The organism is Paracoccus panacisoli (assembly GCF_042435015.1).
Classification (GTDB): Bacteria; Pseudomonadota; Alphaproteobacteria; order Rhodobacterales; family Rhodobacteraceae; genus Paracoccus; species Paracoccus panacisoli.
Map to the genome: position 1 here is coordinate 1 of NZ_JBHMQU010000004.1, position 54,788 is coordinate 54,788.

The 54,788-nt window shown below is 71.0% G+C and carries 50 protein-coding genes and 1 pseudogene (1 of these 51 running past the window's edge); 29 read left to right on the forward strand and 22 right to left on the reverse strand.

Features of this window, described 5'->3' with window-relative positions:
* A pseudogene (locus ACFHYO_RS00480) lies at positions 1-267 on the forward strand (hypothetical protein); the annotation flags it as partial.
* A gap of 38 nt (positions 268-305) precedes the next feature.
* Complete coding sequence (locus ACFHYO_RS00485) at positions 306-1,196, forward strand: glycosyltransferase family 2 protein (protein ID WP_394317554.1); 891 nt, start codon at positions 306-308, stop codon at positions 1,194-1,196.
* Between the two features lie 21 nt (positions 1,197-1,217).
* Here ACFHYO_RS00485 and ACFHYO_RS00490 read toward each other — a convergent pair whose 3' ends face one another.
* Together ACFHYO_RS00490 and gdhA are read right to left on the reverse strand one after the other, a co-directional pair.
* Positions 1,218-2,261 (reverse strand): c-type cytochrome, encoded by a 1,044-nt coding sequence (locus ACFHYO_RS00490; RefSeq protein WP_394317556.1) that lies wholly within the window; start codon positions 2,259-2,261, stop codon positions 1,218-1,220.
* 178 nt (positions 2,262-2,439) lie between these two features.
* Complete coding sequence (gene gdhA, locus ACFHYO_RS00495) at positions 2,440-3,795, reverse strand: NADP-specific glutamate dehydrogenase (protein ID WP_036711305.1); 1,356 nt, start codon at positions 3,793-3,795, stop codon at positions 2,440-2,442.
* Between the two features lie 249 nt (positions 3,796-4,044).
* Here gdhA and fabA point away from each other — a divergent pair, with 249 nt between their 5' ends.
* From fabA to ACFHYO_RS00515, 4 genes are all read left to right on the forward strand, one after another.
* On the forward strand, positions 4,045-4,554 hold the full coding sequence (fabA, locus tag ACFHYO_RS00500) for a bifunctional 3-hydroxydecanoyl-ACP dehydratase/trans-2-decenoyl-ACP isomerase (protein WP_036704577.1): 510 nt from the start codon (positions 4,045-4,047) through the stop codon (positions 4,552-4,554).
* A gap of 23 nt (positions 4,555-4,577) precedes the next feature.
* Complete coding sequence (fabB, locus tag ACFHYO_RS00505; protein WP_036704579.1) at positions 4,578-5,807, forward strand: beta-ketoacyl-ACP synthase I; 1,230 nt, start codon at positions 4,578-4,580, stop codon at positions 5,805-5,807.
* A gap of 5 nt (positions 5,808-5,812) precedes the next feature.
* Positions 5,813-6,601: an enoyl-ACP reductase FabI gene (locus ACFHYO_RS00510; RefSeq protein ID WP_394317559.1), complete on the forward strand. Its 789-nt coding sequence runs from the start codon at positions 5,813-5,815 to the stop codon at positions 6,599-6,601.
* Between the two features lie 77 nt (positions 6,602-6,678).
* Positions 6,679-7,500, forward strand: coding sequence for a universal stress protein (locus tag ACFHYO_RS00515; protein ID WP_394317561.1), 822 nt, complete (start codon positions 6,679-6,681; stop codon positions 7,498-7,500).
* 18 nt (positions 7,501-7,518) lie between these two features.
* Here the strand turns inward: ACFHYO_RS00515 and ACFHYO_RS00520 are convergent, their stop codons facing one another.
* From ACFHYO_RS00520 to ACFHYO_RS00530, 3 genes are all read right to left on the reverse strand, one after another.
* Positions 7,519-9,018 (reverse strand): tripartite tricarboxylate transporter permease, encoded by a 1,500-nt coding sequence (locus tag ACFHYO_RS00520; protein WP_036711297.1) that lies wholly within the window; start codon positions 9,016-9,018, stop codon positions 7,519-7,521.
* Between the two features lie 12 nt (positions 9,019-9,030).
* Positions 9,031-9,501, reverse strand: a complete 471-nt coding sequence (locus ACFHYO_RS00525; RefSeq protein WP_036711294.1) for a tripartite tricarboxylate transporter TctB family protein — start codon at positions 9,499-9,501, stop codon at positions 9,031-9,033.
* Between the two features lie 93 nt (positions 9,502-9,594).
* Positions 9,595-10,569 carry a Bug family tripartite tricarboxylate transporter substrate binding protein gene (locus tag ACFHYO_RS00530; RefSeq protein WP_394317564.1) on the reverse strand — a complete coding sequence of 325 codons (975 nt, stop codon included), beginning with the start codon at positions 10,567-10,569 and terminating at the stop codon, positions 9,595-9,597.
* 210 nt (positions 10,570-10,779) lie between these two features.
* Between ACFHYO_RS00530 and ACFHYO_RS00535 the strand changes: the two genes are divergently transcribed.
* Positions 10,780-11,625 (forward strand): alpha/beta fold hydrolase, encoded by an 846-nt coding sequence (locus ACFHYO_RS00535; protein WP_394317566.1) that lies wholly within the window; start codon positions 10,780-10,782, stop codon positions 11,623-11,625.
* 64 nt (positions 11,626-11,689) lie between these two features.
* On the opposite strand, the gene ACFHYO_RS16155 is transcribed toward ACFHYO_RS00535, so the two are convergent.
* Together ACFHYO_RS16155 and thyX are read right to left on the reverse strand one after the other, a co-directional pair.
* On the reverse strand, positions 11,690-12,586 hold the full coding sequence (locus ACFHYO_RS16155) for a DUF7946 domain-containing protein (protein WP_446728962.1): 897 nt from the start codon (positions 12,584-12,586) through the stop codon (positions 11,690-11,692).
* A gap of 62 nt (positions 12,587-12,648) precedes the next feature.
* Positions 12,649-13,569, reverse strand: a complete 921-nt coding sequence (gene thyX, locus ACFHYO_RS00540) for an FAD-dependent thymidylate synthase (RefSeq protein ID WP_394317568.1) — start codon at positions 13,567-13,569, stop codon at positions 12,649-12,651.
* 174 nt (positions 13,570-13,743) lie between these two features.
* Between thyX and ACFHYO_RS00545 the strand changes: the two genes are divergently transcribed.
* Positions 13,744-14,172 carry a VOC family protein gene (locus ACFHYO_RS00545; protein WP_036704210.1) on the forward strand — a complete coding sequence of 143 codons (429 nt, stop codon included), beginning with the start codon at positions 13,744-13,746 and terminating at the stop codon, positions 14,170-14,172.
* Positions 14,169-14,801 (forward strand): DUF1287 domain-containing protein, encoded by a 633-nt coding sequence (locus ACFHYO_RS00550; protein WP_394317571.1) that lies wholly within the window; start codon positions 14,169-14,171, stop codon positions 14,799-14,801. The genes ACFHYO_RS00545 and ACFHYO_RS00550 overlap by 4 nt, the downstream gene beginning before the upstream one ends.
* Positions 14,802-14,808: 7 nt before the next feature.
* Here ACFHYO_RS00550 and ACFHYO_RS00555 read toward each other — a convergent pair whose 3' ends face one another.
* Both ACFHYO_RS00555 and ACFHYO_RS00560 read right to left on the reverse strand, forming a co-directional pair.
* Entirely contained in the window at positions 14,809-15,360 is a 552-nt protein-coding gene (locus ACFHYO_RS00555; protein WP_394317573.1) for a MarR family winged helix-turn-helix transcriptional regulator, read from the reverse strand.
* Between the two features lie 59 nt (positions 15,361-15,419).
* Positions 15,420-15,710: an FAD assembly factor SdhE gene (locus tag ACFHYO_RS00560; protein ID WP_394317575.1), complete on the reverse strand. Its 291-nt coding sequence runs from the start codon at positions 15,708-15,710 to the stop codon at positions 15,420-15,422.
* Between the two features lie 94 nt (positions 15,711-15,804).
* Between ACFHYO_RS00560 and ACFHYO_RS00565 the strand changes: the two genes are divergently transcribed.
* The 3 genes from ACFHYO_RS00565 to ACFHYO_RS00575 all read left to right on the forward strand — a co-directional run bounded on the left by ACFHYO_RS00565 (position 15,805) and on the right by ACFHYO_RS00575 (position 19,094).
* On the forward strand, positions 15,805-17,007 hold the full coding sequence (locus tag ACFHYO_RS00565) for a pyridoxal phosphate-dependent aminotransferase (RefSeq protein ID WP_394317577.1): 1,203 nt from the start codon (positions 15,805-15,807) through the stop codon (positions 17,005-17,007).
* Positions 17,008-17,120: 113 nt separating this feature from the next.
* Positions 17,121-17,504, forward strand: coding sequence for a host attachment family protein (locus ACFHYO_RS00570; RefSeq protein ID WP_036711766.1), 384 nt, complete (start codon positions 17,121-17,123; stop codon positions 17,502-17,504).
* 54 nt (positions 17,505-17,558) lie between these two features.
* Positions 17,559-19,094: a phospholipase D-like domain-containing protein gene (locus ACFHYO_RS00575; RefSeq protein ID WP_394317579.1), complete on the forward strand. Its 1,536-nt coding sequence runs from the start codon at positions 17,559-17,561 to the stop codon at positions 19,092-19,094.
* A gap of 132 nt (positions 19,095-19,226) precedes the next feature.
* Here ACFHYO_RS00575 and ACFHYO_RS00580 read toward each other — a convergent pair whose 3' ends face one another.
* Positions 19,227-21,356, reverse strand: coding sequence for a malate synthase G (locus tag ACFHYO_RS00580; protein ID WP_394317581.1), 2,130 nt, complete (start codon positions 21,354-21,356; stop codon positions 19,227-19,229).
* 102 nt (positions 21,357-21,458) lie between these two features.
* Between ACFHYO_RS00580 and ACFHYO_RS00585 the strand changes: the two genes are divergently transcribed.
* On the forward strand, positions 21,459-22,235 hold the full coding sequence (locus tag ACFHYO_RS00585) for an IclR family transcriptional regulator (protein ID WP_036711761.1): 777 nt from the start codon (positions 21,459-21,461) through the stop codon (positions 22,233-22,235).
* Here the strand turns inward: ACFHYO_RS00585 and recQ are convergent.
* Together recQ and ACFHYO_RS00595 are read right to left on the reverse strand one after the other, a co-directional pair.
* The gene (recQ, locus tag ACFHYO_RS00590) at positions 22,232-24,271 is read right to left on the reverse strand and encodes a DNA helicase RecQ (RefSeq protein ID WP_394317583.1); all 2,040 of its coding nucleotides are present in this window, start codon (positions 24,269-24,271) and stop codon (positions 22,232-22,234) included. The genes ACFHYO_RS00585 and recQ overlap by 4 nt on opposite strands.
* A complete protein-coding gene (locus ACFHYO_RS00595; RefSeq protein ID WP_036704211.1) occupies positions 24,271-24,564 on the reverse strand; it encodes a YggT family protein in 294 nt (97 codons plus the stop codon). The genes recQ and ACFHYO_RS00595 overlap by 1 nt, the downstream gene beginning before the upstream one ends.
* 240 nt (positions 24,565-24,804) lie before the next feature.
* Between ACFHYO_RS00595 and ACFHYO_RS00600 the strand changes: the two genes are divergently transcribed.
* The 8 genes from ACFHYO_RS00600 to ACFHYO_RS00635 all read left to right on the forward strand — a co-directional run bounded on the left by ACFHYO_RS00600 (position 24,805) and on the right by ACFHYO_RS00635 (position 32,393).
* A complete protein-coding gene (locus ACFHYO_RS00600; protein WP_036712721.1) occupies positions 24,805-25,380 on the forward strand; it encodes an acyl-CoA thioesterase in 576 nt (191 codons plus the stop codon).
* Positions 25,381-25,572: 192 nt separating this feature from the next.
* On the forward strand, positions 25,573-26,931 hold the full coding sequence (locus tag ACFHYO_RS00605; protein WP_394317585.1) for an MFS transporter: 1,359 nt from the start codon (positions 25,573-25,575) through the stop codon (positions 26,929-26,931).
* A complete protein-coding gene (gene mepA, locus ACFHYO_RS00610; RefSeq protein WP_036732276.1) occupies positions 26,931-27,797 on the forward strand; it encodes a penicillin-insensitive murein endopeptidase in 867 nt (288 codons plus the stop codon). Before ACFHYO_RS00605 ends, mepA begins: the two co-directional genes overlap by 1 nt.
* Complete coding sequence (locus ACFHYO_RS00615; RefSeq protein ID WP_394317587.1) at positions 27,773-28,807, forward strand: esterase-like activity of phytase family protein; 1,035 nt, start codon at positions 27,773-27,775, stop codon at positions 28,805-28,807. Before mepA ends, ACFHYO_RS00615 begins: the two co-directional genes overlap by 25 nt.
* A 120-nt stretch (positions 28,808-28,927) precedes the next feature.
* Positions 28,928-29,530, forward strand: a complete 603-nt coding sequence (locus tag ACFHYO_RS00620; protein WP_036700530.1) for a VUT family protein — start codon at positions 28,928-28,930, stop codon at positions 29,528-29,530.
* Positions 29,531-29,930: 400 nt separating this feature from the next.
* Positions 29,931-30,704 (forward strand): glycosyltransferase family 2 protein, encoded by a 774-nt coding sequence (locus ACFHYO_RS00625; protein WP_394317589.1) that lies wholly within the window; start codon positions 29,931-29,933, stop codon positions 30,702-30,704.
* On the forward strand, positions 30,701-31,012 hold the full coding sequence (locus tag ACFHYO_RS00630; protein ID WP_036700532.1) for a lipid-A-disaccharide synthase N-terminal domain-containing protein: 312 nt from the start codon (positions 30,701-30,703) through the stop codon (positions 31,010-31,012). The genes ACFHYO_RS00625 and ACFHYO_RS00630 overlap by 4 nt, the downstream gene beginning before the upstream one ends.
* On the forward strand, positions 30,984-32,393 hold the full coding sequence (locus ACFHYO_RS00635; RefSeq protein ID WP_394317591.1) for an ArnT family glycosyltransferase: 1,410 nt from the start codon (positions 30,984-30,986) through the stop codon (positions 32,391-32,393). The genes ACFHYO_RS00630 and ACFHYO_RS00635 overlap by 29 nt, the downstream gene beginning before the upstream one ends.
* A 69-nt stretch (positions 32,394-32,462) precedes the next feature.
* Here the strand turns inward: ACFHYO_RS00635 and ACFHYO_RS00640 are convergent, their stop codons facing one another.
* Positions 32,463-33,647, reverse strand: a complete 1,185-nt coding sequence (locus ACFHYO_RS00640) for an acetyl-CoA C-acyltransferase family protein (protein ID WP_394317593.1) — start codon at positions 33,645-33,647, stop codon at positions 32,463-32,465.
* A 243-nt stretch (positions 33,648-33,890) separates the two neighbouring features.
* Here ACFHYO_RS00640 and ACFHYO_RS00645 point away from each other — a divergent pair, with 243 nt between their 5' ends.
* Positions 33,891-34,478, forward strand: coding sequence for a transglycosylase SLT domain-containing protein (locus tag ACFHYO_RS00645; protein ID WP_036700537.1), 588 nt, complete (start codon positions 33,891-33,893; stop codon positions 34,476-34,478).
* Positions 34,479-34,503: 25 nt separating this feature from the next.
* Here ACFHYO_RS00645 and ACFHYO_RS00650 read toward each other — a convergent pair whose 3' ends face one another.
* Together ACFHYO_RS00650 and ACFHYO_RS00655 are read right to left on the reverse strand one after the other, a co-directional pair.
* A complete protein-coding gene (locus ACFHYO_RS00650) occupies positions 34,504-35,100 on the reverse strand; it encodes a LolA family protein (protein ID WP_036708859.1) in 597 nt (198 codons plus the stop codon).
* Between the two features lie 137 nt (positions 35,101-35,237).
* Positions 35,238-36,461, reverse strand: a complete 1,224-nt coding sequence (locus ACFHYO_RS00655; RefSeq protein WP_394317595.1) for an FAD-dependent monooxygenase — start codon at positions 36,459-36,461, stop codon at positions 35,238-35,240.
* 217 nt (positions 36,462-36,678) lie between these two features.
* On the opposite strand from ACFHYO_RS00655, the gene ACFHYO_RS00660 reads away from it, so the two are divergent.
* From ACFHYO_RS00660 to ACFHYO_RS00670, 3 genes are all read left to right on the forward strand, one after another.
* Entirely contained in the window at positions 36,679-38,007 is a 1,329-nt protein-coding gene (locus ACFHYO_RS00660) for an amidase (protein WP_394317597.1), read from the forward strand.
* A gap of 159 nt (positions 38,008-38,166) precedes the next feature.
* Positions 38,167-39,348: an aminotransferase class I/II-fold pyridoxal phosphate-dependent enzyme gene (locus ACFHYO_RS00665; RefSeq protein ID WP_394317599.1), complete on the forward strand. Its 1,182-nt coding sequence runs from the start codon at positions 38,167-38,169 to the stop codon at positions 39,346-39,348.
* Between the two features lie 4 nt (positions 39,349-39,352).
* Positions 39,353-42,031, forward strand: a complete 2,679-nt coding sequence (locus ACFHYO_RS00670) for a DNA translocase FtsK (RefSeq protein WP_394317601.1) — start codon at positions 39,353-39,355, stop codon at positions 42,029-42,031.
* 4 nt (positions 42,032-42,035) lie between these two features.
* On the opposite strand, the gene ACFHYO_RS00675 is transcribed toward ACFHYO_RS00670, so the two are convergent.
* Complete coding sequence (locus ACFHYO_RS00675; RefSeq protein ID WP_394317603.1) at positions 42,036-43,619, reverse strand: S1 family peptidase; 1,584 nt, start codon at positions 43,617-43,619, stop codon at positions 42,036-42,038.
* A gap of 248 nt (positions 43,620-43,867) precedes the next feature.
* Here ACFHYO_RS00675 and ACFHYO_RS00680 point away from each other — a divergent pair, with 248 nt between their 5' ends.
* Both ACFHYO_RS00680 and ACFHYO_RS00685 read left to right on the forward strand, forming a co-directional pair.
* On the forward strand, positions 43,868-44,638 hold the full coding sequence (locus tag ACFHYO_RS00680) for a DUF2268 domain-containing putative Zn-dependent protease (RefSeq protein WP_394317605.1): 771 nt from the start codon (positions 43,868-43,870) through the stop codon (positions 44,636-44,638).
* Positions 44,639-44,706: 68 nt separating this feature from the next.
* Positions 44,707-46,902 (forward strand): catalase, encoded by a 2,196-nt coding sequence (locus tag ACFHYO_RS00685; RefSeq protein ID WP_394317607.1) that lies wholly within the window; start codon positions 44,707-44,709, stop codon positions 46,900-46,902.
* 134 nt (positions 46,903-47,036) lie between these two features.
* On the opposite strand, the gene ACFHYO_RS00690 is transcribed toward ACFHYO_RS00685, so the two are convergent.
* The 4 genes from ACFHYO_RS00690 to ribA all read right to left on the reverse strand — a co-directional run bounded on the left by ACFHYO_RS00690 (position 47,037) and on the right by ribA (position 51,621).
* Positions 47,037-48,599 (reverse strand): alkaline phosphatase D family protein, encoded by a 1,563-nt coding sequence (locus ACFHYO_RS00690; RefSeq protein ID WP_394317609.1) that lies wholly within the window; start codon positions 48,597-48,599, stop codon positions 47,037-47,039.
* A 113-nt stretch (positions 48,600-48,712) separates the two neighbouring features.
* A complete protein-coding gene (locus tag ACFHYO_RS00695; RefSeq protein WP_394317611.1) occupies positions 48,713-49,876 on the reverse strand; it encodes a nucleotide sugar dehydrogenase in 1,164 nt (387 codons plus the stop codon).
* Positions 49,877-50,023: 147 nt separating this feature from the next.
* Positions 50,024-50,563 (reverse strand): L,D-transpeptidase family protein, encoded by a 540-nt coding sequence (locus ACFHYO_RS00700; RefSeq protein ID WP_394317613.1) that lies wholly within the window; start codon positions 50,561-50,563, stop codon positions 50,024-50,026.
* Positions 50,563-51,621, reverse strand: coding sequence for a GTP cyclohydrolase II (ribA, locus tag ACFHYO_RS00705; protein ID WP_394317615.1), 1,059 nt, complete (start codon positions 51,619-51,621; stop codon positions 50,563-50,565). The genes ACFHYO_RS00700 and ribA overlap by 1 nt, the downstream gene beginning before the upstream one ends.
* A 148-nt stretch (positions 51,622-51,769) precedes the next feature.
* Here ribA and ACFHYO_RS00710 point away from each other — a divergent pair, with 148 nt between their 5' ends.
* On the forward strand, positions 51,770-52,456 hold the full coding sequence (locus tag ACFHYO_RS00710; protein WP_036708835.1) for a response regulator transcription factor: 687 nt from the start codon (positions 51,770-51,772) through the stop codon (positions 52,454-52,456).
* A gap of 36 nt (positions 52,457-52,492) precedes the next feature.
* Here the strand turns inward: ACFHYO_RS00710 and ACFHYO_RS00715 are convergent, their stop codons facing one another.
* Entirely contained in the window at positions 52,493-53,062 is a 570-nt protein-coding gene (locus ACFHYO_RS00715) for a DUF421 domain-containing protein (RefSeq protein WP_394317617.1), read from the reverse strand.
* Entirely contained in the window at positions 53,052-54,056 is a 1,005-nt protein-coding gene (locus ACFHYO_RS00720) for a glutathione S-transferase family protein (RefSeq protein ID WP_394317619.1), read from the reverse strand. The genes ACFHYO_RS00715 and ACFHYO_RS00720 overlap by 11 nt, the downstream gene beginning before the upstream one ends.
* Before the next feature lie 40 nt (positions 54,057-54,096).
* On the opposite strand from ACFHYO_RS00720, the gene ACFHYO_RS00725 reads away from it, so the two are divergent.
* On the forward strand, positions 54,097-54,788 hold the 5' portion of the coding sequence (locus ACFHYO_RS00725) for an exodeoxyribonuclease III (RefSeq protein ID WP_394317621.1). It continues 100 nt past the right edge of the window; 692 of the gene's 792 nt are visible here — the first part of the coding sequence; the start codon lies at positions 54,097-54,099; the stop codon falls past the right edge of the window.

The window sequence follows — 54,788 nt, forward strand, 5'->3', positions numbered from 1 at the left end:
GCCACCGCCGCTACCGCCGCGGGCGAGGCCGCCCGCGATGCCGCCCAGGCCGGGCGCGAGGCCGCCAGCGCCGCCCGCTCGGCGGCCGAGATCGACCGGCTGCTGACCGTCGAGGGCTTCGACCTCGACGCCGTGCTGGGGCTGATCGAGACGAGCAATCTGGACGCGGCGCAGAAGACCTCGCTGTCCACGGTCGTGCGCTCGGCCGCGCGCAGCCCGTCGATGCTGGGCGGCGTGCTCGAGCAGGTCCGGGCGGTCCTGCGGTGAGCGATCCGGCGCGGCCCCCCGGGGCGCAGGCCGCCTCAGTGCCCGCGGCGCCGCGCAGCCACCCGCCGCTCGAGGCGTTCCTGTCCGCGCCGGGCGCGCACCTCGCCCGCGGCCCCATCGCCATCCTGCTGATCGAGGACGAGGCCGAGGTCGCCGCCACCCTCGCCCATCACCTGCGGCTCGGGTTCCGCAAGATCCTCGCGCTGTCGCCCGAGCCGCTGGCGGCGGGGCAGTTGCCACCCGACGACAAGGGCCGGATCGTCAACCTGCGCTTCGACGCGCGCCGGCCCGGCGCCCATGTGCGGGGCGTCAACGCCGTGATCGAGCGCGCCCCGGCGGGGACGTGGCTCTATTACGGCTACAATGCCGAGTTCCTGTTCTTCCCCTTCTGCGAGACCCGCACCATCGGCGAGATGCTGACCTTCCACGCCGAGGAACGGCGGCGGGCGATGCTGACCTATGTGGTCGATCTCTACGCCCCCGATTTGAGCCGCAGCCCGGATGCGGTCAGCATGGCCGAGGCGATGTTCGACCGCTCGGGTTATTACGCGCTCGGCCGCCCCGACCGGCAGGGCGGCTGGAAAGAGCGGCAACTGGATTTCTTCGGCGGCCTGCGCTGGCGCTTCGAGGAGCATCTCCCCGCCGACCGCCGCCGCATCGACCGGATCGCGCTGTTCCGGACCGAGCCGGGGCTGCGGCTTCTGGCCGATCACCGGCTGTCGGTCGAAGAGATGAACACCTTTGCCTGCCCGTGGCACAACAACCTGACCGCGGCAGTCGCCTCGTTCCGGGTCGCCAAGGCGCTGGCCCGCAACCCCGGCTCGCGCGACGAGATCGCGAGCTTCGCGTGGCGGGGATCGCACCCGTTCCGCTGGAACTCGCAGCAGCTGATGGAGCTGGGGCTGATGGAGCCGGGCCAGTGGTTCTAGGCCCGGCCCGGCGCTGGCCCCCTACTCGGTCGCCGCGCCGCCACCCTTGGCATCGCGCGCCTTGATCTCGGCGGCGAGATAGTCGGCGATGGGCTTGAACGGGCCGAACTTGTGTTGTTCGGCCGGGAAATCGCCGGCGAAGGGCGGGAACGGCATGTCCGGCGACTTGCGCAGCAGGTCGGGGAAGTCCTTCTCCATCCCCTCCTTGTGGCCGCGGTCCATCGACGAGAGATAGGCCGCGACGTCGTAGGCCTGGTCTTCGGTCAGCTGCCGCGCGGTGTGGTCGGCGCCCTGCGGCATATTGTTCAGAATGAAGCGGTAGGCCGTCAGCACCCGGTACATCCCGGCCCCGTCGTTGTAGCTGTCCGGGCCCGCGACCGGCGGGAAGACGTAGCCCTGGGCATCCCCGGCCTCGCCCATGCGCTGGCCGGTGCCGTCCTCGGCGTGGCAGACGACGCAATGCTCGGCAAAGACGGCCTTGCCCGCGGCCGGGTCGGCGGCGCGGTTCGGCGCGGCCACCCGCTCGACCCCGGCGCCCTTCAGCGTGGCGCCGACCGGGATGCCGCGGGACAGGAAGTGGATGTAGGCCGCGAAGCCCCGCATCTCGGCGCTGTCGAGCGGCAGCGCCTTGCCGGCCATCGACCGCTCCATGCAGCCGTTCACGCGATCCTCGACCGTCTGCAACGCGTTCTCGCGGGCGCGGTACTGCGGGAACACCGCCGTCACGCCGGTCCACGGCATCGCATAGGGCTTGGTCGCATTCTCCTGGTGGCAGCTCGTGCAGGCGAGGTTGTTGCCCGAGTAGCGCATGGCGGGGTCGGCGACCTCGGGGCCGATCACGGTCGGGGTCTCGGTCGCCAGCTTGAAGCCATAGCGGACCATCTGCCCGTAATCGTCGTCGGGCAGCGCGTCGATGTCACCCACCTCCCACGTGGTCAGGTCGATCTCGGCGGGGGCAGCCGCGGGGGTCGCGGCAGGCGCCGGGGCGACCTGCGCCGAGGCGAGCACAGTCGTCATCAGCAGGGTGGCGGGGGCGGAGAGCAGGCCAAGCCGATCGAGGCGCATGGTCCCGGGTCCTTTCCGTTGCTGTTCGCCGGGCGTGAAGGCCCATTACAACAGCTACGCCCGGCCCGGTGCCCGGGTTCCGGGCGCCGGCGGCGGAAAGGCGCGGCGGGTGGCCTGCAGGGCACGCTCCCGTCGGGGGGGCAGCCGGGCCGGTGGGTGAGACCGGCCCGACTGATGCTCAGATGACGCCCAGCGCCCGCATCGCCTCGGCCACCTTGACGAAGCCCGCGATGTTGGCGCCCAGCACATAGTCGCCCGGCGCGCCGTATTCCTCGGCGGTCTCGGCGCAGACATCGTGGATGTTGGTCATGATGTCCTCGAGCCGGTCCACCGTCTGCTCGAACGTCCAGCTGTCGCGCGAGGCGTTCTGCTGCATCTCGAGCGCCGAGGTGGCGACGCCGCCAGCGTTCGCGGCCTTGCCGGGGGCATAAAGGATGCCCGCCCGCTGCAGCGCCGAAATCGCCTCAGGCGTGCAGGGCATATTGGCGCCCTCGGCCACGACCTTGACGCCGTTCTTGATCAGCGTCGCGGCCTGCTTGCCGTTCAGCTCGTTCTGCGTCGCGCAGGGCAGCGCGATCTGGCAGGGCACGTCCCAGATGGCGCCCTTGCCGGCCTCGACGAAATACGTCCCCGTCCCCTTGATGCGGTGATATTCGGAGATCCGGCCGCGGCGCTTTTCCTTGATCTCGCGCACCAGATCGAGGTCGAGCCCGCCCTCGTCCACGACGTAGCCACCCGAATCCGAGCAGGCGACGACCTTGGCGCCGAACTCCTGCAGCTTCTCGATGGCGAAGGTGGCGACGTTGCCCGAGCCCGAGACGACCGCGGTGCGCCCCTCGAGCCCCTCGCCCTGCGCCTCGAGCATCGAGCGGACGAAGAACACCGTGCCGTAGCCCGTGGCCTCGGGCCGGGCGCGGCTGCCGCCGTAGCTCAGGCCCTTGCCGGTCAGCACGCCGGCCTCGTAGCGGTTGGTCAGGCGCTTGTACTGGCCGAACATATAGCCGATCTCGCGCCCGCCCACGCCGATATCGCCCGCCGGCACGTCGGTGTATTCGCCCAAGTGGCGGTAGAGCTCGGTCATGAAGGACTGGCAGAAGCGCATCACCTCGCCGTCCGAGCGGCCCTTGGGGTCGAAGTCCGACCCGCCCTTGCCGCCGCCGATCGGCATCGTGGTGAGCGCGTTCTTGAAGGTCTGCTCGAAGCCCAGGAACTTGATGATCCCCACGTTGACCGAAGGGTGGAAGCGGATGCCGCCCTTGTAGGGGCCGAGCGCCGAGTTGAACTGGACCCGGAAGCCGCGGTTGATCCGCACGCGGTTCTGGTCGTCCACCCACGGCACCCGGAAGATGATCTGGCGCTCGGGCTCGCAGATGCGCTCGATCAGCCCTTCCTCGAGGAACTGGGGGTGCTTGGCGACGACGCGGCCCAGGCTCTCCATCACCTCGATGACCGCCTGGTGGAACTCGGGCTCGCCCGCGTTGCGCTGCTTCACCGTCTCGAGGATGGTTTCGAGTTTCTCGTCGATCCGTGCCATCTGCCTGATTCCTCATCACCGTGCCGTTGTCCGGTTCATTCAGGAAACTGCCGGCCGTGGCAATGCGATGCCTTGGCGCGGGGCGGCGGAGCCGGCGCGCCCGGCCGCATCCCGCCCGCATCCCGGCCGCGCCGGGTGGGCCGGACCTCGTGCCCTTGCGGCATTTGGCACCGGGATGCTAGAGCGAGAGCCAGCCTTTCCCGCCCTGGCCGGGCTTGGCGAGGCCAACGGACGCGGTGGGGGACCAAGATGGCGATGGAACGGACCAGCTTCGACAAGGACGCCCTTCTGGCCTGCGCCCGGGGCGAGTTGTTCGGGCCGGGCAACGCGCAGCTGCCCGAACCGCCGATGCTGATGATGGACCGCATCACCGACATTTCCGAGGACGGCGGGCTGCACGGCAAGGGTCATGTCGTGGCCGAGTTCGACATCACCCCCGACCTGTGGTTCTTCGAATGCCATTTTCCGGGCAACCCGATCATGCCGGGGTGCCTCGGGCTCGACGGCCTGTGGCAGCTGACCGGCTTCAACCTCGGCTGGCGCGGCTGGCCGGGGCGCGGCTATGCGCTGGGGGTGGGCGAGGTCAAGCTGACCGGGATGGTCCGCCCGGACCGCAAGCTGCTGACCTACAAGGTTGATTTCACCAAGGCCGTGCAGACCCGCCGGCTCACGATGGGCGTCGCCGACGGCATCGTCGAGGCCGATGGCGAGGTCATCTATCAGGTCAAGGACATGAAGGTCGCTCTCTCCGAGAGCTGACCCCGCACAAGGAAAGGGTGCCCATGCGCCGCGTCGTCATCACCGGGCTGGGGATCGTCTCGCCCATCGGGAACTCGGCCGCCGAGGTCGCGCAGTCGCTGAAGGACGGCCGCTCGGGCATCGTGGCGGCCCCCGAATACACCGAGCACGGGTTCCGCAGCCAGATCCACGGCAAGCCGCAGATCGTGCTCGAGGATCACATCGACAAGCGCGACCTGCGCTTCATGGGGCCGGGCGCGGCCTACAACTTCATCGCCATGGAACAGGCGATCAAGGACAGCGGGCTTGAGCCGGGCGATGTCTCGAACCCGCGCACCGGGCTGATCATGGGGTCGGGCGGACCGTCCACCTCGAACTTCTTCCAGGCCCACCAGATCGTCATCGAGAAGGGCGCGCCGAAGCGCATGGGGCCGTTCATGGTCACCCGCTGCATGAGCAGCACCAACTCGGCGTGCCTTGCCACGCCGTTCGCCATCAAGGGCGTGAACTACTCGATCACCTCGGCCTGCTCGACCAGCGCGCATTGCATCGGCAACGGCGTCGAGCAGATCCAGATGGGCAAGCAGGACATCGTGTTCGCCGGCGGCGGGGAGGAACTGGACTGGACGCTCTCGTGCCTATTCGACGCGATGGGGGCGATGTCGTCGAAGTACAACGACACGCCCGCGACCGCCTCGCGCCCGTTCGATGCGACCCGCGACGGGTTCGTGATCGCCGGGGGCGGCGGCGTCGTGGTGCTCGAGGAGCTTGAGCACGCCCGCGCCCGGGGTGCCAAGATCTACGCCGAGGTCACCGGCTACGGCGCAACCTCGGACGGCTACGACATGGTCGCGCCCTCGGGCGAGGGCGGCGAGCGGTCGATGCGCACGGCGCTGGCCACCCTGCCCGAGGGGCGGCGCATCACCTATGTGAACGCCCACGGCACCTCGACCCCCGCCGGCGACGTCACCGAGATCAAGGCCCTGCGCCGGGTGTTCGGTGAGGGGAACGTGCCCAAGACCTCATCCACCAAGTCGCTGACCGGCCACAGCCTCGGCGCCACCGGCGTCCACGAGGCGATCTATTCGCTGCTGATGATGGAGGGCGGCTTCATCGCCGCCAGCGCCAACATCACCCAGCTCGATCCGGAGATCCACGCGGACGAGATCGCGCTCGAGCGCATCGACGGGGTCGCCTTCGACTCGGTCCTCTCGAACAGCTTCGGCTTTGGCGGCACCAACGCCACGCTGGTCCTTTCGAAACTGCAGGACTGACAGGCATGACGGATTTGCTGAGCGGCAAGCGGGCGCTGGTGATGGGGGTCGCCAACGACCGCTCGATCGCCTGGGGGATCGCGCGGGCGCTGGCCGCCGAAGGGGCTGAGCTCGCCTTCACCTATCAGGGCGAGGCGTTCGGCAAGCGGGTCGAGCCGCTCGCGGCCAGCGTCGGGTCGGACCTGCTGGTGGACGTGGACGTGACCGACGACGCCTCGTTGGACACAGCCTTCGCCACGCTGGCCGAGCGCTGGGGGCGGATCGACATCCTCGTCCATGCCATCGCGTTTTCGAACAAGGACGAGCTGACCGGGCGCTTCGTCAACACCAGCCGGGCCAACTTCCGAAACTCGCTGGATATTTCCTGCTATTCGCTGATCGAGGTGGCGCGCCGGGCGCTGCCGCTGATGGGGCCGGGCAGCACCATTTTGACCCTGACCTATGGCGGCTCGAACCGGGTGACGCCGTTCTACAACGTGATGGGCGTGGCCAAGGCGGCGCTGGAATCGACCGTGCGTTACCTCGCCAACGACCTTGGCCCCGACGGCATCCGCGTCAACGCGATCTCGCCCGGGCCGATGAAGACCCTCGCCGGGGCGGCCATCGGCGGCGCCCGCAAGACCTATCGCCACACCGAGGCGAACGCGCCCTTGCGCGCCAACGCCACGCTCGAGGCGATCGGCGGGACGGCGGTGTGGCTCGCCTCGGACTGGGGCGCCTGCACGACGGGCGAGGTGGTGACGGTGGACGGCGGCTACCACGTGCTGGGGATGCCGCAGCCCGAGAACATCTGACCCGCCCTGCCGATTGCGCGGCAGCCGGAACCGCCCGATAGTCGGGTGAACCGGCGCGCCGGACGGGGGGGCACATCATGGCGATCCGAAGCATCCTGACCAGCTACACCGGCAACGGCGGGGGCGCGGCGGCGCTGCACATGGCGCTGCTGATGGTGGCCAAGTACGACGCCCGGCTGACCGCGGCCGTCTGGCAGGCGCCGAACCCGCTGCGCCGGCGCGCAGGCGCCTTCATGACGCGCGAGATCGACCGCGTGCTCGACGAGGCCGAGGCCGCCTATGTCGCCGAACGGCGGGCCGGCTTCGACGCCGCCGTGGCGGCGGCCGGGGTGGCGGAGCGGGCCGCGTTCACCGTCCTCGACGCCCGCAGCGGCGGGCTGGCGCAGGCCGCCCGCGGGCATGACATCGTGGTGATGGGCGCCCCGGTCGAGGGCGAACCCGCCGCCGACTTCGCCGTGCGCCCCGACGTGGTGGCGCTGCGCTCGGGGCGGCCGGTGCTGATCGTCCCGCCGGGCTACGCCGAGCCCGCCATCCGCGAAACCGCCGTGGTCGCCTGGGACGGCAAGCGCGCCTCGGCCCGCGCGATGGGCGACGCCATGCACATCCTCGGCACGAAAGAGCGGGTGACCATCCTCGGCATCGGCCCCGACCTGCCGCCCGAGTTCGGGCAGGACGCGCTGCGGCTGCTGTCGCTGCACGGGATCGAGGCAGAGCTTGCCCTGCGCCCCGCCGGTGCGGGCGGGATCGGCGCGACCATCCTGCAGGCCTGCGACGACCTCGGGGCCGGGCTGCTGATCATGGGCGCCTATGAGCACAGCAAGTTCAGCGAGGACCTGCTGGGCGGGACGACGAAGGACATCCTCGCCCGCGCGCCGCTGCCGGTGCTGATGGCGCACTGAGGGGCGGCGGAGCGCGGCTCAGTCCTCGTCGGCCCGGAACCGCGCCAGCCCGCGGAACAGGAACGGCGCGACCAGCGCGATCGTCGCCAGCGCGATCATCACCACCGAACCGGGGTGCTGGAAGAACACCATCGGATCGCCCTGGCTCATCTGCAGCGCGCGGCGGAACTGGCTGTCGGCCATCGGCCCGAGGATCAGGCCGACGATCACCGGCGCCACCGGATAGTCGTAGCGCCGCATCAGGAACCCCAGCACCCCGAACCCGCCGAGCAGCAGCAGCTCGACCACCGAGGGGTTCGCAGCAATCGTCCCCATCGTGGCGAACACCGCGATCCCGGCATAGAGCCACGGCATCGGGATCTTGAGCAGCTGCACCCACAGCCCGACCAGCGGCAGGTTCAGGACCAGCAGCATCACGTTGGCGATGAAGAGCGAGGCGATCAGCGTCCAGACCAGCTGCGCGTGGGTGGCAAAGAGCAGCGGCCCGGGCTGGATGTTGTACTGCTGGAACCCCGCCAGCATCACCGCCGCCGTGGCCGAGGTCGGCAGCCCCAGCGTCAGCAGCGGCACCAGCGAGCCGGCGGCGCTGGCGTTGTTGGCGGCCTCGGGCCCGGCGACGCCCTCGATCGCGCCATGGCCGAACTCTTCGGGGTGCTTCGAGAGCTTGCGCTCGGTGGTGTAGCTGAGGAACGTGGGGATCTCGGCGCCCCCCGCCGGCAGCGCGCCGATGGGGAAGCCGAAGGCCGCGCCGCGCAGCCACGGCCGCCACGAGCGCGCCCAGTCGGCCCGCGTCATCCAGATCGACCCCTTGATCGGGATCGGCCGTTCCGGCGCGCGGGCGTGACGCGAGGCGACGAACAGCGCCTCGCCGATGGCGAACAGGCCGACCGCCAGCGTGGTGACCTCGATCCCGTCGAAGAGGTTCGGCACCCCGAAGGCGAGCCGCGTCTGCCCGGTCAGCTGGTCGATCCCGATCAGCCCCAGCCACAGCCCGATGGCGAGGCTCGTCAGCCCCCGCAGCGGCGAGTTGCCGAAGGTCGCCGAGACGGTGACGAAGGCGATCAGCATCAGCCCGAAATAGTCCCACGGTCCGAACTTGACCGCGACCTTGACGAGGATCGGGGCGAGGAACGCGAGCCCCAGCGTGGCGATCAGCGCCGCCACGAACGACCCGATGGCCGCCGTCGCCAGCGCCGGCCCGCCCCGCCCGCGCCGGGCCATCTGGTTCCCCTCAAGCGCGGTGACGACCGAGGCAGCCTCGCCCGGGGTGTTGAGCAGGATGGCGGTGGTCGAGCCGCCGTACATCCCGCCGTAATAGATCCCCGCGAACATGATCAGTGAGCCGCCGGGGTCGAGCTTGAACGTCACCGGCAACAAGAGCGCGACCGTCAGCGCCGGCCCGATCCCGGGCAGGACGCCGACCGCGGTGCCCAGCAGCACGCCGATGGCCGCAAAGGCAAGGTTCATCGGCGCGATGGCCGACGCGAACCCGTTCATCAGCTGGATCAGCGCGTCCATGGCGTCCCTTTCTCAGAACAGCCGTTCGAGCGGCCCGGCCGGCAGCGCCAGCCGCAGCAGCTTGTTGAAGAGCAGGAAGATCAGCGTGGCGAGTACCGCGCCGATCAGCAGGTCGGCGATCAGCGCCCGCCGGCCAAAGGCCCGCGCGGTCAGCGCAAAGAGCAGCGTCGAGCCGAGGATGAAGCCAAGCCCGGCCCAGATCGAGCCGATCAGCCCCGTGAGCGCGAGCAGGATCCAGGCGACGGCGCCCCAGTCGGCCTCCTCTGCCTCGATCCCCGGCCGCATGGCTGCGAGCAGGTGCCCGGCGCCGAGGACGAGCAGCACCAGCGCGACGAAATAGGACGCCGCATCGGCGCCCACCCCGTAGTTCGCCGCCATCGTCATCCCGCGCGCGTCGAACCACGTCAGCGTGGCCAGCGCGATCAGCCCGACCCCGATCAACGCCGTCGGACGGTGCAGCCCGGTCTGCTGGCGAAATCCCATTCCGCGATCCTTTCCCCGCCGCGCTTCGGCCCGTGGCGCCCTTCCGTGGCGGCGGGCGGGTCGGCCCCGCCCGCGCCGTGCTGTGGCGCCGCCCTACTGGGCGAGGCCGATGGCCTTGAGCACCTCGGTGATGCGGGTGTTCTCGGACTCGACGAAGGCCTTGAACTCGTCCGGCCCCTGATAGGCGTCGGTCCAGCCGCGGGCCTTGAGCACCTCGGCCCATTCGGGCGACTTGACGGTCTTTTCGACCGCCGCCGACAGCGCCTGCCGGTCGGCGTCGGCGAGGTCGGGGCCGGCGAAGACGCCGCGCCAGTTCTCCATCTCGACATCGACCCCCTGCGCCTTGAGGGGCTGGGCCGCGATGCCCTCGACCGGCTCGGGGTACGAGATGGCGAGCGCGCGCAGGTCGCCCGACTCGATCTGGCCCTGGAACTCGCCGTAGCCCGAGATCCCCGCCGTGACCTGCCCGCCGAGCAGCGCGGCCAGCGCCTCGCCGCCGCCCGAATAGGCGACGTAGTTGACCTTGGCCGAGTCGCCGCCCGCCGCCTGGGTGATCAGCCCGGCGAAGATGTGGTCCGCCCCGCCCGCCGAGCCGCCCGCCCAGACCGTGCCGCCGACGTCCGACTTGATCTTGGCGGTCAGGTCGGCGAGCGACTGGATCGGGCTGTCCTTCGGCACCACGACCACCATCGGGTCCGAGGTCAGCCGCGCGATCGGCGTCACGTTGGTCAGGTTCACCGGCGACTTGTTGGTGATGATCGCCCCCACCATCACCAGCCCGCCGACGAGCAGCTGGTCGGCCGCGCCCTTCGCGGACTGGCTGAACTGCGCCAGCCCGACCGTGCCGCCGGCACCGGGGACGTTCACGACCTGCACGTTCTTGGCGGTGCCGGTCTTCATCATCGTCTCTTGCAGGTTGCGGGCCAGCGAATCCCAGCCGCCGCCCGCGCCCGCCGGCGCGGTGATGGTCAGATCGCCCAGCTCTTGCGCGGTCGCCGGCAGCGACGCGCCCAGCGCGGCGGCGGCGACCACGCAGGCGGCGATGAGCCTGCGGTTGATGAACGACATGGGTTCCTCCCTCCCCTGAGTCTGCGGTTCGGGTCAGCTTGTTGGACGCGCGGCGGAACTGCAACAAATGCTTTGCCGGCCCTTTCCGGCGGCGCTTGCGGCCGCGGCGCGGATTGCCGAGAGTTGCCGCGCGGGCCGCGGGCCGCGACCTGGGGGCTTCGCGCCCCCGGACCCCCGCGGGGTATCGGGACCAGACAGAGGGGCGGGGCGATGGGTGTCGAGTTCATGACGGCGGCGGACGGGGCGCGGCTCGCCTATCGGGACGAGGGCGAGGGGCTGCCGGTCCTGTGCCTCGCCGGGCTGACCCGCAGCATGGACGATTTCGACTACCTGGCCCCGGCGCTCGCCGATTGCCGGATGATCCGCATGGACTACCGCGGCCGTGGCCAGTCCGACTGGACCGGCGCCGCGACCTACACCGTCCCGCAGGAGGGCGCGGACGCGCTCGCGCTGCTCGACCACCTCGGGATCGCGCGGGCGGCGGTGTTCGGCACCTCGCGCGGCGGGCTGATCGCGATGTATCTCGCGGCGGTGGCCAAGGACCGGCTGCTCGGCGTCTGCCTGAACGACGTCGGCCCGCAGCTCAGGGTCGAGGGGCTCGAGGCGATCACGGCCTATGTCGGCCGCCGCCCCAACGCCCGCACACTGGCCGATGTGGCCGCGCGCCTGCCCGAGACGCTCAAGGGCTTTGGCCCGGTGCCCGAGGGCCGCTGGGCCGAGGAGGCCGCGCGCCTCTATCGCCAGACCGACGACGGGGTGGCGCTAACCTATGACCCGGCCCTGCGCGAAAGCTTCCTTGCGGCGATGAAGGACCCCACGGCGACCGCCTGGCCCCTCTTCGACGCGCTGGAGGGTCTGCCGCTGGCGCTGATCCACGGCGCGGGGTCGGACCTTCTGGGCGAGGACGCGGTGGCCGAGATGCGCCGCCGCCGGCCGGACATGATCTACGGGAAGGTGCCCGGGCGCGGGCATATCCCGTGGCTGGACGAGCCGGAGGCGGTGGCGGTGGTCAGGGCGTGGGTGGAGGGGGTGGGCGCGGCGAACGCTGACTTGTAGCTAGCCAGACAGTGTTGCGGGGTATGAGGCGCGTGAAATGCCGGCCGGCGATGCAACCTCCGCGCTACTCCGTCGTAGTAGCAATAGGCTCGACGTCAACCACAAAATAACTCTTCAGCCTTCCCTGCGAACTAACATTGCGAAAGGCACGGAAGATTACGCGAGATCCGGCGGACGATCTATTAAGAGCGTTCTCTGAAAGGCTCCGGGTTATTAATCGCATCACGCGCGAGGATCGACTACTTTCACTCAACTCGAACGGAACCGGCCGCTCCTCAGTTTCGCAGAATATCCTCCCCTTATAAGTATTGACATTATAGCTGGACACTCGCCCGATCAAATCGACGTACGAATTTTCTCTCTTCGTTGTAGAAATATACTCGTATGTACCCTCATCAAGAACCGCGGCAATTCTCCGCGCTGCACCTTGGGGTCCGAAGGAAATCCGAGCCTTCGTTGCCGTCTCCGACCAGACTATCGGCCGGTGCATGTCAATGATACTAGATTCAATTTTCTCCGTAAGTGAGTCTATCTTACTCTCGTTAACGGGCGGGAGTTTCGTCCCGCTCGACTTTAACCTCTCATAACTTTGCCCTAAAGATTCATCGTAATTGACGTGAAATCCGAGAGATTGGCTAACGGCATAGTCGTAGACAGAAAAGATTAAGTGTCCTAGAGGAGTTTCTCTGTCCGCCGTCCCCACAGAGTGCATGCCGATTGCCGCCGCAGCAATCCATGCAGGAATCTTGTAAGACCCGGGCTCAAGTGTACCGAGATAGATCTTAGCCCCTTTTAAGACAGGGGCTTGGACAATTATTTCGCCCGTTGTTACTAGATGGGTAGTAAGCGCTAAGCTTCGCTGAAAGCCCGTGATCGCCCTCGCAGCATCGTAAAAATCTAAATATCCACTGGCGGAATCCTCCCCTGTGTATCTTAGAACGACACCTAGCGCTCCGTCCATTTACCGCTCCCTAAGACAGATTGGATTTGGATGCGGCAGGGGAACACCTGCAAACACGCCCTTCACCCCCACACCCCCTCAAACTCCCGCCATTCTCCCTTGCTCATGCCGGAGCTCTCCTGCGTCACCGCCTCACCCGCCAGACGCCGCTTCAACACCTCCACCCCCTTCGCCGAGAGCACCGCGCCGCCCAGGCGGTAGTCCTCGAACGCCGCGTAGGCGAGCGGGACCCAGTCGCGGACGATCTGGCACATCGCCTCGGCGTAGACGCGGATCTCGTATTGCGCGTGCGGGTCGGCGCGCAGGCGCAGGAAGTGGAACAGGTTGTGCAGGTCGGTCTTCCAGTACCACTGGGTGTAGACGTTGGCCGGCAGGTTCATCCGCGCCAGTTCCCGCGCCAGCCCCTGCTGCGGGGTGCCGTCGGCCTGCGTGGGCGCCATCATCGCCTCGTAATGGTCATAGGCGCGGGTCGAATCGGCGCGCAGGATGTCGAGCACGCGCTGCGCCTCCTCACCTTCAAGTGCGGCGCCGCGGCCCTGGTTGTTCACCGTGGACTGCGCGGCGAGCTGTTCGGGCGCGGGGATGTAGAACTCGCGGTCGAGGATCGAGTAGCGGGCCGAGTATTCGTTCACGTTGGCGGTGCGGTGGCGGATCCACTGGCGGGCGACGAAGACCGGCAGTTTGACGTGCAGCTTGACCTCGCACATCTCGAACGGGGTCGAGTGCCAGTGCCGCATCAGGTAGCGGATCAGCCCCTCGTCGTTCGAGACCGCCTTGGTGCCGCGGCCGTAGCTGACGCGGGCCGCCTGCACGATGGCCGCGTCGTCGCCCATGTAGTCGATGACCCGGATCAGCCCGTGGTCGAGCACCGGGATGGCGTGGTGCAGCCGCGCCTCCATCCCCTCGCTCACGGCGCGCAGGGTGGGGCGCGGGGTGGCGCGGGCCTCGTCGATCTCGGCTTGCTGTTCGGGGGTCAGGGGCATCGGGCGACTCGGGCTGGAAAACTCCCACACATTGTGGGGCAACGGACGGGGTGCCACAAGCGATTGCGTCGGGTGGCGGCGCGGGCCACGGGGGGCGCGGTGGTCTGGCCTGCGGGCGGCGGGCGTGGCAGCATGGGGCGAGGGCCCCGCGGGGCGTCAGCCGAGAGGACGGGCATGAAGGTCAAGTATCTGCACACCATGGTCCGGGTCCGAGACCTGGATGCCACGCGGCGGTTCTTCGCGCTGCTGGGCCTGCGCGAGATCCGGCGGATCGACAACGAGCAGGGGCGGTTCTCGCTGGTGTTCATGGCCGCCGAGGGCGACGAGGCGGCCCCGGTCGAGCTGACCTACAACTGGGACGGCGACGAGGGGCTGCCCTCGGACAGCCGCCACTTCGGGCACCTCGCCTATGAGGTCGAGGACATCTACGCGATGTGCCAGCACCTGATGGACAACGGCGTGACCATCAACCGGCCGCCGCGCGACGGGCACATGGCGTTCGTGCGCAGCCCCGACAACATCTCGGTCGAGCTGCTGCAGGCCGGCGAGCGCCTGCCCCCGCAAGAGCCGTGGGCGAGCATGGGCAACACCGGCCACTGGTGATCGCGCGCCTGATCCTGGCCGCCGCGGCGCTGGGTGCCGCGGTGGCGCTGGCCGAGCCCCTGCCCCGCCCCGGCCTCGCGCCGGCGGTCGAAAGCAGCACCGCTGCTCTGGTCGGCGCCGCGCGCAGCCAGATCGGCGTGACCACCCGCTACGATCCCGCCTATGCGGCGCTGGCGTTTCCGGGCGGCGACGTGGCCCGCGACCGGGGGGTGTGCACCGACGTCCTGATCCGCGCCCTGCGGGACGCCGCGGCGCTGGACCTGCAGCGGGCCGTGCACCGGGACATGACGGCGCGGTTCGCGGACTACCCGCAGACCTGGGGCCTGCGCCGCCCCGACCGCAACATCGACCACCGCCGGGTGCCGAACCTCATCGCCCTCTTCGATCACCTCGGCGCCCGCGTCTCGGACGCGCCGCAGCCCGGCGACATCGTCACCGTCCTGCTGCCCGGCAACCTGCCGCACGTGATGATCGTCAGTGACCGCACTGGCCCCGAAGGGCATCCGCTGGTGATCCACAACATCGGCCGCGGCACGCGCGAGGAGGATGCGCTCGACCGCTACCCGCAGACCGGGCATTTCCGCCTGACCGGGCCGGTGCTCGACCGGCTCCGCGCGCTGGACCGGTAACGCCCGCTCAGTAGATGTACCGGATCTGCTCGGACCAGATCCGCTCGACCCGGCGCAACTGCGGGTTCACCTGCTCGAGCGGCGGGTCGTCCAGCACCCCCGAGGCGGCCAGCCCCGCCGCGTGGCGGGCGAACATCCGGTAGATCATGCCCCGTACCGCCTCGCCCTGCGGGGTCAGCCGCACCCGGACCGAGCGGCGGTCCATGTCGCTGCGCTGGTGGTGGACATAGCCCATCTGCACCAGCTTCTTGAGGTTATAGCTGACGTTCGACCCCTGATACATCCCGCGCGAGCGCAGCTCGCCGGCCGAGACCTCGGCATCGCCCAGGTTGTAGATGAGCAGCGCCTGCACCGGGGTCAGGTCGGTCTGGCCCAGCCGCTCGAACTCGTCCTTGACCAGGTCGAGCATCAGCCGATGCAGCCGGTCGAGGATCTGCAGCGTCTCGAGATAGACCCCGAGCCGGTCGGGGGCCGCCGCCTCGGGCGCGGCAAGGCGGGGGCCGAGCGCGGCGAACGGCGCGGCGGTGTCGGTCTGTCGCAGCGTGGCAAATCGGGTCATCTTGGCATCCGCTCCAGCGTCCTCTGGACCGAAGCTGGACCAAAACTTCCAAGATTCGGTTAAGCGCCGCGAATTTCCCGCAGCCGCCCCGCCGCGTGGGCCGCGATCTCATCCAGCAGCGGGCCGAGCGCCGCGGGCCCCGCCGCCTCGCCCCGCATCCGCGCCGTGACCCAAGGGTAGAGGTCCTGGTCGTTTTCCTCGAGCAGCGCCTCGAGCCGGTCGAGCGTCGCCGCGTCCATCCCCGGAAGCCGCGCATCCGCGAAGGGCCCGAGGATCAGGTCCATCTCGCGCGTGCCGCGCCGCCAGCTGCGCATCCTGAGCCGCCGCAGCCGCGCCTCGTGATCGTCCATCGCCGGTCCCCCTGGCTTGCCGGGACGGCCGCGTCCTTGCGGCGCCCCGGGGGCGCGCCTATCACGGGGCCATCCCCTCCCGAAAGGCGTGAAGATGAGCTTTCTGTCCCGGACGCTGGCCCGCGTCAAACCGTCGCCCACCATCGCCATGACCAACCTCGCCCGCGAGCTGGCGGCCGAAGGGCGCGACATCATCAGCCTGTCCGCCGGAGAGCCGGACTTCGACACCCCCGCCCATATCCGCGAGGCCGCCAAGGCCGCCATCGACGCCGGCCGCACCCGCTATACCGCCGTGGACGGCATCCCCGAACTCAAGCGCGCCATCGCCGACAAGTTCGCCCGCGACAACGGGCTGGACTATGCGCCGGCCGAGATCACCGTCGGCACCGGCGGCAAGCAGGTGCTCTACAACGCGCTGATGGCGACGCTCAATCCGGGCGACGAGGTGATCGTCCCGGCACCCTACTGGGTCAGCTACCCGGACATGGTGGAACTCGCCGGCGGCACGCCGGTCGTCATCACCGCGGGGCTCGAGGCGGGCTACCGCATCACCGCGGCGCAGCTTGAGGCGGCGATCACGCCGCGGACCAAGTGGGTGATCCTCAACTCGCCCTCGAACCCGACCGGGGCGGGCTATGCCGAGGCGCATCTGCGCGAACTGACCGACGTGCTGATGCGCCACCCCCATGTCTGGGTGCTGGCCGACGACATCTACGAGCACCTCGTCTTCGACGACTTCCGCTTCGTGACCCCGGCCCAGGTCGAGCCGCGGCTCAAGGCACGGACGCTGACCGTGAACGGGGTCAGCAAGGCCTATGCGATGACCGGCTGGCGGATCGGCTATGCCGGCGGCCCGGCCGAGCTGATCCGGGCGATGGGGACGATCCAGTCGCAGTCGACCTCGAACCCCTGCTCGGTCAGCCAGTATGCGGCGCTCGCCGCGCTGACCGGGCCGCAGGACTACATCGCCGAAAGCCGGGCGGTGTTCCATCGCCGCCGCGACCTCGTGGTGTCGGGGCTGAACCAGTGCGCCGGGATCGACTGCCCGACGCCCGAGGGGGCGTTCTACGTCTATCCCTCGATCGCCGGGCTGATCGGCCGGCGCACCCCGACGGGCGCCGAGATCACCGACGACGAACGCTTCGCGATGGAACTGCTGCACGCCACCGGCGTCGCCGTGGTGTTCGGCGCGGCCTTCGGGCTCAGCCCGCATTTCCGCATCAGCTACGCCGCCGCCGATGCGCAGCTGACCGAGGCGATCGCCCGCATCCGTGGCTTCTGCGGCAGCCTGACCTAAGGCGGGCGCGCCGCGGCCCCCCCCGGGGTGCCGCGGCCCCCTCCCCCGGCGGACAGGAACCCGTGGGCAGAGCCGGCGTTGCGGTGACGTCATCCGTCTGAAAGGCCACGCCCATGCTTCCCCACAACACCCTCGTCGTTGTCGCCGATGGCCATCAGGCCGTGCTGTTCCGCAACACCGCCAAGCAGGGCGTCGAGCTGACCGAACAGGAGCGCATCACCCCCAAGCACCTGCAGGACGAGAGCCAGGGGAACCGCCCCCCCGAGACCACCCCGCGCGAAGAGGACGAGGCGACCTTTGCCAAGCAGCTCACCGAGCGGCTGAACACCATGGTGCTGCAGAACAAGGTCGAGGCGCTGGCCGTCGTCGCGGACCCCTCGACGCTGGGGCAGATGCGCCGCCACTACCACAAGACGCTCGAGCAGAAGCTGGTGCGCGAGGTCGCGAAGACCCTGACCAGCGCCTCGGGCGCCGAGATTGCCAAGGCGCTTGGCTGAGCGCACGCGGCGGCCGCCGCCCGACGGGCGCGGCGCCGCTGACCGGGGACCGCGATGACGCTGCTGCTGGCCGTCCTGCTGCTGATCCCGGCCGCGCTTCTGCTGCTGCGCCTCATCTATCGGCCGCCGTCGCTGGCCGGGCGTAGCACCTCGGTGGCGATCCCCCTGTCGGACCGCACCACGATGGGCCGCGCCACGCTGGCGCAGGCCGAGGGGCGTGACCACGCGAGCGGCGTCGTGGCGCTGAACGACGGCGTGGATGCCTTCGGCGCCCGGATCGCGCTGATCCGGGGGGCGGAAGAGACGCTCGACCTGCAATACTACATCTGGCAGCGCGACCTGACCGGGCTGATCCTGCTGGAGGAGATCTGGAAGGCCGCGGCCCGCGGGGTGCGGGTGCGGCTGCTGCTCGACGACAACGGCATCAGCGGCCTCGACCCCGACCTGGCGGCGCTGAACGCGCTGCCGACCGTCGAGGTGCGGCTCTTCAACCCGTTCATCCTGCGGCGGCCCAAGGCGCTCGGCTACGCCTTCGACTTCGTGCGGCTGAACCGGCGGATGCACAACAAGGCGCTGATCGCGGACGGGGCGGTGACCATTCTCGGCGGGCGCAACATCGGCGACATCTACTTCGCCTATGGCGCCGGGCCGCATTACCTCGACACCGACGTGATCGCGGTCGGCCGGGTGGCCGCCGACGCGGGCGAGGAGTTCGACCGCTACTGGGCCAGCCACTCCTCCTATCCGGCCAAGATGATCCTGCCCGCCCCGCCGCCCGAGGCGCCGACCGCCGCGGCCCTCGACGCCGCGCTCGCCGACGAATCGGCCGCCGCCTATCGGCAGGCGGTCGTCACGCGCTCGCTGGTCACACAGATGATCGACGGGTCGCTGCCGCTCGAATGGGTGCCGGTGCAGCTCATCAGCGACGACCCGGCCAAGGGGCTGGGGCGGGTCCGCAACCGCGACCTGATGTTCGCACGCCTCATGCGGCTGATCGCCGAGCCGGACCGCACCGTGGACATCGTCTCGGCCTATTTCGTCCCCGGCCGCTGGTTCACCGAACGGCTGATCCGGCTGGCGGGAGAGGGGCGGCGGGTTCGCATCCTGACCAACTCGCAAGAGGCGACGGATGTGGTCGTGGTCCACTCGGCCTATGTGAAATATCGCCCCGCGCTGCTCGACGGGGGGATCGAGCTCTACGAGCTGCGCGCCACCCCCGCCGCCCCGCGCGAGCCGCGGGTCCGCGGCATCTCGACCCGCGCCAGCCTTCATTCCAAGACCGTGTCCATCGACGACGAGCGGGTGTTCATCGGCTCGTTCAACTTCGACCCGCGCTCGGTGATGCTGAACACCGAGATGGGGATGCTGATCGAAAGCCCGCGGCTGGCGGCCGAGGTGAGCCGCGGCATGGACGAGGTGCTGCCGTGGCTCTCCTACGGCCCCCGCCGCGACGCGAACGGGCGGATCGTCTGGCACGAGCCGGCGGTCGAGGACGCCGAGACGATCCACCGGACCGAGCCGGGCACCAACGCGATCCAGCGCGGGACGCTGTGGCTGTTGGGGAGGCTGCCGATTGAGTGGCTGCTCTGAGGCCGGCGCGGCGGCGCGGCGGTTAAAAGGGGGTATTTGGGCCAGAAAGAAGCCCACCCTCGGTTGTCTTTCTGGCTCAAAACCCCGCCGGCCACCCGCGCCACGCGCGAGTAGCGCGGGGGGGGGGGGCCGTTACCCCGCCTTCGCGGCGCGGCGGGCGGCGTGCAGCAGCGGCTCGGTGTAGCCCGAGGGCTGCGCGGCCCCTTGCAGCACCAGATCGCGCGCGGCGTTGAAGGCCGGGCCGTCCAGCGCCGGCGCCATCGGCCGATAGGCCGGATCGCCCGCGTTCTGGGCGTCCACCTTGACCGCCATCCGGGCCATCGCGTCCTCGACCTGCGCCTCGGTGATGATCCCGTGCTTCAGCCAGTTCGCCAGATGCTGCGACGAGATCCGCAGCGTCGCCCGATCCTCCATCAGCGCCACGTCGTTGATGTCGGGCACCTTGGAACAGCCGACGCCCTGATCGACCCAGCGCACCACATACCCAAGGATCGACTGGCACGAGTTGTCGATCTCATGCGCGATCTCGGCCTCGGAGAGGTTGCGCCCGGCCAGCAGCGGCGGGGTCAGCAGCGCCGAGAGGCTCGCCGGTTCGCGGTCCCGCAGTTGCGCCTGCACCGCCGGCACCGAGGTCCGGTGATAATGCGTCGCGTGCAGCGTCGCCGCGGTGGGCGAGGGCACCCAGGCCGTGTTCGCGCCCGCCTTGGGATGGGCGCCCTTGGCCTCGAGCATCGCCGCCATGTCGTCGGGCCGCGCCCACATCCCCTTGCCGATCTGGCCCGTGCCCGCCAGCCCGACCGCAAGCCCGGTGTCGACGTTCCCCGCCTCATAGGCCGAAAGCCACGCGGCGTCCTTCATCTGCTCCTTCGGGACGACCGGCCCGGCCTCCATGCTGGTGTGGATCTCGTCGCCGGTACGGTCGAGGAAGCCGGTGTTGATGAACACCACCCGGTCCTTCACCGCCGCCATACAGGCCGCGAGATTGGCCGAGGTCCGGCGTTCCTCGTCCATCACCCCCAGCTTGACGGTGTTGCGGGGCAGGCCCAGCACATCCTCGACCCGGGCATAGAGGCGGTCGGCGAAGCCCACCTCGTCCGGCCCGTGCATCTTTGGCTTGACCACATAGACCGATCCGGTGCGCGAATTGCGCCCGCCGCCCTCGCCCAGGTCGTGCATCGCGGCGGCGACCGTCACCATCGCGTCCATGATCCCCTCGGGCGTTTCCTGCCCGTCGAGGAGCACCGCGTCGGTGGTCATCAGGTGGCCCACGTTGCGCACCAGCAGGACGGCGCGGCCGGGGTGGGTGACCTCGCGCCCGGCGGGGTCGGTGTAGGTCACGTCGGGGTTCAGCCGCCGGGTCATCTCGCGGCCGTTCTTGGTGAAGCTCTCCTCGAGCGTCCCCGTCATCAGCCCCAGCCAGTTGCGATAGACGGCCACCTTGTCCTCGGGATCGACGGCGGCGACGCTGTCCTCGCAATCCTGGATGGCGGTCAGCGCGCTTTCCAGCACCACGTCGGCGATCCCCGCCGGGTCGTCCCGGCCGATGGGCGAGGCGCGGTCCACCCGGATGCGCAGCAGCAGGCCGTTGACGCGCAGCAGCACATCCTCGCCCGCCGTCCCGGCGAACTGGGCGGGATCGGCCAGCCCCGTCTCGCGCCCGCCGGCGGTGACGCGCAGCGTCCCGTCCGCGGGGGAAAGCGCGGTCACGTCCGCCCAGGACGCCCCGTCGAGCGGCGCCACCGCGTCGAGATGGCCCCGCGCCCAGGCGATCACCTGCGCCCCGCGGGCGGCGTCATAGCCGCCCGGCGTTGCCTGCCCTGGAATCGCGTCGGTGCCGTAGAGCGCATCATAGAGCGAGCCCCAGCGCGCGTTCGCGGCATTGAGCGCAAAGCGCGCGTTCGACACCGGCACCACGAGCTGCGGCCCCGCGACCTGCGCCAGCTCGGGGTCGACGTTCGTGGTGCCCACGGTGAAGGGTGCGGGCGGCGGGACCAGATAGCCGATCTCGCGCAGGAACGCCTCATAGGCGGCCGCGTCGTGCGGCTGGCCGCGCCGGGCGCGGTGCCAGTCGTCGATCTGGCCCTGCAACGCCTCGCGGCGGTCGAGCAGCGACCGGTTCTCGGGCCCGAGGTCGCGCAGGATCGCGGCATAGCCGTCCCAGAACGCCGCGGGCGTGACGCCGCCGGTCAGGACCTCATCCTCGACCAGCGCGGCCAGCGGGGCGGCCACCTGCAATCCGGCGCGTGCGACATACTCGGTCATCTGGTCCTCCGATCCGTTCGCGCCGTCATAATCCGGGCCACGCGGCATCGTGACAGGGCGCGGATTTTTTTCCATGATCCGGCAAAGCGAGCGAGGGGGATCATGGCCGAGAAGGACGGGGTGCAGTCGGTGGTGCGGGCGCTGTCGCTGATGCGGCTGATGGCGCAGGGCGAGGGCGGCGCCCGGCTTTCGGACCTCGCGCGGGCGGCGGGGCTGCCCGTCTCGACCGCGCACCGGCTGCTGACCACGCTGGAACAGCAGGGCTTTGCGCAGTTCGAGCCGACGGGCTCGGCCTGGCACGTCGGCCGCGACGCCTTTTCCACCGGCATGGCCTATGGCCGCCGCCTCAGCTTCGTCGCCCCGGCCCTGCCACTTCTGCGCCGCCTCCGCGACGCCACGCGCGAGACGGCGAACCTCGGCATCCTCGACGACGACCAGCTCGTCACCGTGAGCCAGGTGGAAAGCCGAGAGATCCGCCGCGCCCTCTCGCCCCCCGGCCGCCGGGTGCCGGTGTTTTCCTCGGCGATGGGCAAGGCGATCCTCGCCACCTGGCGCGACGAGGACGTGCTGGCGCTCGCCTCGCGCGCCGGCCTGCCGCCGCTCACCTCGAAAAGCCTGCGCTCGCCCGAGGCGGCGATGGAGGACATCGCCCGCACCCGCGCCCGCGGCTGGGCGCTGGACGATGAAGAGTTCAACATGGGGATGCGCTGCCTCGCCGCCGTGGTCTGGTCGCCGCAGGGCGAGGCCGCCTGCGCGATCTCGATCTCGGGCGCGGCCGGGCGGCTGACGCCCGACCGGCTCGAGGCGCTGGGGGCGCGGGTGGCGCAGGCGGCGGGAGAGCTTACCGCGATGCTGGGCGGGACCGCGCCCGAGGGCTAGTCGCCCGCCGCGCTCTCGGCCGCGATCTCGGCCGCGAAGGCGGTGCCGAAGCGGTCCATCCGCGCCGCGTCGAGATAGCGCCCGAGGTCCGCGGGCCGGTCGAGCGCGATCCGCCGCAGCACCCCCGCGCTGAGCGAGAGCGGCTTTTCCGTTCCGTCCACGCCCCGCGCCAGATCCCGCGCCGCCGCCTCGAGCCGGTCGTAGAGCGCCCCCGCCCCGCGCCCGGCGAGCGCCCGACGCGCCGGGTGCATGGGCTCGAGCGCCTCGCCCGCGATGACCTCAAGGAAGGCCGCGCCGTAGCTTTCCAGCTTCTTCGCCCCGACGCCGCCCACGCGCGCCATCTCGTCCAGCGTCGCGGGGCGCCGCTCGGCCATCTCGATCAGCGTGCGGTCGGGGAAGATCACATAGGCCGGCACCCGCTGCGCCTCGGCCAGCGCCCGCCGCTTGGCCTTGAGCGCCGAGAGCAGCGGCGCGTCCTCTTCGCTGACCTGGGCGCGCACCTCGGGGTTCTGCCGGGCGCGGGTCACGAGGTCGCGGCGCAGGGTCACGGTCTCCTCGCCGCGCAGCACGGGATGGGCGGCGGCGGTGATCCGCAGCCCGCCATGCCGCTCGGGGTCGGGGCGGATCAGGTCGCGGCCGAGCATCTGGCGCAGGATCGCCTGCCACTGGGGCTTGGCGATCTCGCGCCCGACGCCGAAGGTCGGCAGATGGTCGTGGCCGCGCGCGGTCACCTTGTCGGTGGCGGTCCCGGTCAGCACGTCGATGATGTGGCCCTGGCCGAAGCTCTCACCCGTGCGCAGCACCGCCGACAGTGCCATCCGCACCGGCTGGGTGGCGTCCCAGACCTCGGGCGGGCTGTCGCAGATGTCGCAGTTGCCGCAGGGCGCCGCGTCCTCGCCGAAGTACCCCAGCAGAACCTGCCGCCGGCAGCGGCTCGCCTCGGCCAGCCCGAGGAGGGCGTTCAGCCGCGCGTGGTCGGCCTCTTTCCGGTCGGCGGGGGCCAGCCCCTCGTCGATCTGGCTGCGGCGCAGGCGGATGTCCTCGGGGCCGTAGAGCGTCAGCGTCTCGGCCGGGGCGCCGTCGCGGCCGGCGCGGCCGATTTCCTGGTAATAGGCCTCGATCGACTTGGGCAGGTCGGCGTGGGCGACCCAGCGGATGTCAGGCTTGTCGATCCCCATCCCAAAGGCGACCGTGGCCGCGACGACCAGACCGTCCTCGCGCTGGAACCGGGTCTCGGCGGCGCGGCGGGCCTCGGCCTCCATCCCGCCGTGATAGGCGAGCGCGGGGATGCCGGCGGCGTTCAGGGCAGCCTCGAGCGTCTCGGTCTTGGCGCGGGTGGCGCAGTAGACGATGCCCGACTGCCCACGGCGGGCGGCGGCGAAGTCCATGATCTGCCGGCGCGGCCCGTCCTTGGGCTGGAAGGCGAGGTGGATGTTCGGCCGGTCGAAGCCGCGCAGGAACACCTGCGGCGCGGCGCCCCCGAACAGGCGGGCGACGATCTCGTCCCGGGTCTCGGCGTCGGCGGTGGCGGTGAACGCCGCCAGCGGCACGCCCAGCGCCTGCCGCAACTCGCCCACGCGCAGGTAGTCGGGGCGGAAATCATGCCCCCACTGGCTGACGCAATGCGCCTCGTCCACGGCGATGGCGGTGACTCCGGCGCGGCGCAGCATCGGCACCGTCGCCCCCGAGGCGAGCCGCTCGGGCGCCATGTAGAGGATCTTCAGCGCGCCGTCGCGCAGGCCGGCGAAGACGGCGTCCGTCTCGGCCTCGGTGTTGCCCGAGGTCAGCGCGCCCGCCGCCACCCCCGCCTCGCGCAGGCTGCGCACCTGGTCGCGCATCAGCGCGATGAGGGGCGAGATGACCACCGTCACCCCCTCGCGCATCAGCGCCGGAAGCTGGTAGCAGAGCGACTTTCCACCGCCCGTGGGCATGATCGCCAAGACGTCGCGTCCTGCGGCCACCGCCTCGACGATCTCCTGCTGGCCGGGGCGGAATCCGTCGAAGCCCCAGACCTCGCGCAGCAGGTCGGCGGGCATCAGTAGCCGAGGAAGAACCCGGCGTTGTTCACCAGCGCCCGTTGCAGGATGATGATGCCGATGAACACCACGAGTGGCGCGAGGTCGAGCCCGCCGAGGTCGGGGATCACGCTGCGGATCGGGCGGTAGATCGGCTCGAGCAGCCGGTTCAGCCCGTCCCAGACCTGCGCGACGAGCGGCTGGCGCAGGTTCAGGACCTGGAAGTTGATCAGCCACGACATGATGATGTGGGCGATCATGATGAACCACATCACGTCGAGGATCAGCATCAGCGCCTGGAACAGCGTGGTCATCGCGGGGGCCTCATCGGTGGGGCGGGTCAGCTTGGGGGCGGGCGTGGCCCATCAGCTAGGCCATGCCGCCCCTACGCGCAACCCGCGCGGCACCTGTGCCCGCGCCCGTGACCGTGACCGTGCCAGCACCCCCGCCAGCGTCCACCCCCGCCCGCGCCCTGCCGCGGCGTCCGGGTTGACGCCCCCTGCCCCCGCCGCTAGCCGCAGGGTCAACCGAGGGGTGCCGCCCAGGGAGCCGCCATGTATCCGCTGATCCGTTTCGCCCGCGAAGTCATGGCCGCCCGCCGTGCCCCCCGCCTGCCGCCGATGGGCGCCCATGTCTCGACCCACCGGGTCTGGCCCTGGGACCTCGACCCGTGGTGGGAGCTGAACAACGGCCGCACGCTGACGCTCTATGACCTCGGGCGCATCCCGATGGCGATCCGGCTGGGGATCGTCCAGGCGATGCGCGAGAACGGCTGGGGCTTCACCGTCGCCGGCAACAGCGTCCGCTATCGCAAGCGGATCAAGCTCTTCCACCGCTTCACCCAGGTCAGCCGCACGCTGGGGTGGGACGGGCGGTTCCTCTACATGGACCAGTCGATGTGGATCGAGGGCGAGTGCGCCAACCACATGCTGTTGCGCGTGGCCATCGTCGGCAGCGGCCGCAAGGGCATCGTGACGCCCGCCGAGTTCATGGCCGCACTCGGCTATCACGGCGAAAGCCCGGCCCTGCCCGACTGGGTCCACGCCTGGATCGCCGCCGACGCCCAGCGCCCCTGGCCCCCGGTCCTGCCCGAGACGCTCGAGCGCCGCACCGACGACCTGCCGGCCTGAGCCGCGCTGCGCCTGACCCTGCCGCTGCGACGGGGCATTGAGCCGGACAGCGCCCAGCGCCAGTCTTCTTTCTGGCCCAAATACCCATGACCTCGCCGACCGCCCGCGCCCGCGCCGGGGGTGCTCGGGCAGCGCTTGCCAGCCCGGCGGGTTTCGGTCTTGATGCGCCCGACTGGCCAGCAGGGAGCCGCCATGAACCGCAAGCGCATCTGGGGATGGTGGTTCTTCGACTGGGCGAGCCAGCCCTATGCGACGCTGCTTCTGACCTTCATCTTCTCGATCTACTTCGCCGAGGTCGCCCAGCACCGGCTGGTCGCCGAGGGGGTGGACCCGGCCGCCGCCGGCGCGCAGGCGCAGGCGATGTGGGGCTGGGCGCTGTCGCTGGCCGGGGTGGTGATCGCGGTGCTGGCCCCGATCCTCGGCGCGGTCGCCGACACCACCGGGCGGCGGATGCCGTGGATCTGGCTCTTTTCCGGCTTCTACGTCGTGGGCGCGGCCGGGCTGTGGGTGCTCGCCCCGGATGGCGGGATGCTGGTCCCGGCGCTGATGTTCTTCGGCATCGGCCTGATCGGGATGGAGTTCACGACCATCTTCACCAACGCCCTGATGCCCACGCTGACCAGCCGCGAGGACATGGGGCGCGTCTCGGGCTCGGGCTTCGCCTTCGGCTATGCGGGGGGCGTGGTGTCGCTGATCGTGATGCTGGCGCTCTTTGCCGAAAGCGCCACGACCGGGCTGACGCTGATCGGCCAGCCGCCGGCGCTGGGGCTCGACCCCGCGCTGCGCGAGGGCACGCGCTTCGTCGGACCGTTCACCGCGATCTGGTATGCGGTGTTCATGATCCCCTTCTTCCTCTGGGTGCGCGAGCCCGCCGGCGCGGGCCGGCCGCTGCGCCTCGGCGTGGCGATGCGCGACCTCGGGCGGCTGATCGCCAGCCTGCGGCAGCGCCGGTCGCTGGCGGCGTGGCTGCTGTCCTCGATGTTCTCGCGCGATGCGCTGAACGCGCTCTACGGCTTCGGCGGGGTCTATGCGGGGACGGTGCTCGGCTGGCCGGTGATCTGGTCGGGGATCTTCGGCGTGGTGAGCGCGGTGTCGGCGGCGGTGATCTCGTGGATCGGCGGGCGGGCCGACCGACGCTGGGGGCCGAAGCCGGTCATCATCGGCTGCATCCTCGCGCTGATCCTCGTCTGCGCGATCGTCGTCGGCATGAGCCGCGCGCAGTTCATGGGCCTTGCCCTCGCCCCCGACTCGCGCCTGCCCGACGCGGTGTTCTTTGCCTGCGGCGTGGCGATCGGCGGCGCCGGCGGGATGATGCAGGCCGCGAGTCGCACCATGATGGTGCGCCACACCACCCCCGACCGCGCCACCGAGGCCTTCGGGCTCTACGCGCTGTCGGGCAAGGCCACCTCGTTTCTCGCCCCGTTCCTGATCGCGACCGTGACCACCGCGACCGGCAGCCAGCGGATCGGCATATCGCCGCTGATCGTGATGTTCCTTCTGGCGCTCGTCCTGCTAGTCTGGGTCGAACCAGAGGGAGACCCCGGTCCGTGATGGGCAAGATCAGACATCTCGCCGCCGCCGCGCTGCTGGCGCTGGCCACCCTGCCGGCCAGCCCGGCGGCCGCCGCCGACCCGCTCGCCAAGGACGTGTTCGGGGCCTTCCGCACCTCGAACGGCGGGGCGCCCGCGGCCATCGGCGGCTATTCGCGCGGCTGCGCCTCGGGCAACATCCAGCTGCCCGAGACCGGCCCGACGTGGCAGGCCATGCGCCTGTCGCGCAACCGCAACTGGGGCAACCCGCAGCTCGTCCAGTTCCTGATGGACCTGTCGCGGCAGGCCACCCGCTTCGGCTGGGCGGGCCTCTACATCGGCGACATGAGCCAGCCGCTGGGCGGCCCGATGGTCTCGGGCCACGCGAGCCACCAGATCGGGCTGGACGCCGACATCTGGATGCTGCCGCCGCGCTCGCTGCGGCTGTCGCCGGCCGAGCGCGAGTCGATCTCGTCGCAGTCGGTGGTGGCCAAGGGCGGGATCAGGCCGAGCCCGCTGTGGTCGGCGAGCCACCATGCGCTGCTGCGCGCCGCCGCCTCGGACCGCCGGGTGGCACGAATCTTCGTCGATCCGGTTGCCAAGGTCGCCATGTGCCAGGCCGAGCGCGGCAACCGCGCCTATCTGCGCAAGATCAGGCCCATCAACAATCACGACTACCACTTCCACGTCCGGCTGGCCTGCACCAACGCCGGCTGCCAGGATCAGGACCCCCCGCCGCCCGGGGACGGCTGCGCCGAGGCGCAGCAGTGGATCGCCAACCGCATCAACCCGCCGCCCGCCCCGCCGCCTGACCCCGAATACCGCCATCCGCGCAGTTTCAGGCTGAGCGAGATGCCGCCCGGATGCCGCGCCCTCGTCGCACGCTGATCGCGGCGGCGGCGGGACTGGCGTGGCTGGCGGGCGGGCCGGCGCTGCCGCCCGCCGGTGCCGGGATCGCCGCGGCGGCCGCGCCCGCCGCCGAAGCCCCCATCGTCGAGCCGCTGGGCGCGTTCGTCTGGCGCAACGGAGACGAGGATTTCGGCGGCTTCTCGGGCCTCGAGCTCAGCGACGACGGCAGCCGCTACTGGGCGCTGTCGGACCGCGGCACGCTGCGCTGGGGCAGCATCGACCGCGACGGCCAGGGCCGCATCGTCCGGCTGACCACCGCCGGCAGCGCCCGGTTGCAGGACAGCCGCGGCCGCAAGCTCAAGCCTGGGTATCTGGGCGACGCCGAGGGGCTGGCCATCGACGCCGCGGGCCGCATCTTCGTCAGCTTCGAGGGGCTGGACCGCATCGCCCGCTTCGACGACCCCGACCAGCCGGCGGTGGTCGTGCCCCGGGCCCCGGCCTTCCGCGCGCTCAAACGCAACGCGGGGCTCGAGGCGCTGGCCGTGACGCCCTCGGGCGACCTGCTGACCATGCCCGAAGACTGGCGCGAGGAGGATCAGGGCGACGGGTCGAGCTTCCCCGTCTGGCGCTTCCGCAACGGGGCGTGGTCCACGCCCTACCGCCTGCCCCGCGACCCCCGCTGGGCGCCGGTCGGGGCCGACGTCGGCCCGGACGGCAAGCTCTACGTCCTCGAACGCGACTTCCGCGGCGTGCTGGGGTTTTCCAGCCGGGTGCGGCGCTTCGCGCTGTCCGAGGACCGGCTGGGACCGCCCGAGCTGCTGCTCGAATCGATCCCGCTGCAATATGACAATCTCGAGGGGATCGCGGTCTGGGCCGACGGCCAGGGCATCCGCGTGACCATGATCTCGGACGACAACTTCCTGTTCGTGCAGCAGACCCAGCTGGTCGAGTTCCGGGTCCGCGAGCGTCCCGGCGCCCCCGCCGCGGACATCCCCGCGACGGCGACCGCCCCGGCCCCGCCGCTGTCCTTCGCGGCCCCCGCGGACTAGCCCCGCGCCGCGCAGGGCGGCCGGCCGCGGCTTGACGCACCCGGCCCGCGCCGCTAAGCGCGGCCCGTCCCGCCGTGCGGGGCCGAGTTCTTCCGCTACCTTGTAAAACGGATAAATCCCATGCCGCGTCTCATGCCCGCCATTCTGGCGATGGCGGCCACCGTGCTGGCCTCGAACATCCTCGTGCAGTTCATGCTGGGCGACTGGCTGACATGGGGGGCGCTGACCTACCCCATTGCCTTCCTCGTCACCGACCTAACCAACCGCATCCACGGCGTCCGCGACGCCCGCCGGGTCGTGCTGGCCGGCTTCGCCGTGGGCGTGGCGAGTTCGCTGGTCGCGGCGGGGTTCGACAAGACCACGCTTCGGATCGCCATCGGCTCGGGGACGGCGTTCCTCGTCGCGCAACTCGTTGACGTGGCGGTGTTCGACCGGCTGCGCTTCCGCAGCTGGTGGCAGGCGCCGTTCCTGTCCTCGCTCATCGGTTCGGCCATCGATACGGCGCTGTTCTTCTCGATCGCCTTCGCGGCCGCCCTGCCCGCCGACGCCAACACCGGCTGGGCCAACGAGCTCGTGCCGCTGCTGGGCCACGGCCCGGCGCTGCCGCTGTGGCAGTCGCTGGCGGCGGCCGACTGGGGGGTGAAGATGGCGCTCGCCGTGCTGGCGCTTGTGCCCTACAACGGGCTGGTCCGCAAAATCTTGTCCCGGCCGGTCGAAAACTGATTGACTTGCTTCGGCGCTATGGCACCCTCCGCCTTACTATCAACCCATTGAAAGGAGGTGGTCCAGTGTCGAGAGTGATGTTGGAGAACGGAGTCGGGACAGTCAGGGGGGCCATCGCCTGAGGGCAGCCCCAAGGGTCGATGCACCCTGCCTGGGACCGGATGATTTCCATCCCTAACCGGACCATCTCCTTTGATCTCGCGGGCCGTTCCCAGGGGGCGGCCCGTTCGAGTTTCCGGGGCTCGGCGCGATGCCGTCGCCGTCCGTCGGGCGGCCCACCGCCAGCCCCTCCCGTTTCCGCCGCGCGTGGCCCCCGTGCCACCCTCACCGCCCCCCGTTCCGCCCGGGCCTTGCCGCGCCTGTCAGCTTCCCGTCATCTGGCGGGTCTAGAGGGCCAGCCATGACCGCCCCACTCTCCCCGCCGCCTGCGTCGGCCGCCCCGCCGCGGGTCTCCGTCGTCATTCCCTGCCGCAACGAGGCAGGCAACATCGGCCCGCTGATCGACGAGATCGAGGCCGCCCTCACCCCCCTGTCCCCGTTCGAGGTCATCGTCGTGGACGACGGCTCGACCGACGAGACCGCTGCGCGGGTGCTCGGCATGGCTGCGGACCGGCCGTGGCTGCGGCTGCTCGGCCATCCGCGCTCGGGCGGGCAGTCGGCGGCAGTGCACAACGGTGTCCTCGCCGCGCGCGCCGGGATCATCGCCACGCTCGACGGGGACGGGCAGAACCCGCCGGCCGAGCTGCCGCGGCTGCTCGCGCCGCTCATCGACGGCCCCGAGACGCTGGCGCTGGTCGCGGGGCAGCGGGTCGGGCGGCAGGACACGGCCTCGAAGCGGCTGGCGTCCAAGGCGGCGAACCGGCTGCGCGCCCGGGTGCTGGCCGACGAGACCCGCGACACCGGCTGCGGGCTCAAGGCGTTCCGGCGCGAGGCCTATCTGGCGCTGCCGTTCTTCGACCACCAGCACCGCTACCTGCCGGCGCTGTTCGCCCGCGACGGCTGGCAGATCGCCCATGTCGATGTCGCCCACCGCGCCCGCGGCATGGGGCGGTCGAACTATTCCAACCTCCAGCGCGGGCTGGTCGGCATCTCGGACCTCGCCGGGGTGGCGTGGCTGCTGCGCCGCCGCAAGACCGTCCGCGCCACCGAGCGCCGCCCCGAGGAGACGCCATGACCCTCTCGCTCATGCATTTCTTCAAGGTCACGACACAGGCCGAGCTGCTGTGGGTGATCTTCGGCTTTCTCGCGCAATCGATGTTCATGATGCGCTTCCTGATCCAGTGGATCGCGTCGGAACGCGCCCGCCGCTCGGTCGTGCCGGTGGCGTTCTGGTATTTCTCGCTCGCGGGCGGGCTGACGCTGCTCGCCTATGCCATCCACCGCCGCGACCCGGTGTTCATCTTCGGCCAGGCGCTCGGGACGGTGATCTATGTCCGCAACCTCTGGCTCATCCATGCCGCCCGCCGCCTTCCGGTCGAGTGAGGCGGCGGCCCTCCTGCTGATCCTCGGGCTGACGGCGTGGCGGCTGGTGTGGCTGCCCGCGTCGGACCTCGAACTATACGTGGACGAGGCGCAATACTGGCTCTGGGGGCAGGAGATGGCCGCCGGGGCCTGGTCCAAGCCGCCGTTGGTCGGCTGGCTGATCCGCGCCGCGAACGAGGCGGTGGGCTCCGACGCGCCCGGGGTGGCGCGGCTGCCGTGGCCACTGGTGCATGGCGCGGCGGCGCTGGCGGTCATGGCGCTGGGGCGCAGGCTGGCCGGGCCGGCGGTGGGGGCGCTGGCGGGGGCGGTCTATGCGACGCTGCCGGCGGTGTCGGTGGGCAGCATCCTGATTTCCACCGACAGCCCGCAGCTGCTGGCGCTGTCCCTGTTCCTGCTGGCCTGGGTGGCGCTCCCCGGCCGTCGCGGCGCGGTTCTGGCCGGGGCGGCGCTGGCGATGGGGATGTGGTCGAAATACGCGATGCTGTTCCCGCTGCCCGGCCTCGCGCTCGCCGCCTGGATCGACCCGCGCTGGCGGCGCCCGTGGGCCGAGGTCGCCGTGGTCGCGGGCGTGGCGCTGGCGCTCTTTGCGCCGAACATCGCCTGGAACCTCGGCCACGACCTCGCCACCGTGCGCCACACGGCCGAGAGTGCCGACTGGCAGGGGGCGCTGAACCTGCGCCACGCGGACGTGTTCTGGGCCGAGCAGTTCGCCGTCGCCGGGCCCCTCACCTTCGCCGCGATGCTGGCGGCGCTGGTCGGGCGCTGGCCCGCGGGGCTGCGCGGGCTGGTGCCGATCGCGGCGGCACCGCTCGCCATCGTCACCGCGCAGGCGATCCAGTCAGAGGCGAACGCCAACTGGGCTGTCGGCGCCTATGTCGCGGGCGCGGTGCTGGCGGCGGCGTGGCTCGCCCCCCGCCCGCGGCTGGCGGTCGCGGCGCTGGCGCTGAACGGGATCGTGGCGACCGGCCTGCCGGTGATCGGCACGCTGGCGCAGGAGTGGCGCCGGGACGGCGACCCGGTGCTCGCCCGCTACGTCGGCAACACGGCGCTGTCCGACCGGGTGCTGGCCCGCGCGGCGGGGGCGCCGCTTGTCCTCAGCGCCGACCGGGCCCTGCTGGCCGAGCTGAGCTGGCGCGCCAAGGGGGCAGGCATCGCGGTCCGCGCCGTGCCCGGCCCGGACGGCCCCACCCCCAGCCACTACGACATGATCTATCCGCTGAAGGCCGAACCCGGCCCGGCGCTCTGGGTCGGCCCGCCCGAGGCGGCCCCGGCCTGCGCCGCGGCCCCGAGCCCCCTGCCCCCCGGCGAGGGCGACCTCGGCCGCCGCGCGCTGGCCACCGCGCCGGTGTCGGGCCCCTGCCTCGACAGCCTGCGCCGCTAACGGAAAACCCCGGCCACCTCGCGGCGGCCGGGGCTTTTTTCTGGCTCAAAGACCCGCCGGCGGCGGGGATCAGATCCGCTCGATGGCCAGCGCGATGCCCTGACCGCCGCCGATGCACATGGTCACCAGCGCCTTGTCGGTGTTGGTGCGCTCAAGCTCGTACATCGCCTTGACCGTCAGGATGGCGCCGGTGGCGCCGACCGGGTGGCCCAGCGCGATGGCGCCGCCGTTCGGGTTCACCTTGGCGGGGTCGAGCCCGAGGCCCTTGTTCACCGCCAGCGCCTGCGCGGCGAAGGCCTCGTTCGATTCGATGACGTCGAAATCCTCGATCTTGAGGCCGGTCTTTTCCATCAGCTTCTTGACCGCGGGGATCGGGCCGACGCCCATGATGTCGGGGCGCACGCCGGCATGGGCCCAGCCGACGAGGCGGAACTTGGGCTCGAGCCCGGCCTCGCGCGCGGCCTTCTCGGTCGCCAGCACGATGGCTGCGGCGCCGTCGTTGATGCCGCTGGCGTTGCCCGCGGTGACCGAGCCGCCGTCCTTCTTGAACGCCGGCTTCAGCCCCGCCAGCGCCTCGGCCGAGGTCGATTTCGGGTGCTCGTCCTTGTCGAAGACCACGGTGCCCTTGCGGGTCTTGATCTCGACCGGGGCGATCTGGTCCTTGAACCGGCCCTCCTCGATGGCGGCGGCCGCGCGCTTCTGGCTTTCCAGCGCGAACTCGTCCTGCGCCTCGCGGCTGATCTGGTTTTCGGCGGCGACGTTCTCGGCGGTGACGCCCATGTGGCCGGTGCCCATCGGGTCGGTCAGCGCGCCGGTCATCATGTCCATGATCTGCTGGTCGCCCATCTTGCTCCCCGCCCGCAGGCCGGGGATCAGGTAGCCGCCGCGGCTCATGCTCTCGGCCCCGCCGGCGAGCGCGAAGTCGGCGTCCCCGGACTGCAGCGCCTGCGCGGCCGAGACGATGGCCTGCGCGCCCGACCCGCACAGGCGGTTGACGTTCATCGCCACAGCCGTCTCGGGCACGCCCGCGTTCAGCATCGCCACGCGCGACAGGTACTGGTCCTTGGGCTCGGTGTTGATCACGTGGCCGAACATCACGGTGCCGATCTTGTCGGCCGCGACGCCCGAGCGCTCGATCGCCGCCTTGGCGGCGGTGGTGGCCAGCTCGATCGGCGGGATATTCGCCAGGCTGCCGCCAAAGCCGCCGATGGCGGTGCGGGCGCCGGACAGGATCACGATGTCGTTGTCTGCCATGGTTGAGAACTCCCCCAAACGAATGATGAACTGGCTCGGCGGAGAACCTTAATCATGGCCAAGCCCGGCACAAGGCCCCCCTCGCATCGCGGGGTGGCACGGCGGGATGCCTCCGGCGGGGATATTTGGGTCCAGCCCGAGGCAGGGGGCGGCGCGCCGCGGCATAATTGGCGATTTCCTCGCCGCGGGATTGCGCTTAGGATCGCCGCAAAACGGCAAAGACCGAACCGGGCAGACAGGCACATGAACACCTATCTCAAGCTGGCAATCGTCATGCTGGTCGCCTCGTGCGGCGGCGGCGGGGGCAGTTTCAAGGCGCCGCGCGACCTCGACAACGCCTGCGCCATCGTGGCTGAACGGCCCGCCTACCTGCGCGCCATGCGCGACACCCAGTCGCGCTGGGGGGTGCCGGTGGCGGTGCAGATGGCGGCGATCCATCAGGAATCCAAGTTCATCGGCGACGCGCGGACCCCGCACCAGTACGCCCTCGGGATCATCCCGATCGGGCGGCAGAGCTCGGCCTTCGGCTATTCCCAGGCCCTCGACGGCACGTGGGAGGAGTATCTGAAGGAAACCGGCAAGCGCCGGGCGCGGCGCGACGACATCCGCGACGCGACCGACTTCATGGGCTGGTACATGAACGGGACGGCGCGGCGGCTGGGGATCTCGACCGCCGACGCGGGGGCGCAGTACCTGGCCTATCACGAGGGGCGGTCGGGCTATGCCTCGGGCAGCCACCTGTCGAAGCCGTGGCTGCTCGGCGTCGCTGGCAAGGTGCAGAGCCGCGCCGTCATGTATCAGGCCCAGCTGCAATCCTGCGGCCGGGCCTGAGGGTCGTCGCGGGTGGCGGGCGGCGTCACTTGCGCCGCGCGGCCTCGTTGTTGATCGAGAACTTCGAGGGCTGGATCGCCACGCCCTTCTGCATCTGACCCAGGATCACCGTCGTCCGCTTGCCCTTGTCGTCGGTGACGATCCACTGGCGCAGCTCGGTCGGGTTGGCGGTGAACACCATCTGGATGTTGCCGTATTCGGGATGCGCCGGGTCCTGCGCCCGCACGATCGTCGTGTTCTTCTTCTCGCTGTGCGCCGTCACCATCCCCGACCGGCCGAGGTTCACGTTGTCGGCCAGGATGATCGACAACGGCGTCTTGGACAGCGGATACTGCTGGGCGCCGGTGTTCGACTTCTTGTCGAAGACCGCGACCTGCCCGCCCGAGGCGAGGACGAGCGTGTTGTCGCCCTTGTACTCGAACCGCACCCGGCCGGGGCGCTGGATGTAGACCTTGCCCGGCGTCACCGAGCCGTCGGCGTTCACCTGGCTGAAGTCGGCGACCACGGTCTTGAGGCTGTTGAGGTAGCGGCTGACCTCGTTGAGGGGGATCTTCTCGGCCGCCGCCGGCAGGGCGAAGGCGAGGGCGAAGGCGGGCGCAAGTGCGAGAGAGCGAAGGTTCATGATGGGATCATACCGCCTTTCCAAAGGGTTGCACGTCACGAATAAGGGACGGAGGCGGCCACGAACGCTCGCGTGCAAGTGAGGGTTCCGGGGGCTTGCGCCGCGCCCGCGCCCGACAGGGGCCGAGGGCTGCCGGCCTAGAGCGGCTGCCCGGCCAGCAGCCGAGGCATCGGGTCGAGCGTCAGACCGGCCGCCTGCCGCATGAAGGCGCGGCGCAGCGGCGGGATCGCCGTGACCGCCCCCATGCCCAGGCCCCGCGCCGCGCGCAGCACCGGGTTGGCGTTGGAAAACAGCCGGTTGACCGTGTCCATCCCGAGCCCCAGCGCGGTCGCGTCGAACCGCCGCCAGCGCTGGTAGCGGTCGAGCACGTCGGGGGCGCCGATGTCCTCGCCGCGGCGGGCGGCCTCGACGACGACCTCGGCCAGCGCCGCCACGTCGCGCAGGCCGAGGTTCAGTCCCTGCCCGGCGATGGGATGGACGCCGTGCGCCGCATCGCCCACCAGCGCCACCCGCGCCGCGACATAGTGATCCGCGAGGCTGAGGCTCAGCGGATACGAGAAGCGCGGCCCGGCAAGGCGGATCTCGCCGAGGAAGTCGCCGGATCGGGGCCGCAGCACGTCGAGGAAGCGGGTGTCGTCCAACGCCGCGATGGCTGCCGCCTGCGCGGCGGGCGCCGACCAGACGATCGAGCTGCGGTTGCCCGGCAGCGGCAGGATCGCCAGCGGCCCCTCGGGCATGAAGAACTGCCACGCGGTGCCATTGTGGGGGCGGTCGTGGTCCACCGCGCAGACCAGCGCGGTCTGGCCGTAGCCCCAGCCGCGCCGGGTGATCCCGGCCCGCGCCGCCACGCCCGAGCCGCGCCCGTCGGCGCCGACGAGCAGCCGCCCGGTCAGCACCGCGCCATCGTCCAGCGTCACCGCAACATGGCCGGGCCAAACCTCCTGCCCCGTCACCTGCCGGCCCGGCAGATGGGTCACGCGGCCCGCCATCGCCTCCATCAGCGCGGCGTAGAGGAAGCGGTCCTCGAGCATGTGCCCGACCGGCCCCTCTTCGATCTCGGCGGAATCGAAGACGAGGTGGAACGGCCCCGCCCCGTCGCCCGCCTCGCCCTGCGCGGCCTCGACCTTGAGGATCGGCTGCGACTTGGCCGCGAGCCCGCCCCACAGGCCGAGCGCGGTGAGAAGCCGGCGCGAGGCGAGGGCCAGCGCATAGGCGCGCCCGTCGAAGTCGTCGGCCGCCCGCGCCTGCGCGGGCCGCGCGTCGATCACCGCGACCGAGAGCCCGGCCCCCGCCAGCGCCAGTCCCAGCGCCGGGCCGTTCAGCCCGCCGCCGACGATCAGGATATCGTGGTCCACTGTCATGGCGGGCACCCTATCCGGCCCGCGCGGCGCGGTCCATGCGGCAGGGTGGCCGCCTAGACCCCGAGGGCGCGCGGGTGGCACGGCCGGATGCCTCCGGCGGGGATATTTGGGTCCAGCCCGAGGAGAGGCGGCTGGGGCTGCGGCGCCCCATTGCCCCGCCCGGCGCGGGGCTCTACCGTCCGCGCGTCTCAGGGCGTGCGGCAGGACGGGGGCGGGGATGGATTGGCTCAAGGCGAGCGCCACGGAACAGGGGCGGGCGATCATGGCGGGGCTGGTCAGCCCGCTCGACCTCGTCGAGGGCTATCTCGACGCCATCGCCCGTGCGCCGCTTGCGCCCCGCATCTATGCCCGGCTGACGCCCGAACGCGCCCGGGCCGGCGCCATAGCCGCCCACGACCGGGTGCGGGCGGAACTGCGGCGCGGGCTGCTCGACGGCGTGGCGCTGAGCTGGAAGGACAACGTGGACAGCGCCGGCGTCGCCACCGAGGCGGGCTCGCTGCTGCTCGAGGGGCGGGTGCCGGACAGCGATGCGGCGGTGCTGGCCACCGCCTCGGCGCAGGGGGCGCTGTGCCTCGGCAAGACCCACATGACCGAGCTGGCGTTTTCGGGGTTGGGCCTGAACCCGCCGGTGGCGACCGTCCCGAACGCCTTTGACCCGCAGCTCGTGGCCGGCGGCTCGTCGGGGGGCGCGGCAGTCTCGGTGGCGATGGGGCTGGCGGCGGCGGCGATCGGCACCGACACCGGCGGCTCGATCCGCCTGCCGGCGGCGTGGAACGGGCTGGTCGGGTTCAAGCCCACCCCCGGCGCCGTGGACATGACCGGGATCGTGCCGCTCTGCCGGCGCTTCGACGTGGCCGGGCCGCTGGCCCGCACCGTCGAGGATTGCGCCGCGCTCTACGCCCTCATCACCGGCGACACCGCCCCCGACCTGCGCGAGGCCGGGGCGGCGGGGCTGCGGCTCATGGTGCTGGACGGCGTGCCCTTCGACGACGCCCGCGACGCGCCCGTCGCCGCGTTCGAGGAGGCCTGCGCGACCCTCGCCCGCGCCGGGGTGCAGATCACCCACGCCGCGCCCCCCTGCGTCGCCGAGGCCATGGCGCTCTCGCCCACCCTCTTCGCCCCCGAGGCCTACGGGCTCTGGCGCGACCAGATCGAGGCGGCGCCCGAGCTGATGTTCCCGCCGATCCTCGAGCGCTTCCGCGGAGGCAAGTCCGTCACCGCCGCCGACTACGTCGCCGGGTGGGCGACGCTCGACCGGCTGCGCCGCGACTGGGCGCAGGCCACCGCCGGCTTCGACGCGGTGATCCTGCCCACCGCCCCGATCCTGCCGCCCGAGATCGCCCGGCTCGAATCCGACCCGGCGTTCTTCGCGTCCGAGAACCTGCTCGCGCTCAGGAACACGCGGATCGGCAACCTGATGGGCCTTCCGGCCATCACCCTGCCCACCGGGCGGCCCGCCTGCGGGCTGATGGCGATGGGGCGCGCGGGCGACGACCGCCGCCTGCTCAGGACCGCCGCCGCGCTCGAGGCGGCGCTGCACGGCTGACGCGCCTTCTCCCTGATGCAAATATCCTGGGGGAGGCGCCGCAGGCGACGGGGGCAAAGCCCCCTTTTCGCCTGATTCGCCTTTAACTGGACGCACCCCGGCAATCCCGATACTCTGCAGCCCAACGGGGCGGCACGATCCCGTGACTGTGAGGCAGCGATGAATTCACCCGAGCGGTTCGCGAACCTGCCGGATTACGCCTTTCCGCGCCTGCGGAAGCTGTTGGCCGGGCTGACCCCCGCCGCCGACCCCATCGTCATGACCATCGGAGAGCCGCGTCACGGCATCCCCGACTTCGTCGCCCCGCGGCTGGCCGAGACGGTGGCCGAGCTGGGCAAATACCCCCCGAACGACGGCACGCCGGAGCTGCTCGCCGCGATCTCGGGCTGGATCCGGCGCCGCCACGGCATCGAGGTGGGGCCCGAGCGGATCACCGCGCTGAACGGCACCCGCGAGGGGCTGTTCAACGCGGCCCTCGCCCTCTGCCCCGAGACGAAGGGCGGCGAGACCCCCGCGATCCTGATCCCCAACCCGTTCTATCAGGTCTACGCCGTCGCCGCCGCCGCGGTCGGCGCCCGCGCGGTGTTCGTGAACGCCACCGCCGAGACCGGCCACCTGCCCGATTTCGCCGCGCTCGACGCAGCCACGCTCGACGCCGCCGCGATCTGCTATCTCTGCTCGCCCGCCAACCCGCAGGGCGCGGTGGCGGGGCACGATTACCTCGAACGGCTGATCGAACTGGCCGAGCGGCATGATTTCCTGATCTTCGCCGACGAGTGCTATTCCGAGATCTGGCGCGACACCCCCCCGCCCGGCGCGCTCGCCGTGGCCGAGGCGATGGGGCTGGCGCACCGGGTGATGATGTTCAACTCGCTCAGCAAGCGCTCGAACCTGCCCGGGCTGCGCTCGGGCTTTGCCGCGGGCGCGGCCGACGCCATCGCGCGGTTCCGGGTGCTGCGCAGCTACGCCGGCGCGCCGATCCCCCTGCCCCACCAGCGGGTCAGCGAAACCGCCTGGGCCGACGAGGATCACGTCACCGCCAACCGCGCGCTCTACCAGCAGAAATACGCCATCGCCGACCGCGTCCTCGGCAATGTGCCGGGCTATTTGCCCCCCGAGGGCGGGTTCTTCCTGTGGCTGCCGGTCGAGGATGGCGAGGCCGCCGCCCGCCGCCTCTGGGCCGACGCCGGGGTGCAGGTGCTGCCCGGCGCCTATCTCTCTCGCGAGACTGACGCCGGGAACCCCGGTGCGGGCTATGTCCGCGTCGCGCTGGTGGGACCGGCGGCCGAGACCGAGGATGCGCTGACCCGCATCCGCGACACGCTTTACGCAAGGGGGTGAGATCATGGCCAGCTGGCAGGCAAAGCACCGCGATCCGCTGTTCGACCAGACCACCCAGGCGGCGCTGGAACGGCGCGGCAAGGAAGTCGTCGGCGCGGGGCTCGTGGTGCTGGCGGTGGTGCTGGGCATGATCCTGATCTCGTGGTCGCAGAACGACCCCGGCATCGGCACCGCGACCGACCAGGTGGCGCAGAACCTGCTGGGCCGGTTCGGGGCCTATGTCGCCTCGGCGCTGGTGATGATCGTAGGCTTCGGGGCGTGGGTGCTGCCGCTGGTGGCGCTCGGCTGGGGGCTGCGGCTGATGCTGCACCGGGGCGAGGATCGGCTGATGCGCGGCCTCTTTACCCCCTTCGCGGTGGTGCTGGCCTCGGTCCACGCGACCGCGATGGTGCCGCCCGGCGACTGGACGCAGGCGCATGGCCTGGGCGGGCACCTGGGCGACATGGTGATGGGCGGTCTGATCGGGCTGATGCCGATGGCGCCCGCCGTGGCGCTGAAGGTGATGGCGCTGCTGACGGCGATCGCGGGAGTGGCGGTGACGGCCTTCGTGCTCGGCTTCGACCGGCGCGAGATGATGGGGATCGGTCGGTTCCTCGCCACCGGGCTTGCCACCGCCTACGACCTTGGGATGACGGCGATCGGCCGCGGCGCCTCGGCCTCGGTCGCCGGCGCGCGCGAGCTGCGCCGCCGGGCCGAGGAACGCCGCCGGAAAAACGCCGCGGGGGCGGACGCCGAGGCCGTGACGGCCGACGTGCCCGCCGCCCCTGAGGGCAAGCCGGGCCTGCCCGCCGGCTTGCTCGGCCGCCTGCGCCGCAGCAGCGCGCCCGAGGAGATCCCGCCCTCGGAACTGGTCGAGACCGCCCCCGATTACGACGACAGCGACGGCCCCGACGCCGCCGAGGTCAGCGCCCGGATCAGCGACGCCATCCGCCACCGCGCCGAGGCCGATGCCGCCCGCGACGGCGGCCACGACCCGGCGCAGGACGCGGGACACGGCGACGCCCCCTCCCGCTCGGTCCTTTCGGCGGTGACCGCGCGGCTGACGGGGCGCGCCCAGTCGGTGCCGCCCGCCGCCCCGACCGACACCAGCCGCGTCGTCATGCCGCCGATGCGCAAGCCCAACCCCTCGCGGCAGGCGGTGGCCGAGGCGCAGCCGAGCCTCGCCTTCGACAGCGCCGCCAACGGCTATGAAAAGCCGCCGCTCGCGCTGCTGGCCGCCCCCGGCACGGTCGAGCGGCACACGCTGAGCCAGGAGGCGCTGGCCGAGAACGCCCGGATGCTCGAGGCGGTGCTCGACGACTACGGCGTCAAGGGCCAGATCACCGCGGTCCACCCCGGCCCAGTGGTCACGCTCTACGAGCTGGAACCCGCGCCGGGCCTCAAGGCGAGCCGCGTCATCGGCCTGTCGGACGACATCGCGCGCTCCATGTCGGCCCTGTCGGCGCGCGTCTCGACCGTGCCCGGCCGCACCGTGATCGGGATCGAGCTGCCCAACCAGCGCCGCGAAAAGGTGGTGCTGCGCGAGATCCTGTCGGCCCGCGCCTTCGGCGACACCTCGATGCCGCTGCCGCTGGCGCTCGGCAAGGACATCGGCGGCGAGCCGGTGGTGGCGAACCTCGCCAAGATGCCGCATCTGCTGATCGCCGGGACCACCGGCTCGGGCAAGTCGGTGGCGATCAACACCATGATCCTGTCGCTGCTCTACAAGCTGACGCCCGAGGAATGCCGGCTGATCATGATTGACCCCAAGATGCTGGAACTCAGCGTCTATGACGGCATCCCGCACCTGCTCTCGCCCGTGGTGACCGACCCCAAGAAGGCCGTGGTGGCGCTGAAGTGGGTCGTCTCCGAGATGGAAGAGCGCTACCGCAAGATGTCCAAGATGGGCGTGCGCAACATCGAGGGCTACAACGGCCGCGTCGCCGAGGCGCTCGCCAAGGGCGAGATGTTCCGCCGCACCATGCAGACCGGCTTCGACGAGGATACCGGCGAGCCGGTCTTCGAGACCGAAGAGTTCCAGCCCGAGAAGTTCCCCTACATCGTCGTCATCGTGGACGAGATGGCCGACCTGATGATGGTCGCGGGGAAAGAGATCGAGGCCTGCATCCAGCGCCTCGCGCAGATGGCGCGGGCCTCGGGCATCCATATCGTGATGGCGACGCAACGCCCCTCGGTCGACGTCATCACCGGCACGATCAAGGCGAACTTTCCGACCCGGATCAGCTTCCAGGTCACCTCGAAGATCGACAGCCGCACGATCCTCGGCGAACAGGGGGCCGAGCAGCTGCTGGGCATGGGCGATATGCTGTACATGGCCGGCGGCTCGCGCATCACCCGCGTGCACGGGCCGTTCGTCTCGGACGAAGAGGTCGAGGAGGTCGTGAACCACCTCAAGTCCTTCGGCCCGCCGCAGTACATGACCAGCGTGGTCGAGGGCGGCGAGGACGAGCGCGAGGCCGAGATCGACGCGATCCTCGCCACCGACGGCTCGGACGACGTGCTCTACGATCAGGCGGTGGCGATCGTGGCCAAGGACCGCAAATGCTCGACCAGCTACATCCAGCGCAAGCTGGCGATCGGCTACAACAAGGCCGCGCGGCTGGTCGAGCAGATGGAAGAGCAGGGCGTCGTCAGCCCCGCCAACCACGTCGGCAAGCGCGAGGTTCTGGTGCCGGAGGTGTGAGGCGTCAGTTCTCGCAGGTGATGAACCGCGTGTAGGCCGCCCCCTGCCGGGCCAGGTCCTCGGGCGCAGGCGGCTCGCCCGCGGCGCCGGTGCGGGGGGTGACCCCCTGCTCGGACAGGAACAGCTTGGCGATCTCGCCCCGGATCGCGAAGTTGACGTTCTGGGGGATGTCGCCCGTCTCGCTCGCCGTCACAATGGCGTCGAGCTTCGAGACCACCACCCCCACCACCTGCCCCAGCCCGTTGACCACCGGCCCACCCGAGTTGCCGGGCTGCACGGGGGCCGAGATCTGCATCACTCGGCTGTCGCCGCCCAGGCCCCGCTGCGAGGTGACCGAGCCGCGCGTGACGTTCAGCCCGCTCAGGATGCCGGCGAGCGGGTACCCCAACACCAGCACGTCCGAGTTGAGCGGCGCAGGATTGGGCGCAAAGCTCGCCACCGTCTCGACCGGGGCATCGGTGCGGACCAGCGCGAGATCGAGGTCGCGGTCAGCGGCCAGCAGCGTGGCCGGCTTGCCCTCGACCGCCAGCCGCGCGCAGTCAGCGGCGACATGGGCGTTGGTCAGCACATGGCCGTCGGGCGAGACGACGAAGCCGGTGCCCGAGCCCGAGGTGCGGACGGCCGCGGGTTCGGCGTCCGGCGCAGCGGCGGCCGCCTGCGCCGGCGTCGGATCGGCCCCCGGGCCCGGCGCGGGGCTCCCGGCGGCGGCCCCGGCGTCGGCGGTGACGGGGGCGGTCGCCTGCGACCCGCCGGGTGCCGGCAGGGCGGGCGGCTGCGTCATCGCCTTGCGCACGTCGTCCTCGATCCGGCTCTGGGCCTGCCGCTTGTCGGGGTCGGCGGCCAGCACGGCGGCGAGGCTGACGAAGCCCGTGCCGATCTCGCCCTCGGGCGGAAAGGCGAGCGGATCCGAGCGACCTTTGGCGATGCTGGCCGAAACCGCGCGCAGGATGCCCTCGTCGGGTCCCTCGGCCGACAGCATGAAGGTCGCCCATCCGCCGTCGCGCGCGTCCGAGCGGGTGTAGAGATGCAGCCCGGACCGGGTGGTCACCGCGGTGATGGCCACGTTGTCGCGGCGCAGCAGGTAAGGCTCGTCCGGCCCCGCCTCGCGCAGCGTATAGTCGTGCAGCCGCTGCGCCTGCGCCACGTCGCCGAAGGTCAGGGAATAGCCGAGCGAGCTGGCCGAATGGTTGAAGTTGATGAAGTTGTCAGAGGGCGCGCCGTCCCGCAGCCGGCCGGCCGGGACCATGATCGTCATGTCGAGCGAGGGCATGTAGCGCATCTCCCACCCGTCGCGCTCCATCTGCTCGGAGGCTGAAGCGGCGTAGACCAGCGTGGCCCAGACGGGGATCGGCGTCGTGACGCCGAAGGTCGCCAGGGTCGCCTCGAGCGCGAGTTGGCTCGCGCTGCCCCAGGCCCCGTCAAGCAGCCCGGTGTAGGTTCCCGTGAACGCCATCGCGGCCTGCAGCGTCCGCTTTTCCTGCCGGGCGAGCTGGCGGGCGTCGAATTCCTCGACCAGTTCGTCGGCGGTGTAGGCGTGCAGCGAGCCGGCCACGCCGAGATACGCCGCACAGATCAACGCGAACCTCATCGCCCCCTCCGCCGCATGAACCGCCCGCAGGATGTGGCAGGGCCGTTCCACTGGTCAACCGGTGCGGTCCGTCAAAGTTGAGGGGTCGTGTTCCGTTCGACGCGGGGCGCGCGGCCCGGAGGCGGCGACGCGTCGGGGGCCGGCCAAGGCCACACTTACCGGCGCCCCCCGGGCGGATCGCCGCCCGCCCGGGCCGCCGCCTGCCGCCCACCCGTTGGCAACCTCGCGCCCCTCGCCGATAAGGCGGCATGACCTACTACCAGCTTCACCCCCTCAATGCGCGCCACGGGCTGACCGCGGTGCTGCCCGGCCTCAGGGCCACGGTCGCCGAGGCGGTGCGGCTGACGCAGGCCCACGCCGCGCTGCCGGACTTCGACGTGACCGTGCGGGTGGACCCGGATCGCTGCATTCCGGGATGGGGCGTCGGCGGCCTCGCGCCCGCGCCGGGGGTGATCGAGATCGCGCTCATCCCCGACCTCTGCACGCCCGAGCGGCTGATCCGCACGCTGGTGCACGAATTCCACCACCTGATCCGCTGGGACGGGCCGGGCTACGGCCGCACGCTCGGCGAGGCGCTGGTGAGCGAGGGGCTGGCCGGGCAGTTCGTGTGCGAGGTGCTGGGCGGCCCGCCCGACCCGTGGGACCAGACGCCGGTGGCGGAGGGGCTGGCGAAGCGGGCGATCGCCGAGTGGTCGCGGCCGGGCTATGACCACGGCGCCTGGTTCTTCGGGCAGGGTGAGATGCGGCGCTGGGTGGGCTACGGCCTCGGCGCCCGGATCGTGGCCGAGGCGCTGGCCGCAGCGCCCGACGCGACTGCCGTCACCCTCGCCACCGCCCCGGCCGAGCAGTTCCGCCCGGTGCTGCGGCGCCTCGCCTCACGCGCGGCCGGGGGCGAGACGGCGGCCGAGGACGAGGCGGTGGATGGGGACGGGGAAGGCGCGGCATCCCTCTCTGAGCAAACAAATATCTCCTCTCCCGCCGACGCGGCTGGTGAAACGGAACGGCCCGCGCCGCGTTGAAGGTTGAAGGCCCGGTGCGCGGCGCGCGCCGGAGACCCGAGGATTCACGCCAACGAGGATGCACGCGCATGGCCAGCCACGACGACGCCCGCCCCCCGAAAACCGCAGCCGATACCCCGAACCCCGCCCCGAACCCGGCCCAGGTCCCGGTCCACGAGGACACCAACTCGACCCCGGTGACGGCGCAGTATTCCGCCGAGACCGGCAACGGCGGTGAGCCGCAGCAGCTGACCTCGGACCGTGCCACCCGGCTGACCACCAACCAGGGCATCCCGGTTTCGGACAACCAGAACAGCCTGCGGATGGGGTCGCGGGGGCCGACGCTGCTCGAGGATTTCGTGCTGCGTGAAAAGATCTTCCACTTCGACCACGAGCGCATCCCCGAACGGATCGTCCACGCCCGCGGCTCGGCCGCGCACGGCACGTTCGAGGTGACCAAGGCCATCCCCGAGCTGACCCGCGCGGCGCTTTTCCAGAAGGCCGGCAACCGCTGCGACGTGTTCGCCCGCTTCTCGACCGTTGCCGGCGGGGCCGGCTCGGTGGACACGCCGCGCGACATCCGCGGCTTCGCCGTCAAGTTCTACACCGAAGAGGGCAACTGGGACCTCGTCGGCAACAACACCCCGGTGTTCTTCATCCAGGACGCGATGAAGTTCCCCGACCTCGTCCACTCGGTGAAGATGGAGGCCGACCGCGGCTATCCGCAGGCGGCGTCGGCGCACGACACCTTCTGGGATTTCGTCTCGCTGATGCCCGAGACGCTGCACAACGTCATGTGGGCGATGTCCGACCGGGCCATCCCGCGCAGCCTGCGGTTCATGGAAGGCTTCGGCATCCACACCTTCCGCATGGTCAACGCCGAGGGCAAATCGACCTTCGTGCGCTTCCACTGGAAGCCGCGGCTGGGCGTGCAGTCGCTGATCTGGGACGAATCGGCCAAGCTGCAGGGCGCCGACAACGACTTCCACCGCCGCGACCTCTATGAGGCGATCGAGGCGGGCGGCTATCCCGAATGGGACTTCGGCATCCAGGTCATCGACCCCGAGTGGGCGGCCCGTCAGCCCTATGACGTGCTCGACCCGACCAAGCTCGTCCCCGAGGAAGAGTGCCCGGTCCAGCTGATCGGGACGATGACGCTGAACCGCAACCCCGACAACCACTTCGCCGAGAACGAGCAGGTCGCCTTCTGCCCGTCCAACGTGCCCCCGGGGATCGACTTCTCGGACGACCCGCTGCTGCAGGGGCGGCTGTTCTCGTATCTCGACACCCAGAAGTCGCGGCTCGGGACGGCGAACTTCCACCAGCTGCCGATCAACGCGCCGCGCTGCCCGATGCACAACTTCCAGCGCGATGGGATGATGCAGATGCAGCTGCCCAAGGGCCGCGCCAACTACGAGCCGAACTCGCTCGACAAGGCGGGCGAAGTGGGTGGGCCGCGGGCCGACGCGCGGGGCGGGTTCCGCACCGTGCAGACCGCGACCGACCTTGGCAACGACCCGTCCGAGGGCAAGCTGCGGATCCGGGCCGAGACCTTCGCGGACCACTACAGCCAGCCGCGGATGTTCCTGCGTTCGCTGTCCCAGCCCGAGCAGAACCACGTCGGCGCGGCGATCACCTTCGAGCTTTCCAAGGTGACCCTGCCCCACGTGCGTGAGGCGGTGCTGGCCCAGCTGCGCAACGTGGACAAGGATCTGGCCGCGACCGTCGCCCGCGGGCTCGGCGTCGATCTGCCGGCCGCCGCGCCGACCGACCGGCCCGCGGTGGACCTGCCGCCGTCGGACAAGCTGTCGATCCTCAAGCAGGGCGTGCCGGCCCCCAAGGGCCGCAAGCTCGGCATCCTCGTCGGCGACGGCGCCGATGCGGCGGTGGTCAAGTCGCTGAAGGCCGAGGCCGAGGCCGCGGGCGCCACGGTGATGGTCGTCTGCCAGAAGGTCGGCGGCGCCAAGCTCTCGGACGGCTCGGTGCAGGAGGCTGACGGCCAACTCGCCGGCACGCCCTCGCTGGTCTTCGACGCGGTGGTGATCACGACCGGCAAGGAAGGCTTCGACAAGCTGATCGACGACCCCGCCGCGCTCGAGTTCGCCGGCATGGCGTGGAGCCATCTGAAGGCGCTCGGCCTCTGCCCCGGCGGGCGCAAGATCCTCGCCAAGGCGAACGGGGGCGAGGATGCGTTCACGCTCGACCACGCCGACGCCAAGGGCGTGGTCGCCAAACTGGCCGACCGCGCCTGGGACCGTGAGCCCGCGCTGCGCCCGAAGCCCTGATCCAACCCACATCTCAAACGACGAGGGGCGCCCCGACCGGGCGCCCCTTTCCTCATTCTCCCTTGCGGAAATATCCCGGGGTGAGCCGCGCGCCCCGCGCGCGGCGAGGGGCAGCGCCCCTCCCCTTTGCGGCCTCAGGCCCGCACAGGGTCCAGCACCGTGGACCACAGCTCGGTGTTGCCCACGTCCATCAGCCGCACCTTCATCTGCTCGGTCGCCGCATCGATGTCCACGAGGCCGAAGAACTGCATCCCCTCGCTCGGCGGCAGGTTGGGCCGCTCGGCGCCCGGCGCCTTCACGAACTTCACCTCGGGGCCGAAGGTGCGGTCCATCTCGCCCGGGCCGAAGCTGCCGGCGTGCAGCGGGCCGGACACGAACTCCCAGAACGGGGCGAACTCCTGGAACTCGGCGCGCTCGGGGCTGTACTCGTGCGCCGCGGTATAGTGCACGTCGGCGGTCAGCCAGACGGTGTTCGTCACCTTCTGGTCGCGGATGAAGCGCAGCAGGTCGGCGATCTCGAGCTCGCGCCCCTTGGGGCTGCCGTGATCGCCGTTCGCCACCGCCTCGACGCCGCGCTTTTCCTTGGCGTTGTCCCAGACGATGATCCCGATCGGCATGTCCGAGGCGATCACCTTCCACGTCGCGGTCGAGGCCTTGAGCGCCCCCTTGAGCCACTCGATCTGCGCCGCCCCCAGAAGGGTGGTGCCGTCCCCGGCCTCGGTCTGCATCCCGGCGTCGTTGGCGTCGCGGTAGGACCGCAGGTCCAGCATGAAGATGTCGAGCAGCGGGCCATAGGCGATCTTGCGGTAGATCCGGCCCGGCTCGGCCGGGGTATAGCTGATCGGCGTCATCTCGTGGAACGCCTGCCCCGCCCGCGCCGCCAGCAGCGGGATCGACTTCTCGGTGTAGCGGTCGTCGGCCGACAGGTCCTTGCCCGGCGACCAGTTGTTGGTCACCTCGTGGTCGTCCCACTGGTAGAGGAACGGCACGCTGGCGCAGAACGCCTGCACGTGCTCGTCCATCTGGTTGTACTTGTAGCGGCCGCGGAACTCGTCGAGCGTCTCGGCCACCTTCTCGACCTCGGGGATCAGGACGGTGTTCTTCCAGACGCCGCCGGCGTGCTCCTGCTCGGGCTTCATCGGCCCGTCGGCATAGATCGTGTCGCCCGAGTGGATGAAGAAATCCAGCTCGTGCTGGCCCATCGTGGCGTAGGTCTTCATCCCCTCGGGGCCGATCCCCCAGCCCTGCCCCGCGGTGTCGCCCGACCAGCCGAAGCGGATATTGCGCTTTTCGGTGGGCGCGGTGCGGAACCGGCCGGTGATCGGCTGGCTCACGGCGTTGAGGTCGCTGAGGTCGGCGGCGGTGAAGCGGTAGAACACCTGCTGGTCGGGGGCCACGCCGTCCACGGCGCATTTCACCGTCAGGTCGCTCGCCGGCAGCGCGTTCAGCACCGCCACCCGGCGCGCGTCGGCGAAGCTTTCGGTGGTCGAGACCTCGAGCAGCACCCGCGACGGGCGGTCCACGCGGGTCCAGACCATGCCGCCCGCGGCGTGGGCATCGCCCGACTGGACGCCATGGCTGAAGACGGGGGCGGTGCCGGCGCGCAGGATCGCCGGCAGGGCGAGGACGCCCGCGGCGGCGGTCCCGGTGGCCAGGAGACCGCGCCGGGTCAGGCGCGGCAGGATGAGAGAGGACATGGGCGGAGGCTCCCGGTCAGTGAAGGGGTTGAGGCCCCCGGGTGCCAAGCCAAGGTGACAGGCGCGTGGCGCGGGCGTGTCAATCGCGTGTCAGCGCCCGCTCCCTCGGTCGCTCAATCCCCGCCGAAGAGATCGCGGGTGAAGACCTTGTCCGCGACATCCTCGAGGTCGGCCGACATCCGGTTGGCGATGATCAGGTCGGCGCGGGACTTGAAGTCGGCGAGGTCGTTGACCACCGGCGAGTTGAAGAAATGCGGCTCGTCCAGCGCCGGCTCATAGACGATGCAGGGGATGCCCTTGGCCTTGACCCGCTTCATGATCCCCTGGATCGAGCTGTCGCGGAAATTGTCCGACCCCGCCTTCATCACCAGCCGGTGCACGCCGACGCAAGCCGGGCGGCGGGCGATGATGAGGTCCGCGATCACGTCCTTGCGGGTGCGGTTCGATTCGACCACCGCCGCGATCAGGTTCTGCGGCACCGTCTCGTAGTTGGCCAGCAGCTGCCGGGTGTCCTTGGGCAGGCAGTAGCCGCCATAGCCGAAGCTCGGGTTGTTGTAGTGCGACCCGATGCGCGGATCGAGGCACACGCCCTCGACGATCTGCCGCGCCTCGAGCCCCTTGGTCAGCGCATAGCTGTCCAGCTCGTTGAAGAACGCCACCCGCATGGCGAGGTAGGTGTTGGCAAACAGCTTGATCGCCTCGGCCTCGGTCGAGCCGGTGAACATCACCGGCCCGCAGGTCTCGGCGCCCGCGGTCAGCAGGTCGGCGAAGCCGTGCGCCGCCGGGGTCGTGTCGCCGACGATGATGCGCGAGGGGTGCAGGTTGTCCCAGAGCGCACGCCCCTCGCGCAGGAACTCGGGCGAGAACAGGATCGCGTCGCTGCCATGCTCGGCCCGCATCCGCGCGGTGAAGCCGACGGGCACGGTGGACTTGACCACGACCGTCGCCCCTGGGGCGAAGCGGCGAGACAGCGCGATGACCTGCTCGACGCTCGCGGTGTCGAAGCGGTTGGTGCGGGCGTCATAGTTGGTGGGCGTGGCGACGATGACGTAGTCGGCGTCGCGGAGCGCCTCGGCCGGGTCGAGCGTCGCCGTCAGGTCCAGCGTCTCGCGGGCGAAGAAGGCGCTGATCTCGGCATCCTCGATGGGCGAGCGGCGGGCGTTGACGGCGTCCACGCGGGCCGAGTTCACGTCCAGCGCCACGACCCGGTTCGCCCGCGCCAGCAGCACGGCCAGCGACAGGCCCACATACCCAAGACCGGCAACCGCAATCTTCATCGCATCAATCCCCACGTTTTGCCCGGCCCTGTTGCACCTCAAGGGCCCAGCAGGCAAGGGCCAGACGCCCCCGCAGCGACGTCACCGTGCCTCTTTCCGGCCCCCCTGCACGATCGTCAGGCCCCCGGCCTCGCCCTCGGGCTGGACCTAAATATCCCCGCCGGAGGCTCCCGCCCCCGACACCCGCGGTACCCGCCCGGCCAGCGCGGGCGGCACCTCCAGCCGCGTCCCCGGCCCCGCGCGTTCCGCGAGCCAGCGCAGATCCGCGCGCCCCATCGCGATGCAGCCCGCGGTCGGATAGCCCGGCCGCCGCCACTGGTGCAGGAAGATCGCCGACCCCGCGCCGGGCCGCGCCTCGGGCCAGTTCCAGTCGGTGACGAGGATCAGGTCATAGAGCGGATCGGCCCGCCGCAGCGCCTCGTGGCTGGCCGCGAAGGGGGCGCGGACGGCATGGTTGTAATCGGGATGCGCGGGGTCGTCGCACCACAGGTCGCCCGGCCCGATCGGCTCGGCCCAGGGCGCGGGCGCGGCCATGCGGTCGGGGCGGTAGAGCAGCCCCACGATCCGGTGCGTGCCCGCGGGCGTCGCGCCGTCGCCCTCGCGCTTGGCGGTGGTGACCCCGCCGCGCCCGACCGAACAGGGCAGCACCCGGCCGAAGGCCCACAGCCCCGCGGGCGTCAGCCGCATCACAGCAGATGCCCCGACTTGTCGCGCTTGACCGCCAGATAGGCGTCGTTCCAGCGGTTGCGGCCGACGAGCAGCGGCACGCGCTCGACCACCTCGATCCCGTGGCTCTGCATCATCTCGACCTTGCGCGGGTTGTTGGTCATCAGCCGCACCGCCGAAAACCCCAGCCGCCGCAGCATCGCGGCGCCAAGGCGGAAGTCGCGCTCGTCATCCTCGAACCCCAGACGGTGGTTCGCCTCGACGGTGTCGAACCCCTGCGATTGCAGGTCATAGGCGCGCATCTTGTTGGCCAGCCCGATGCCCCGCCCCTCCTGGTTGAGATAGAGCAGCACCCCCTCGCCCGCGCCGCCCATCGTCGTCAGCGCCGCGTGCAGCTGCGGGCCGCAGTCGCATTTCAGGCTGCCCAGCACGTCGCCGGTGAAGCAGGCCGAGTGCAGCCGCGCCAGCACCGGCAGGTCGCGGCGCGGGGCGCCGATCTCGACCGCGTAATGCTCGATCCCGCCGTCGTCGGGGCGCAGCACGTGCAACCGCGACCGCTCGGCCGCGGCCAGCGGCAGCCGGGCCGAGGCGACCGGCGCCAGCCCTGTCTCGGCCGCAAGCTGCGCCAGCGTCGGGCCGGGCGGCAGCCGGGTCAGGCCCTCGGGCGCGGCGGCCTCGACCATCACCATCGCCGGCAGCAGCTCGGCCGACTTGGCGAGCGCCAGTGCGGCGCGATGCGGCGTGGTGTCGCCGTCCCGGTCGGTGAACAGCGGCCCCTTCATTGGCATCCGCAGGTCGTCGGCCGGATCGGCCACCGCGCGCAGCCAGGACACGTCGGCCTCGACCGGGACGCGCACCCGGGCGAGGTCGCCGTCATAGGCCCGCGCCTTCAGCGTCTCGGCCCGCCGCCCGGTCACGGCCAGCACCACCGGCCCGAGCGCCCGCAGGTCGGCCAGCCGCGCCGGCGACAGCGTCTCGACCGAGGCGCCAAGCCAGCCGCCGAACCCCACCGGCAGGCCCACGCGCAGATCGGCGCGGGCGCGGCTGATGGTCTCGGCAAGGGTGGGGATCAGGCTCATGGCGCCTTGGCCGCAGGGCAAATCATGAAACATTCCGTAACATAACCCCGCCCGGCGACAACAGGATGTGAGAAACATTGCAACCCGCTGGACCCCGCGCCGCCTGCCCCCATGTTGCACCCGAGACGCTCATCAAACGGAGGGCCCCATGGCTGGTCTGAAGAAGATCCTGCTGGTCGACGACGAGGACGACCTGCGCGAGGCGCTGGCCGAACAGCTGGTCGCAACCGAGGATTTCGACGTGTTCGAGGCCGCCTCGGGCGCCGAGGCGGTGGACAAGACCAAGGGCGCGATCTTCGATCTGGTGGTGCTGGACGTGGGCCTGCCCGACACCGACGGGCGCGAGCTCTGCAAGCGGCTGCGCAAGCAGGGGGTGAAGTGCCCGATCGTCATGTTGACCGGCCACGACACCGACGCCGACACGATCCTGGGGCTCGATTCGGGCGCCAACGACTACATCACCAAGCCGTTCAAGTTCCCGGTGCTGCTGGCCCGGCTGCGGGCGCAGCTGCGCACCCATGAGCAGTCCGAGGACGCGATCTTCCAGCTCGGGCCCTATACCTTCAAGCCGGCGATGAAGATGCTGATCGACGCCAAGGACCGCAAGATCCGGCTGACCGAGAAGGAAACCAACATCCTCAAGTTCCTGTATCGCGCGCAGGACGGGGTGGTGGCGCGAGACGTGCTCCTGCACGAGGTCTGGGGCTACAACGCCGGGGTGACCACGCACACGCTGGAAACCCACATCTACCGTCTGCGCCAGAAGATCGAGCCGGAGCCGTCGAACGCACGGCTGCTGGTCACGGAGTCGGGCGGCTACCGGCTGGTGGCCTGACCCTCGCGCGGGCGCCCGGCCAACGGGCGCCCGTCCCTACCGCTGGCTCAGGTGCGCGGGGCCGAGGCCCTTGGGCGCGACGACACCATCGAGCGCCATGAACCGGTCACCCGCGCCTGCGAGCGGCGCACCGGCCCCTTCATCCGCGCCGACGACGCTGAACGACCCGTCCGTCTCGAGCACGACGGCCCGCACGCCCTCGAGCGAGGTCCGCCCGGCGGCCCGCAGCACGCTGCGCAGCTCCTCGACCGCCACCCGCTCGCGCTTGAGAGCATCGGGCAGGACCCGCCCCTCCCACGCCAGCAACGCCGGCTCGGACGCGACGAGGGCGCGCACGCGCTCGGACCGGACCGCTGCCCAGGCGATCACGAACTGCAACCCGCACAGCACGACGAAGGCGGCGATCGCCTCGGCCAGCGAGACGTTCTCGTCCAGCACCGCCGCCGCGAGGACCGAGCCGAGCGAGACCGTGACCACCAGGTCAAAGGCGTTCATCTTGGCCAGCGTCCGCTTGCCGGTGATCCGCAGGATCACGATCAGCCCCGCGTAGCCGAGCACCCCCATGACGAGGACGCGCCCCAGCTCGTCCCATCCGTCAAACAGCATCGTCGGCCCCGCCGCCGATGGCGTCGCGCCCATGCGGCGCGTCCCAGTCGATCACCGGATTGATCGGGATGATGCCGTATTTGTTCAGGTCCGGGTGGCTGCGGTAATAGTGGTTCACGATGTGGTCGTGCCGCACCGTCCCGGCCACGCCGGGGATCTGGTACAGCTCGCGCGTCCACCCCCAGAGGTTCGGATAATCCCGCAGCCACGCCCGGTTGCAGCGGAAATGCGTGTGATAGACGTTGTCGAACCGCACCGCGCTGGTGAACATCCGCCAGTCCGCCTCGGTTAGCCTGTCCCCGGCGAGGTAGCGCTGCCGCGACAGCACCTCGTCGGCCCAGGCCATCGTCTCGAAGACCGGCCCGACGGCCGCGTCATACGCCTCTTGCGTCGAGGCGAAGCCGGCCTTGTACACCCCGTTGTTGAAGTTGTCGTAGACCCGGGCGTTGACCTCGGCCACGCGGTCCGAAAGCGCCTCGGGGCAGAAGGTCAGGGTGCTGCCGGTTAGCCCGTCGAAGGCGCTGTCGAACATGCGGATGATCTCGCTCGATTCGTTCGAGACGATCGTGCCGCGGGCCTTGTCCCACAGGATCGGCACCGTGGCCTTGCCGGTCATGTCCGGCCGCGCCCGCAGGTAGATGTCGCGGACATGCGCCGCACCCAGCAGCGGGTCGCCCGTCGCGCCGGGGAAATCCGTCGCAAAGCTCCACCCGTCGCGGCCCATCAGCGGGTGGACGACCGACAGGCCGATGAGCCCCTCGAGCCCCTTGAGCGCGCGGAAGATCAGCGTCCGGTGCGCCCAGGGGCAGGCGTACGAGACATAAAGGTGATAGCGCCCGGCCTCGGCCGCGAACCCGCCCTCGCCCGTGGGGCCGGGGCGGCCGTCCGGGGTGATCCAGTTGCGGAACCCCGCGTCCTGGCGGCGATAGGCGCCCTCGCCCTCGGCGGCGCCCACGCTGCCATAGACCCATTTCCCGTCGACGAGCTGGTTCATCGGCTTTCCCTTTCCCTGCCCGCGGGCTATCCCGCCCCCCATGTTCACCATCGCGACCTGGAACATCAACTCGGTCCGGCTCAGGGCGGGGCTCGTCACGCGGCTGCTGTCCGAGGAAGCGCCCGACATCCTCTGCCTGCAGGAATGCAAGTCGCCGGTCGAGAAGATCCCCGCGCAGCTCTTCCACGACGCCGGCTACCGCTGGATGGTGGCGCGCGGGCAGCGCGGCTACAACGGCGTGGCGATCCTGTCGCGGCTGCCGATCGAGGATGCGGGCGACCGCGACTATGCGCGGCTCGGCCACGCCCGCCACGTCGCGGCCCGGCTTGAAAACGGGGTGACGATCCACAACCTCTACGTCCCGGCCGGGGGCGACATTCCCGACCGCGAGGTGAACCTCAAGTTCGGCCAGAAGCTCGATTTCCTGACCGAGATGCGCGACGCCTTCCACGCCGACCGGCCGTCGCGCTCGATCCTCGTCGGCGATCTGAACATCGCCCCGCGCGAGGATGACGTCTGGTCCCACAAGGCGCTGCTCAAGGTGGTGAGCCACACCCCGGTCGAGGTCGAGCACCTGCTCTCGGCGCAGGACGCGGGCCACTGGGTGGACATCACCCGGCAGGACATTTCCACGGGCCCGCTGTTTTCGTGGTGGAGCTATCGCAACCGCGACTGGGACGCCTCGGACCGCGGCCGGCGGCTGGACCACATCTGGGCCTCGGCCGACATCGC

What these genes read in the sequence shown, in the direction of transcription:
- ACFHYO_RS00525 (WP_036711294.1), bottom strand. Translation starts at nt 9,501, where the DNA reads ATGGGATTTCGCCAGCAGACCGGGCTGCACCGTCCGACGGCGTTGATC.
- ACFHYO_RS00530 (WP_394317564.1), bottom strand. Translation starts at nt 10,569, where the DNA reads ATGTCGTTCATCAACCGCAGGCTCATCGCCGCCTGCGTGGTCGCCGCC.
- ACFHYO_RS00615 (WP_394317587.1), top strand. Translation starts at nt 27,773, where the DNA reads ATGCCGCGCCCTCGTCGCACGCTGATCGCGGCGGCGGCGGGACTGGCG.
- fabB (WP_036704579.1), top strand. Translation starts at nt 4,578, where the DNA reads ATGCGCCGCGTCGTCATCACCGGGCTGGGGATCGTCTCGCCCATCGGG.
- ACFHYO_RS00715 (WP_394317617.1), bottom strand. Translation starts at nt 53,062, where the DNA reads ATGCTGTTTGACGGATGGGACGAGCTGGGGCGCGTCCTCGTCATGGGG.
- ACFHYO_RS00685 (WP_394317607.1), top strand. Translation starts at nt 44,707, where the DNA reads ATGGCCAGCCACGACGACGCCCGCCCCCCGAAAACCGCAGCCGATACC.
- ACFHYO_RS00605 (WP_394317585.1), top strand. Translation starts at nt 25,573, where the DNA reads ATGAACCGCAAGCGCATCTGGGGATGGTGGTTCTTCGACTGGGCGAGC.
- recQ (WP_394317583.1), bottom strand. Translation starts at nt 24,271, where the DNA reads ATGCCCGCCGACCTGCTGCGCGAGGTCTGGGGCTTCGACGGATTCCGC.
- ACFHYO_RS00655 (WP_394317595.1), bottom strand. Translation starts at nt 36,461, where the DNA reads ATGACAGTGGACCACGATATCCTGATCGTCGGCGGCGGGCTGAACGGC.
- ACFHYO_RS00510 (WP_394317559.1), top strand. Translation starts at nt 5,813, where the DNA reads ATGACGGATTTGCTGAGCGGCAAGCGGGCGCTGGTGATGGGGGTCGCC.
- ACFHYO_RS00585 (WP_036711761.1), top strand. Translation starts at nt 21,459, where the DNA reads ATGGCCGAGAAGGACGGGGTGCAGTCGGTGGTGCGGGCGCTGTCGCTG.
- ACFHYO_RS00580 (WP_394317581.1), bottom strand. Translation starts at nt 21,356, where the DNA reads ATGACCGAGTATGTCGCACGCGCCGGATTGCAGGTGGCCGCCCCGCTG.
- ACFHYO_RS00555 (WP_394317573.1), bottom strand. Translation starts at nt 15,360, where the DNA reads ATGACCCGATTTGCCACGCTGCGACAGACCGACACCGCCGCGCCGTTC.
- ACFHYO_RS00660 (WP_394317597.1), top strand. Translation starts at nt 36,679, where the DNA reads ATGGATTGGCTCAAGGCGAGCGCCACGGAACAGGGGCGGGCGATCATG.
- ACFHYO_RS00635 (WP_394317591.1), top strand. Translation starts at nt 30,984, where the DNA reads ATGCCGCCCGCCGCCTTCCGGTCGAGTGAGGCGGCGGCCCTCCTGCTG.
- ACFHYO_RS00670 (WP_394317601.1), top strand. Translation starts at nt 39,353, where the DNA reads ATGGCCAGCTGGCAGGCAAAGCACCGCGATCCGCTGTTCGACCAGACC.
- ACFHYO_RS00720 (WP_394317619.1), bottom strand. Translation starts at nt 54,056, where the DNA reads ATGAACCAGCTCGTCGACGGGAAATGGGTCTATGGCAGCGTGGGCGCC.
- ACFHYO_RS00675 (WP_394317603.1), bottom strand. Translation starts at nt 43,619, where the DNA reads ATGAGGTTCGCGTTGATCTGTGCGGCGTATCTCGGCGTGGCCGGCTCG.
- ACFHYO_RS00565 (WP_394317577.1), top strand. Translation starts at nt 15,805, where the DNA reads ATGAGCTTTCTGTCCCGGACGCTGGCCCGCGTCAAACCGTCGCCCACC.
- ACFHYO_RS00595 (WP_036704211.1), bottom strand. Translation starts at nt 24,564, where the DNA reads ATGACCACGCTGTTCCAGGCGCTGATGCTGATCCTCGACGTGATGTGG.
- ACFHYO_RS00690 (WP_394317609.1), bottom strand. Translation starts at nt 48,599, where the DNA reads ATGTCCTCTCTCATCCTGCCGCGCCTGACCCGGCGCGGTCTCCTGGCC.
- ACFHYO_RS00600 (WP_036712721.1), top strand. Translation starts at nt 24,805, where the DNA reads ATGTATCCGCTGATCCGTTTCGCCCGCGAAGTCATGGCCGCCCGCCGT.
- thyX (WP_394317568.1), bottom strand. Translation starts at nt 13,569, where the DNA reads ATGCCCCTGACCCCCGAACAGCAAGCCGAGATCGACGAGGCCCGCGCC.
- ACFHYO_RS00630 (WP_036700532.1), top strand. Translation starts at nt 30,701, where the DNA reads ATGACCCTCTCGCTCATGCATTTCTTCAAGGTCACGACACAGGCCGAG.
- fabA (WP_036704577.1), top strand. Translation starts at nt 4,045, where the DNA reads ATGGCGATGGAACGGACCAGCTTCGACAAGGACGCCCTTCTGGCCTGC.
- ACFHYO_RS00515 (WP_394317561.1), top strand. Translation starts at nt 6,679, where the DNA reads ATGGCGATCCGAAGCATCCTGACCAGCTACACCGGCAACGGCGGGGGC.
- ACFHYO_RS00545 (WP_036704210.1), top strand. Translation starts at nt 13,744, where the DNA reads ATGAAGGTCAAGTATCTGCACACCATGGTCCGGGTCCGAGACCTGGAT.
- ACFHYO_RS00520 (WP_036711297.1), bottom strand. Translation starts at nt 9,018, where the DNA reads ATGGACGCGCTGATCCAGCTGATGAACGGGTTCGCGTCGGCCATCGCG.
- ACFHYO_RS00650 (WP_036708859.1), bottom strand. Translation starts at nt 35,100, where the DNA reads ATGAACCTTCGCTCTCTCGCACTTGCGCCCGCCTTCGCCCTCGCCTTC.
- ACFHYO_RS00490 (WP_394317556.1), bottom strand. Translation starts at nt 2,261, where the DNA reads ATGCGCCTCGATCGGCTTGGCCTGCTCTCCGCCCCCGCCACCCTGCTG.
- ACFHYO_RS00640 (WP_394317593.1), bottom strand. Translation starts at nt 33,647, where the DNA reads ATGGCAGACAACGACATCGTGATCCTGTCCGGCGCCCGCACCGCCATC.
- ACFHYO_RS00560 (WP_394317575.1), bottom strand. Translation starts at nt 15,710, where the DNA reads ATGGACGATCACGAGGCGCGGCTGCGGCGGCTCAGGATGCGCAGCTGG.
- ACFHYO_RS00665 (WP_394317599.1), top strand. Translation starts at nt 38,167, where the DNA reads ATGAATTCACCCGAGCGGTTCGCGAACCTGCCGGATTACGCCTTTCCG.
- ACFHYO_RS00710 (WP_036708835.1), top strand. Translation starts at nt 51,770, where the DNA reads ATGGCTGGTCTGAAGAAGATCCTGCTGGTCGACGACGAGGACGACCTG.
- ACFHYO_RS00700 (WP_394317613.1), bottom strand. Translation starts at nt 50,563, where the DNA reads ATGCGGCTGACGCCCGCGGGGCTGTGGGCCTTCGGCCGGGTGCTGCCC.
- ACFHYO_RS00695 (WP_394317611.1), bottom strand. Translation starts at nt 49,876, where the DNA reads ATGAAGATTGCGGTTGCCGGTCTTGGGTATGTGGGCCTGTCGCTGGCC.
- ACFHYO_RS00680 (WP_394317605.1), top strand. Translation starts at nt 43,868, where the DNA reads ATGACCTACTACCAGCTTCACCCCCTCAATGCGCGCCACGGGCTGACC.
- ACFHYO_RS00575 (WP_394317579.1), top strand. Translation starts at nt 17,559, where the DNA reads ATGACGCTGCTGCTGGCCGTCCTGCTGCTGATCCCGGCCGCGCTTCTG.
- ACFHYO_RS00535 (WP_394317566.1), top strand. Translation starts at nt 10,780, where the DNA reads ATGGGTGTCGAGTTCATGACGGCGGCGGACGGGGCGCGGCTCGCCTAT.
- ACFHYO_RS16155 (WP_446728962.1), bottom strand. Translation starts at nt 12,586, where the DNA reads ATGGACGGAGCGCTAGGTGTCGTTCTAAGATACACAGGGGAGGATTCC.
- mepA (WP_036732276.1), top strand. Translation starts at nt 26,931, where the DNA reads ATGGGCAAGATCAGACATCTCGCCGCCGCCGCGCTGCTGGCGCTGGCC.
- ACFHYO_RS00625 (WP_394317589.1), top strand. Translation starts at nt 29,931, where the DNA reads ATGACCGCCCCACTCTCCCCGCCGCCTGCGTCGGCCGCCCCGCCGCGG.
- ACFHYO_RS00620 (WP_036700530.1), top strand. Translation starts at nt 28,928, where the DNA reads ATGCCGCGTCTCATGCCCGCCATTCTGGCGATGGCGGCCACCGTGCTG.
- ribA (WP_394317615.1), bottom strand. Translation starts at nt 51,621, where the DNA reads ATGAGCCTGATCCCCACCCTTGCCGAGACCATCAGCCGCGCCCGCGCC.
- ACFHYO_RS00570 (WP_036711766.1), top strand. Translation starts at nt 17,121, where the DNA reads ATGCTTCCCCACAACACCCTCGTCGTTGTCGCCGATGGCCATCAGGCC.
- ACFHYO_RS00645 (WP_036700537.1), top strand. Translation starts at nt 33,891, where the DNA reads ATGAACACCTATCTCAAGCTGGCAATCGTCATGCTGGTCGCCTCGTGC.
- gdhA (WP_036711305.1), bottom strand. Translation starts at nt 3,795, where the DNA reads ATGGCACGGATCGACGAGAAACTCGAAACCATCCTCGAGACGGTGAAG.